The sequence below is a fragment of the Aetokthonos hydrillicola CCALA 1050 genome (assembly GCF_017591665.1).
GTDB lineage: Bacteria > Cyanobacteriota > Cyanobacteriia > Cyanobacteriales > Nostocaceae > Aetokthonos > Aetokthonos hydrillicola.
In genome coordinates, this window is record NZ_JAAKGC010000016.1 from 1 (window position 1) to 57671 (window position 57671).

General features: G+C 40.0%; 42 protein-coding genes, 1 tRNA gene and 1 pseudogene (1 of these 44 running past the window's edge). 23 read left to right on the top strand and 21 right to left on the bottom strand.

Annotation, left to right across the window (positions count from 1 at the left end; genetic code table 11):
• Positions 1 to 277: 277 nt before the first annotated feature.
• From G4P69_RS10540 to G4P69_RS10550, 3 genes are read right to left on the bottom strand one after another with little or no spacing between them, the layout of a single operon-like run.
• Positions 278 to 1354, bottom strand: coding sequence for a glycosyl transferase (locus tag G4P69_RS10540; RefSeq protein WP_208341783.1), 1077 nt, complete (start codon positions 1352 to 1354; stop codon positions 278 to 280).
• Positions 1355 to 1945, bottom strand: a complete 591-nt coding sequence (locus G4P69_RS10545) for a Uma2 family endonuclease (RefSeq protein WP_208341782.1) — start codon at positions 1943 to 1945, stop codon at positions 1355 to 1357.
• 21 nt (positions 1946 to 1966) lie between these two features.
• Positions 1967 to 3157, bottom strand: a complete 1191-nt coding sequence (locus G4P69_RS10550) for an aminotransferase class V-fold PLP-dependent enzyme (protein WP_208341816.1) — start codon at positions 3155 to 3157, stop codon at positions 1967 to 1969.
• Between the two features lie 138 nt (positions 3158 to 3295).
• On the opposite strand from G4P69_RS10550, the gene G4P69_RS10555 reads away from it, so the two are divergent.
• The 13 genes from G4P69_RS10555 to G4P69_RS10615 all read left to right on the top strand — a co-directional run bounded on the left by G4P69_RS10555 (position 3296) and on the right by G4P69_RS10615 (position 17674).
• Complete coding sequence (locus tag G4P69_RS10555; protein WP_208341781.1) at positions 3296 to 4936, top strand: TM0106 family RecB-like putative nuclease; 1641 nt, start codon at positions 3296 to 3298, stop codon at positions 4934 to 4936.
• Between the two features lie 94 nt (positions 4937 to 5030).
• On the top strand, positions 5031 to 5594 hold the full coding sequence (locus tag G4P69_RS10560) for a GNAT family N-acetyltransferase (protein ID WP_208341780.1): 564 nt from the start codon (positions 5031 to 5033) through the stop codon (positions 5592 to 5594).
• Positions 5557 to 6726, top strand: coding sequence for an esterase-like activity of phytase family protein (locus tag G4P69_RS10565; protein WP_243902397.1), 1170 nt, complete (start codon positions 5557 to 5559; stop codon positions 6724 to 6726). The genes G4P69_RS10560 and G4P69_RS10565 overlap by 38 nt, the downstream gene beginning before the upstream one ends.
• 505 nt (positions 6727 to 7231) lie before the next feature.
• Positions 7232 to 8902, top strand: coding sequence for a serine/threonine-protein kinase (locus tag G4P69_RS10570; protein WP_208341778.1), 1671 nt, complete (start codon positions 7232 to 7234; stop codon positions 8900 to 8902).
• A 24-nt stretch (positions 8903 to 8926) separates the two neighbouring features.
• A complete protein-coding gene (locus G4P69_RS10575) occupies positions 8927 to 10378 on the top strand; it encodes a serine/threonine-protein kinase (RefSeq protein ID WP_208341777.1) in 1452 nt (483 codons plus the stop codon).
• Positions 10379 to 10447: 69 nt separating this feature from the next.
• Positions 10448 to 10521: transfer RNA gene (locus G4P69_RS10580), tRNA-Asp, on the top strand.
• Between the two features lie 432 nt (positions 10522 to 10953).
• Positions 10954 to 12399, top strand: a complete 1446-nt coding sequence (gene gltX, locus G4P69_RS10585) for a glutamate--tRNA ligase (protein WP_208341776.1) — start codon at positions 10954 to 10956, stop codon at positions 12397 to 12399.
• A 150-nt stretch (positions 12400 to 12549) separates the two neighbouring features.
• Positions 12550 to 13056 (top strand): hypothetical protein, encoded by a 507-nt coding sequence (locus tag G4P69_RS10590; RefSeq protein ID WP_208341775.1) that lies wholly within the window; start codon positions 12550 to 12552, stop codon positions 13054 to 13056.
• A gap of 257 nt (positions 13057 to 13313) precedes the next feature.
• Positions 13314 to 15200, top strand: coding sequence for an ATP-dependent zinc metalloprotease FtsH2 (ftsH2, locus tag G4P69_RS10595; protein WP_208349615.1), 1887 nt, complete (start codon positions 13314 to 13316; stop codon positions 15198 to 15200).
• 94 nt (positions 15201 to 15294) lie between these two features.
• Positions 15295 to 15756, top strand: a complete 462-nt coding sequence (locus tag G4P69_RS10600; protein ID WP_208341773.1) for a hypothetical protein — start codon at positions 15295 to 15297, stop codon at positions 15754 to 15756.
• Entirely contained in the window at positions 15753 to 16886 is a 1134-nt protein-coding gene (locus tag G4P69_RS10605) for a lipase family protein (protein ID WP_208341772.1), read from the top strand. The genes G4P69_RS10600 and G4P69_RS10605 overlap by 4 nt, the downstream gene beginning before the upstream one ends.
• A gap of 171 nt (positions 16887 to 17057) precedes the next feature.
• Positions 17058 to 17279, top strand: coding sequence for a ribbon-helix-helix domain-containing protein (locus G4P69_RS10610; protein ID WP_208341771.1), 222 nt, complete (start codon positions 17058 to 17060; stop codon positions 17277 to 17279).
• Entirely contained in the window at positions 17261 to 17674 is a 414-nt protein-coding gene (locus G4P69_RS10615; protein ID WP_208341770.1) for a type II toxin-antitoxin system VapC family toxin, read from the top strand. The genes G4P69_RS10610 and G4P69_RS10615 overlap by 19 nt, the downstream gene beginning before the upstream one ends.
• Before the next feature lie 138 nt (positions 17675 to 17812).
• Here the strand turns inward: G4P69_RS10615 and pepP are convergent, their stop codons facing one another.
• Both pepP and G4P69_RS10625 read right to left on the bottom strand, forming a co-directional pair.
• Positions 17813 to 19123, bottom strand: coding sequence for a Xaa-Pro aminopeptidase (gene pepP, locus G4P69_RS10620; protein ID WP_208349618.1), 1311 nt, complete (start codon positions 19121 to 19123; stop codon positions 17813 to 17815).
• Between the two features lie 56 nt (positions 19124 to 19179).
• Entirely contained in the window at positions 19180 to 19827 is a 648-nt protein-coding gene (locus G4P69_RS10625) for a Uma2 family endonuclease (RefSeq protein WP_208341768.1), read from the bottom strand.
• 315 nt (positions 19828 to 20142) lie between these two features.
• Here G4P69_RS10625 and G4P69_RS10630 point away from each other — a divergent pair, with 315 nt between their 5' ends.
• The 3 genes from G4P69_RS10630 (at position 20143) to G4P69_RS10640 (ending at position 23392) form a co-directional block, all read left to right on the top strand.
• Complete coding sequence (locus G4P69_RS10630) at positions 20143 to 21351, top strand: FG-GAP repeat domain-containing protein (protein WP_208349620.1); 1209 nt, start codon at positions 20143 to 20145, stop codon at positions 21349 to 21351.
• 258 nt (positions 21352 to 21609) lie between these two features.
• Positions 21610 to 22821: an FG-GAP repeat domain-containing protein gene (locus G4P69_RS10635; protein ID WP_208349621.1), complete on the top strand. Its 1212-nt coding sequence runs from the start codon at positions 21610 to 21612 to the stop codon at positions 22819 to 22821.
• A gap of 169 nt (positions 22822 to 22990) precedes the next feature.
• Positions 22991 to 23392: a fasciclin domain-containing protein gene (locus G4P69_RS10640; protein WP_208349622.1), complete on the top strand. Its 402-nt coding sequence runs from the start codon at positions 22991 to 22993 to the stop codon at positions 23390 to 23392.
• Positions 23393 to 23504: 112 nt separating this feature from the next.
• Here G4P69_RS10640 and G4P69_RS10645 read toward each other — a convergent pair whose 3' ends face one another.
• The gene (locus G4P69_RS10645; protein WP_243902927.1) at positions 23505 to 24035 is read right to left on the bottom strand and encodes a cytochrome P450; all 531 of its coding nucleotides are present in this window, start codon (positions 24033 to 24035) and stop codon (positions 23505 to 23507) included.
• A 107-nt stretch (positions 24036 to 24142) separates the two neighbouring features.
• On the opposite strand from G4P69_RS10645, the gene G4P69_RS10650 reads away from it, so the two are divergent.
• The 4 genes from G4P69_RS10650 to G4P69_RS10665 all read left to right on the top strand — a co-directional run bounded on the left by G4P69_RS10650 (position 24143) and on the right by G4P69_RS10665 (position 28988).
• Positions 24143 to 25195: an acetylserotonin O-methyltransferase gene (locus G4P69_RS10650; RefSeq protein WP_243902928.1), complete on the top strand. Its 1053-nt coding sequence runs from the start codon at positions 24143 to 24145 to the stop codon at positions 25193 to 25195.
• Between the two features lie 123 nt (positions 25196 to 25318).
• Entirely contained in the window at positions 25319 to 25942 is a 624-nt protein-coding gene (locus G4P69_RS10655; RefSeq protein WP_208346358.1) for a DUF3859 domain-containing protein, read from the top strand.
• 6 nt (positions 25943 to 25948) lie between these two features.
• A complete protein-coding gene (locus G4P69_RS10660; protein ID WP_208349623.1) occupies positions 25949 to 27670 on the top strand; it encodes an asparagine synthetase B family protein in 1722 nt (573 codons plus the stop codon).
• Positions 27671 to 27716: 46 nt separating this feature from the next.
• The gene (locus G4P69_RS10665; RefSeq protein ID WP_208349628.1) at positions 27717 to 28988 is read left to right on the top strand and encodes a hypothetical protein; all 1272 of its coding nucleotides are present in this window, start codon (positions 27717 to 27719) and stop codon (positions 28986 to 28988) included.
• A 16-nt stretch (positions 28989 to 29004) separates the two neighbouring features.
• Here the strand turns inward: G4P69_RS10665 and G4P69_RS10670 are convergent, their stop codons facing one another.
• The 4 genes from G4P69_RS10670 to G4P69_RS10685 all read right to left on the bottom strand — a co-directional run bounded on the left by G4P69_RS10670 (position 29005) and on the right by G4P69_RS10685 (position 37781).
• Positions 29005 to 30702, bottom strand: coding sequence for an asparagine synthetase B family protein (locus tag G4P69_RS10670; RefSeq protein ID WP_208349634.1), 1698 nt, complete (start codon positions 30700 to 30702; stop codon positions 29005 to 29007).
• Between the two features lie 235 nt (positions 30703 to 30937).
• The gene (locus G4P69_RS10675; protein ID WP_208349635.1) at positions 30938 to 32374 is read right to left on the bottom strand and encodes a reverse transcriptase domain-containing protein; all 1437 of its coding nucleotides are present in this window, start codon (positions 32372 to 32374) and stop codon (positions 30938 to 30940) included.
• A gap of 266 nt (positions 32375 to 32640) precedes the next feature.
• Positions 32641 to 34281 (bottom strand): SWIM zinc finger family protein, encoded by a 1641-nt coding sequence (locus G4P69_RS10680; protein WP_208349636.1) that lies wholly within the window; start codon positions 34279 to 34281, stop codon positions 32641 to 32643.
• A gap of 173 nt (positions 34282 to 34454) precedes the next feature.
• Positions 34455 to 37781, bottom strand: coding sequence for a WGR domain-containing protein (locus G4P69_RS10685; protein ID WP_310834194.1), 3327 nt, complete (start codon positions 37779 to 37781; stop codon positions 34455 to 34457).
• A 117-nt stretch (positions 37782 to 37898) separates the two neighbouring features.
• Between G4P69_RS10685 and G4P69_RS10690 the strand changes: the two genes are divergently transcribed.
• Positions 37899 to 38828, top strand: a complete 930-nt coding sequence (locus G4P69_RS10690; RefSeq protein WP_208349639.1) for an RpnC/YadD family protein — start codon at positions 37899 to 37901, stop codon at positions 38826 to 38828.
• Positions 38829 to 38884: 56 nt separating this feature from the next.
• Here G4P69_RS10690 and G4P69_RS10695 read toward each other — a convergent pair whose 3' ends face one another.
• Entirely contained in the window at positions 38885 to 42364 is a 3480-nt protein-coding gene (locus G4P69_RS10695; RefSeq protein ID WP_208349642.1) for a PAS domain S-box protein, read from the bottom strand.
• Positions 42365 to 42558: 194 nt separating this feature from the next.
• On the opposite strand from G4P69_RS10695, the gene G4P69_RS10700 reads away from it, so the two are divergent.
• Positions 42559 to 44016 carry a glycoside hydrolase family 13 protein gene (locus tag G4P69_RS10700; RefSeq protein WP_208349645.1) on the top strand — a complete coding sequence of 486 codons (1458 nt, stop codon included), beginning with the start codon at positions 42559 to 42561 and terminating at the stop codon, positions 44014 to 44016.
• An 81-nt stretch (positions 44017 to 44097) separates the two neighbouring features.
• On the opposite strand, the gene G4P69_RS10705 is transcribed toward G4P69_RS10700, so the two are convergent.
• On the bottom strand, positions 44098 to 44526 hold the full coding sequence (locus G4P69_RS10705; RefSeq protein WP_208349648.1) for a fasciclin domain-containing protein: 429 nt from the start codon (positions 44524 to 44526) through the stop codon (positions 44098 to 44100).
• 649 nt (positions 44527 to 45175) lie between these two features.
• Between G4P69_RS10705 and G4P69_RS10710 the strand changes: the two genes are divergently transcribed.
• Complete coding sequence (locus tag G4P69_RS10710; protein WP_208349652.1) at positions 45176 to 46174, top strand: hypothetical protein; 999 nt, start codon at positions 45176 to 45178, stop codon at positions 46172 to 46174.
• Between the two features lie 192 nt (positions 46175 to 46366).
• On the opposite strand, the gene G4P69_RS10715 is transcribed toward G4P69_RS10710, so the two are convergent.
• The 9 genes and pseudogenes from G4P69_RS10715 to G4P69_RS10750 all read right to left on the bottom strand — a co-directional run.
• On the bottom strand, positions 46367 to 47122 hold the full coding sequence (locus G4P69_RS10715) for an alpha/beta fold hydrolase (RefSeq protein WP_208349655.1): 756 nt from the start codon (positions 47120 to 47122) through the stop codon (positions 46367 to 46369).
• 274 nt (positions 47123 to 47396) lie between these two features.
• Positions 47397 to 47870 (bottom strand): SRPBCC family protein, encoded by a 474-nt coding sequence (locus tag G4P69_RS10720; RefSeq protein ID WP_208349657.1) that lies wholly within the window; start codon positions 47868 to 47870, stop codon positions 47397 to 47399.
• A 17-nt stretch (positions 47871 to 47887) separates the two neighbouring features.
• On the bottom strand, positions 47888 to 48385 hold the full coding sequence (locus tag G4P69_RS10725; RefSeq protein WP_208349658.1) for an SRPBCC family protein: 498 nt from the start codon (positions 48383 to 48385) through the stop codon (positions 47888 to 47890).
• A gap of 79 nt (positions 48386 to 48464) precedes the next feature.
• The gene (locus tag G4P69_RS10730) at positions 48465 to 51536 is read right to left on the bottom strand and encodes an efflux RND transporter permease subunit (RefSeq protein WP_208349661.1); all 3072 of its coding nucleotides are present in this window, start codon (positions 51534 to 51536) and stop codon (positions 48465 to 48467) included.
• Entirely contained in the window at positions 51533 to 52849 is a 1317-nt protein-coding gene (locus G4P69_RS10735) for an efflux RND transporter periplasmic adaptor subunit (protein ID WP_208349663.1), read from the bottom strand. Before G4P69_RS10735 ends, G4P69_RS10730 begins: the two co-directional genes overlap by 4 nt.
• Positions 52850 to 52946: 97 nt before the next feature.
• A complete protein-coding gene (locus G4P69_RS10740; RefSeq protein ID WP_208346146.1) occupies positions 52947 to 53957 on the bottom strand; it encodes a thioesterase domain-containing protein in 1011 nt (336 codons plus the stop codon).
• Between the two features lie 79 nt (positions 53958 to 54036).
• The gene (locus tag G4P69_RS40430) at positions 54037 to 54348 is read right to left on the bottom strand and encodes a phosphopantetheine-binding protein (protein WP_390691850.1); all 312 of its coding nucleotides are present in this window, start codon (positions 54346 to 54348) and stop codon (positions 54037 to 54039) included.
• Positions 54349 to 54399: 51 nt separating this feature from the next.
• Positions 54400 to 57123: pseudogene (locus G4P69_RS10745) on the bottom strand (type I polyketide synthase); the annotation flags it as partial.
• 153 nt (positions 57124 to 57276) lie between these two features.
• Positions 57277 to 57671, bottom strand: the 3' portion of a protein-coding gene (locus tag G4P69_RS10750) for a type I polyketide synthase (protein ID WP_208349674.1). 7948 nt of this gene lie beyond the right edge of the window; the window shows 395 of its 8343 coding nt (coding positions 7949-8343); its start codon lies beyond the right edge, outside the window; the stop codon is at positions 57277 to 57279.

Consider the following 57671-nt stretch of genomic DNA (forward strand, 5'->3'; position numbering starts at 1 on the left):
TTACTTTGATTTTTTTCAGCTTTCTGACTAATTTTCTCACCTTTTTCTTCTAATTGGATAAAAACATTACGGTTTTAGAGTATGCTGGGATCGCGCTGTGGCATTGTTTATCAACGTCAACCCACAGTTTTTATTAAGTATAAATACTTAATACAGACAGCTAATATTAAAAGAATTTTGTAATACAAAATGTATCACAAAATGAAGTGCAGAATGTGGGATAAAAGTACCAACGAAATCGAAGTAAGAGAAACTAAAGTTCGTGCTTTTTTTAACATCACTCAAAGTGATTGATTACAGAATGAGCTATAGTCTCGTTTCCATTCTTATCAATAGGATCGGATTGTTTAGGTTGTTGGGGTGGTTGTTGAAGAAAATCCCAAGATCCATTAAAAAACTCAGATGGGGTCAGGATTTGATGCTGATTGTAATTCTCAATACCTTCTAGTAGAAAAGCTGCTTCTGCAAAATCATCACGAGTGACTGAAACAATTGGCACTCCCAATTTGGTAGCTTCAGCAAAAGTACCGTAACCTGGTTTAGAAACAACTCTTCCACAAACAGGCATAAAATCTACAGGACGGTATTTACGGTCAGTAATTTTTATTATATTAGGCAAATCCGGAGCCGACTTATCAAAGCAAATAAATTGCCAGTCAGGAAATTGCTGTAAGTTATGGTACGGAATTTGCTGTAAACCCAAACCACCAAAAGTGAGTAAGATTGTCTTTTCTATCGGGGTATTTATCCCCCAAATAGCACGTATTTCATCTTCACTATAACGAGGAGAACCACCTGTTAAGCCAACCTCGGTGATATTTTTGAACGCTTGCATTGGTTCATGAAAGGGAAGACGAAATAGACGATCGCTCTTTGAATAACACTCCCCAATCCATTCAGCAATCTCTGTAAAGGGATCACCCCAATCTTGATAGATGAAGTCCCACCCAAAATTACTAATCATCCAGCAAGGTATTTCGGCTACTTGAGCAACAACACTGGTGAGGAAAGGAATATCTGCCAAAATGAGATTAACTCGATTTTGACGGATAAAGTTTACCTCGGAAGCAACAATGGAATTTTGGTTTTTCTTAATTTCGAGTAATTTTTCCAAAGTCGCTTCTTTATCCATTGTCAAGCTATCTGATTGCACCACACCCAAATCAAACGCACGAGGACGATGGATAAAATCACCTTCGATATAACACTCTAGTAACCACCTTGGTGCTGCTGTGGACATAATCAACAGCACTTCAGGACATAACTTTTGAATTGTTGCGGCGATCGCAGCTGTTCGCGTGGTATGACCAAAGCCATGATTGGTAATTGCTATATATAGAATTGGACGATCCATTTATTCTTCATCACTTTCTAAAAAATTGACTTGCTCGTAAAGGTCATTTAATTGAATTTGAAAATCAACTGTAGAGAGCGATAACGTTGCAGATTCATCTTCAATTTCATCAAGAACCCATTTATTATCAGGCGTTTTCACGTAGTGCATCACATGATATTGATATTGGTCGATTAAAATATACTCCTGAAATTCTGGTATAGAACGATAGTAAAGAAATTTATTTCCTTGATCATAATTTTGGGTAGATTTAGATAAAACTTCGGCAATCAGTAAGGGGTTCATAACAGTAGTTGTACTCGTTCCTGTATAAACAGGTCGTCCTTGAATTACCATCACATCAGGATAGGTGTACTGTCGATAACGAGGTATCCACAAGCGTACATCACCAATATACACTTCGTAATTTTTACGCCTTAAAGCTAACTTCAAGTATGCATAAAAGTTGCCTGCAATTTTATTATGATTTGTTGTACCACCTGTCATTGGGACTATTTTTCCATCACGGTACTCGCTTTTATATTCAGCCGTTTCTTCAAGTTGTAAATACTCTTCGGGCGTGTAATAAAGTTTTTGAGTTTGTACTTGCATAAATATACACCCCATTTGCTACTAAACTTGACAAAATCTTTGGATTGCATCAACAAGCTGGTCTATTTCTGATTGTAAAGTGAAATAATGGACGCAAGCTCGTACACAATTTGGACTGGCGATCGTGCGAGTAAACAACCTTTCTGACTCTAGGAAACTGGCAAGTTGTTTGGAGGATTGCTGCTGGTTATTGGTGAGTTGAAATGAGACTAAACCACTTTCTGGCGGGGAAGTTCGTAAACATTTCACATGAGGTAGTGCTGCTAAGCGTTGCCAGAGATACTCGCTATTACGACAAATTTCCTGATAACGTTTTTCTGGTGTTCCCCATTCTTGATGAATTGCGATCGCCTTTTTCAGACCAGTATATAACGGATAATTTGACGTTGCGACTTCATAGCGTCGTCCATCAGGGTTCCATTCGACTGGATCACCTTGGCTATTAGTCACAATACTACGCCACCCGATAAAAGTAGGGTGGAGACTTTGTTGCACTTCTGGGCGTACATATAAACCTCCTACACCACCGGGACCACACCACCACTTATGACCTGTAAAAGCATAAAAGTCAGCCCCTATTTCTGTTAAGTTCAAAGGTAATAAACCGACAGATTGTGCAGCATCTACTAGCAATCTTACGTCACGATTTCTGCATACTTCAGCTATTTTGTCAAGTGGTAAAACTTGACCTGTATTCCACAGGACATGACTTAAAATGACAAGGCGAGTATTAGGGCGTAGGTGTTGGTTAAGAACTTCCGTGGGGTTTCCGTCGTTGAGAGTCGCCATGATAGGACAGATGGTGATCTCAACACCAAATCTACGACTAATTTCCCTTGCTGTCGCTATAATCCCAGGATGTTCACAATCTGATAACAGCATGTGGTCGCCAGTATGCCACTCGATCCCCCACATAGCGATATTACAGCCAACGGTCACATCCTCAGTTAAAGAGATTGTTTGGGGTGGGACGTTCAATTCAGACGCGATCGCATCTCTTATGGCTTTTGTCTCCTGCTGAATCCAGCTATTTACCTTTGCACTAAAAGGACCTACTTGCTGAATATAAACTTGAGCTTCCGAGATAGCATCTATTACGGATTGGGACATTGGTCCTTGTCCACCGTAGTTAAAATAGACCTTATTAGCTAAAGCTGGAAATTGCTCTCGATACTGATGCAATTCGTTTGGTGATGCAGAAATAATGGTCATAGAGGGAGGTGAAAAAGGAACCACTTTCGTATTTTGCCATGCAGTCTAACAGTCAGCTAGAGAGCTTCAAGAAACAGTACACAGACTTTAATTATCTGGAAGCCCCCCAGAAAGCGCTAATTTTGTTAGCTTAAAAGAATGTTAATTAATGCTGAACTGTTATTGCAATACCAACGCTGTAAGCGCCGACCTTTTTTAGATACTTACGGCGACAAAAGCCAACAAAATGTTGGTAATGATCTGCTGCTAAAACTTCAACAGGACAAAATTGCTCATCGTTCTAGTGTTTTAAAGAAGTTTACGTATCAACGAGCGACCTATCCCTCAGGAAACTGGGCTTTAGGGAATGCGGCTACATTAGAGTTGATGCAGCAAGGGGTTGAGTGTATTTATTATGGAGCGCTGCTAGTAAATGATTCTGAAAGATACAGCCTCTTTAGCTGTCCGGATTTACTGCTGAAACAGCCAGGACAGTCTTGCTTTGGAGATTGGGTTTACGTTCCAGTCAGTATTGAGCTAGGTAAGCGCCCTAAACAGGAATACCAGGTTGTATCCGCCTTTCATGCTCATGTATTGGGGATAGTGCAGGAAGCAGAGTTAAAAACTTCTTGGCTTATATTACGTGGTAGAGAGGCGGGTTATCCAGTTGACTTACTGAAATGGACGCCACAAATGCACACTATTTTGGACGAGTGTATTCAAACACTGGAAACAGAAGAAGCACCAGAACTGTTTATTTCTCGTCAGAAGTGCAGTCTTTGTCCTTGGTACAGTGATTGTTACACAATAGCTAGATCTCAAAAGCATCTTTCACTATTACCAGGAGTCACACCTATTCGCTACACCCAATTACAAGCACTGAATATAATAACAGTCGAATCTTTGGCAAATACTTCTCCTTATGAATTGGAAGATCTCCCAGGTTTTGACAGCGAAGTGGCTCTTAAACTAGTTCTACAAGCTCAATCTGTCTCAGAAAATCGTCCTTTACTCTTAAGTGACGCATTTGTCAAGAGTAATGAAAACACAAATAACATCTCTTATAATCAACACATAGATTCTTCTAATCTATTAATTTTACCAGATAACAAAAGCTCGCTCTTGGAAAGTACTACACTTACAGCCCCTATAGAGCTTTATTTTGATATTGAAGCGCAACCAGATTTAGACTTAGATTATTTATTAGGAGTTTTGGTTGTTGATAGGCAAGCAAACACACAGCAATTTTATTCAATGCTTGCAGAACGACCAGAAGATGAGCAGTCAATTTGGGAACAGTTCCTAGATTTGGTCTGGCTGTATCCAGAAGCCCCTATTTATCATTTTTGTGTTTATGAATTTGATACAGTTAAACGGCTTGCAAAACTTTACCGGACTCCACACTCATCTGTAGAACCTGTTTTAAGCCGGTTTGTAGATGTTTATGAACAATTAACCCAAAGTGTAGCACTACCAGTAGAAAGTTATGCGCTTAAAGCGATCGCTCGTTGGTTGGGGTTTGAGTGGCGTGATTCTCAAGCGAGTGGTGCTAAGTGTATTTATTGGTATGATCAATGGTTAAAGACAGGCGATCGTAGTTTGCTGGATATTATTCAGCGTTATAACGAAGATGATTGTCGCGCTACCTGTAGTGTGAAAAATTGGCTTGTGGATTTTATCGAGAGTAGGGATAGCGTAAAGCCCTGCGGGCATAGCTGCGCGTCGCGCGTTGGCGAAGCCTCTCCGTCAGGAGAAGCGCTGCGGCGAAGTGGCGATCGCGCAAATTGCTTTTGCGAGTAGGGTGTGTTAGGACGAAGTCCGTAACGCACCGGAATTTAATGGTTTGCGGTGTGAGCGATACTTTTAACCCAGACATTTTAGACAAGCTAAAAAAATGAGAATACCTTTAACCTACCAAATTCGTACCGAACGCTGTAACCTAAAATGTGTTGACAAGCGAGACATTCCATATGTTTTTTCGGCTACAAGGTTTCAGGGATTTAATGATGGTATGCCGTGGGAAGCCCCAGAATCTATTGAAGAACTTCACGAATCCCTTCAGCGGAGTCTTCAAGCCTGGGAGTCTGGTTTAGGCTATACATTTACAATTCTGTGTGTTAATACTGGTACATTCCTTGGTAGAATTTCCATCAGAAAACATCACGCAGAAGAAGATGTTTGGAATCTTGGCTTTTGGACACACCCAGAACACCAAAGTAAAGGTTACATGACAGAGGCTGCTCAAGCTATTCTAGAGTTTGGTTTTATAGTTTTAGAAGCTAATCGCATTGAAGCACACCACGCTTTATGGAATATAAGTAGCGAAAAAGTATTGAAAAGGATTGGTATGAAATTTGTTAAGTATGTTCCACAGGGTTTTCAAAAGCGCGGCGAGTGGGTGGAGGCAAATTTATTGGCTATTGAAAGAAAAGATTGGAAGGTTTCAAAAGACGATTAAAATATTTGTTCTTGTACCAATTCTCATTTTTTGTTTTTTCTTCGCTTATATAAACGCAAGTGCTGTTGAAATAACTGGGATAGATTTTCTTGGACAAGTCACTTTACCAAAAGGGCTTTATTTTCAAGAAACTCCTGTAGGAGGTTTATCTGGAATCACATACGATGCCAAAAATAAAGTTTATTACGTTATCTCAGATGATCGTAGTGGAAGTAGATTCTACACTCTAAAAATCGACTTAAGTAAAGGTTCATTAAAAAATGGTGACGTTATACCGGTAGGTGTTACCAAAATTTTAGATAAAAGTGGTAACGCCTTTCCTCCTGGAACTCTTGATACAGAAGGTATTGCCTTAAAGAGCAAAGGATCTGTATTTATTTCTTCTGAGGGAAACTCTGGAAAACTCATTCAACCTTTCATTAAGGAGTTCTCTTTGTCTTCTGGAAAAGAGTTGACAACATTACCAATACCAAATAAATTTTTGAACGATAAAAACAGTCAGCAAGGTATCCGTAATAATTTAGCCTTTGAAGGTCTTACTATTACACCTAATAAAAAATATCTCTACACCGCCACAGAAAACGCTCTCATTCAAGACGGTTCAGAAGCTAAACCAAAAACTAGTACCCTTTGCCGAATCTTACAATATAATCTACTCACGAAAAAGCCCGAAAAGGAATTTCTCTATCCTACTGAACCAGTAAAACCATTTTTCAATGTTTTTAACATCTTTGCAAGTGGTTTGTCTGATTTACTCGCTCTCGATAATCAAGGACACTTCCTTACTATAGAGCGGTCTTTTACTGGCTTAATGTTTTCTATTAAGCTGTTTCAAGTTTCCCTAAAAGGCGCAGATGACATTCATAATATCGACAGCTTATTTAAAATAAATTCCAAAAATATTAAACCTGTCAAGAAAAAACTGCTTTTAGATTTGAGCAATCTACACATTTTACTAGATAATATTGAAGGTTTAACCCTAGGTCCAGTGCTTTTGGATGGACAACGCTCATTAATCGTTATTAGTGACAATAATTTTAAATTTATTCAACGCACTCAGATACTAGCTTTTAGAATCAATACAAAACCATTGCTCATGAGGTTATTATATTTGAATAAGCATTCGGTTTGATTTGCGAACTTTTAAAGTAGAGGTAGAGAACAGGGGAGTCACGATAAACGGCAGTGCCGTCCTCTTACCCGCATACGATATACCAGTCAAGGCTGAACTAGGGGATCTTGCCACAGACGAAGAGGTTCAAAATCCTAGCCAGAGGTTCTCCAATCCAGCACAAAGAATTTTCCATAAGTATATTTACTGATTTAACTCGATTGCTGAATTAGACCTAGTTTTTCTTTCAGTGTTATTTCTCATCCAGATTATTTAATCTCCGTGCTAAAAATTGTTTAAATGGTTATTGTGAGAAATTATCTCAATAATCAGAAATTGCTAATTCGTAATTCATAATTGAAGGCAGAATACCTCCAATTTATTAAATTGAGACCAAAAACAATTTATTTTCCTTGTTTCAAATCTCCATATTTATTCGTAGGATAATAATTACGAATTATTTTAATTGCTTTCAAGCACAATCATTAAATGGACAACTAAAATAATTTTATTATACCTATAAGTAATGCAAAAAACAGAGTTGGATGTTTATATTGGAAAATTATTGAACAACCGCTATTTAATAAGAGATTCGATTGGGAAAGGCGGTATGGGTAGGGTTTACCTCTCAGAAGATAGTGCAAAAGGAGGTATGCCGGTTGCGGTCAAAATTCTATCACTGAATTTAGTAAATGAGCAAATGGCTCAACGCTTTGCTAGAGAAATTTTTATTGGTTCTCAATTGGGTCGCAAAAGTAAGCATATTGTTCGGGTATTAAGTTACGGTGTTACTGAAGAAAAAATTCCATTTTATGTCATGGAATACTTGGAAGGGATAACTCTCAAAGAACTTATAAAACAACAGCCTTTAACAATATCAAAATTTTTAAATTTATGTCATCAAATATGTTTGGGTTTACAATGTGCTCATCAAGGTGTCAGTCTTAAAGGAGAGATTTATCCGATTATTCATCGAGATATTAAGCCTGAAAACATCTTTATTACTGAGAATGCGAGCAAAGAAGAGATTGTTAAGATTCTTGATTTTGGTATTGCTAAATTTTTAACTGAACGTTCTGGGATGACGGTAACTGATTGTTTTATTGGTAGTTTACCTTATTGTTCCCCCGAACATATGGAAGGGTGTAAATCACTAGACGCACGCTCAGATATTTATAGTTTAGGAGTCTTGATGTTTGAAATGATTACTGGTAAACATCCATTTCAAACAAAAACTAACTCTTTTGGTAGCTGGTATCAAGCCCATCACTTTCAAAAGCCACTTCGATTTGAGGATATTGATTCTCATATAAAAATACCCCAAAAATTAAAAAAATTAATTATTAGTTGTTTGGCTAAAGAAGTTAAAGATCGTCCTCAAAGTGTTAGCCAAATATTAGAATGCTTAGAGGATCTTCAAGAGAATATAGATAGTGAGGTAACATTCTCAGAATTTCCGATAGGGAATCAAATAGTAAAGCACTTTGGTCTAAAGCCTTTTGGGAACTTAACTTCTGCACCGAGCGCCAACAGTAAGGATACAAAGCAAGACACACCCCAAGAAATTTCTATTTCTGAACAAGCGTGTTTACAGCAAAAATGGCCTCAAGATAAGCCTGTTGAAACAATTTGTTTTCCATATCTATTAAATGTTTCTCAAAAGATGATTCCAACTTTTTGGGCAATGTTACCTAAGCAAGAAATTGCACAATTTTTAGATCAAGCACATAGCGTTGAATTTCTTTATCAGATCGATTTGTACCCAATCATTTTATGGATAACAGTGTTATGTGACGTTAAATTTGAATTGACTCGTTGGCTATCTTATTTTTTAGATCTTAAGGATATGAAAACCAAAAAAATGGTAGAAATTTTAGCGAATACTGGCTACTACCATGTCCTTTTTTTCCCACTTGAGGAGCCTACTACTTGCTCTCATGTAATCACTATCAATTTTACAAATCATCAATGTGAAGAATTAATCAATTGCTTAGGTAATAGTCAAACAATGACTAATTCTATTTCGATAGATCAAAGTAAAAGTCTTTTAAAATCTCAATATGAGAAAAACAAGCCGGATATTTTAAATAGATTAGTGATAAAGCAAAAAAATAAGAAAATAGGTTTTACAACTTTTGTGTCTAAATTAATTGACAATTTTTTAACCTTATTCTCACATCCTTTAAAATCGGCTTAAACCATTTATAGCGGAGGTTGTAAAATGGCATCTTTAACCAGTACAAAATTGCTTGCCAATCGTTACCAACTGAAGCAGTTAATTGGTCGAGGTGGCATGGGTGAAGTTTTTTTAGCAGATGATATTTTATTAGGTAAAGTACCAGTTGCTATAAAATTCTTGTCTCAAACTGTCTCACAACCACTTATACAGAGAGACTTTGCCACAGAAGCTCACATTTGTGCAGCTTTAAGTCAAAAAAGCTTACATATTGTGAGAGTAACAGATTACGGTGTTAATGACGATGCTAAACCATTTTATGTAATGGAATATCTAAGTGGTAAGAGTTTAAAAGACGTAATTCCCATACCATTACACATGTTTCTTCCCCTTTGCCGTCAAATTTGTTTGGGTTTACAATCTGCTCATGAAGGGATCAAAATTAATGGCAAAATCTATCCACTAGTACATAAAGATATTAAACCAGCAAATATATTAGTTATACCTGATCCGATATTAGGTCAATTAGCTAAGATATTAGACTTTGGCATTGCTAAATTTTTAGATTATTCACGGAAGACCGATACGAATAGTCAGTTTTATGGAACTTTACCATATTGTTCTCCTGAACAACTCGAGGGTGATGAATTAGACAGCCGCTCTGATATTTACAGTTTAGGGGTGATGATGTTTGAAATGCTAACAGGTCAAAAACCTTGGCAACCAGAAACTGATTTGTTCGGTGCTTGGTATAAAATGCATCATTACGAACAGCCAAAGTCAATTACACAGGTCAATCCCCATCTTAAAATACCAAAAGCACTAGACAATTTAATCATGGCCTGTCTTGCTAAACAACCAAGCGATCGCCCGCAAAGTCTGAGTGAAGTTATTAAAGTATTGGATAGTTTAGAAACGGAAAAAAAAGCTTCTTTGTCTGCTGCACAGCCCATAGGATTGAGTTTACCAGCAAAGCCAGCTTCTCAGGAACTAACTTGGCCCAAAGACAAACCTATCCAAGAAATTGTTTTTCCCCAGTTGCTTAATACTGAACAAGGAAGCTTACCTGCCTTGTTGTTGATGATGTCGAAACAGCAAGCTAATAGCTATGCACGTTGTACTTGTTATAGTCACTTTATCTTTGTCTGCTCTCCCCACCCGATGCTTCTGTGGGCGACTTTGCTCTATGAGCGGCAACTCAGTCCTAAGTGGCTACCTTGCTATCTGGATATGCAACATCCCAGAAACTGGAAACTTGTTAATTCATTGGCTGAGAATCAACCCTATCGTTTGATTTTCTTTACTCTAGAAGCCCCTCACGGCTGCACTAACGTTATTAGTAGTCGTATTGAGCCACATCAGCGCCAGATGTTGAAAAGTTCAGTAGAAAAGAGTAAAACTCAACCACCCTCGTCTGGTTTTGAGGTAAGCAAGAACTTGTTAAAGCAGCAGTATCAACAACTCCAATCCCAAGTTCTCAGCCGCTTAGCGAAGTAAGAAAAAATTTTTTCCCTGAGGGGTTGACAAATTTAAAATGATTGTACATAATATGAAAGTGCCAGTTGAGGGATCGTAGTTCAATTGGTTAGAGCACCGCCCTGTCACGGCGGAAGTTGCGGGTTCGAGCCCCGTCGATCCCGTTAGTTAGTCTAACAAATTCTTCAAGCAAAAGGAAGGGTGTAGATCAAAGCTGAGCTACTCCCTGCCTTTGTTTGTAGGGCTACTATGCTCTATTAACTAAATAGAGCGAGGGGCAATCGAACAAAACTATTTACATGTTTTGTCGGGAAAGTTGTTCCTTTTGGACTGGCTTCCGAGTTCTTTTATAAAGTACTCAGGAGTCAGAATTCAGGAGTCAGAATGATTATTGGTTTAAAACGTCGTCTACTAGTTACCGCGACAGGGGTTAAAACTTTTTGTTTAAAACACCATCCCTTTATGGGTGCTGTATTCTGACTCCTGACTCCTGAATTCTCTTTTATTAAATTTTTAATTTTTAATTTCGCCATGAGGTAATAGTCTAAAAAAGACTGCTATCAATTAAATTATTTTGTTTAAAATTCAAAATCGATATGAGTGTTAGAGTCCGTATTGCACCTAGTCCAACTGGGAATTTACATATTGGTACAGCAAGAACTGCTGTATTTAACTGGTTGTTTGCTCGTCACAACGGTGGTCAGTTTGTCTTAAGGATTGAAGACACAGACCAAGAGCGATCGCGTCCTGAGTACACGGAAAATATCATACAAGGATTACGCTGGCTAGGGCTCAACTGGGACGAAGGTCCATTTTTTCAAACCAAGCGTCTAGAAATTTATCGTGAAGCAGTCCAAAACCTTCTAGATCGGGGATTAGCTTATCGCTGTTATACAACAACAGAAGAATTAGACGCACTTCGAGAAGCCCAAAAAGCTAGGAGTGAGGCTCCCCGCTACGATAATCGCCACCGTAACTTAACACCTGAACAAGAAGCAAATTATAAAGCCGAAGGGCGTAGCTTTGTGATTCGCTTCAAAATTGAAGACGACCAAGAAATTGTTTGGGATGATTTGGTACGTGGAAAAATGACTTGGCGAGGTAGCGATTTAGGCGGCGATATGGTGATTGCTCGCGCCTCGGCAGAGGGTATTGGTCAGCCACTTTACAATTTTGTTGTTGTGGTTGATGACATAGATATGCAAATCACTCATGTCATCCGAGGAGAAGACCACATTTCCAACACACCCAAGCAAATCTTGCTCTATGAAGCGATGAAATCAAACCCACCAAAGTTTGCTCATACGCCTCTGATTCTAAACATGGATGGACGTAAGCTATCTAAGCGCGATGGAGTTACTTCTATTTCTGACTTTAAGCAAATGGGCTTTACTCCTGAAGCTTTGGTAAATTATATGACACTGCTTGGATGGTCACCCCCAGATTCCACGCAAGAAATCTTTACCTTAGAAGAAGCAGCAAAACATTTTAGCTTTGAGCGTGTAAATAAAGCAGGCGCAAAATTCGACTGGGCAAAACTGGATTGGCTAAACAGTCAATATCTACACACAATGCCGGTAGATAAACTCACAGATTTACTCAAACCGTACTGGGAAGACGCTGGCTACTCCTTTTCGGGAGGACGAAATCAACAATGGTTAGAGCAGCTAGTGACTTTGATTCAGCCTAGCCTTACTCGCCTAGTAGATTCTGTTGAAATGAGCAAACTCTTTTTTACCGAAACTGTAGAGTTCAGTGATGAAGCAACTACACAGTTAAAACAAGAAGGTTCTACTGCTGCACTCCAAGGAATTATCTCCGCCTTAGAAAAAGCGCCCCAACTGAGCGAGACAATTGCCCAAGACATTATTAAACAGGTGGTCAAAGAGCAAAACGTCAAAAAAGGCTTAATAATGAGATCCCTTCGCGCTGCCTTAACAGGAGATCTACATGGTCCTGACCTCATCCAATCATGGTTATTGCTAAATCAGATCAGTTTAGACAAATCCCGCTTAACCAAAGCCTTAGAAACCAATCCTTAATAAACAATTAAGTACGACTCCCCGTACTCCCCCTGCCTCCCCTGCTCCCAACTTTTGACTTCCCCGCAGGGGCTGCCCCTCTTTGGAACCTGGAATGTAAAATTAATGTCATATTAAATACTGAGAAAGTTATGTAGTTAGAATGTTCATATGTCCATAAAATTGGTAACCCGAGGGATACAATTACCGTTTTGGATAATTCAGTTGGTGATTGGAGCGGCAATGAGTACTCAAGCTCATGCGGAAGAATTGCCGTCAACTACACCCATATTTTTTGGAGATGCGACCATTGAGCGTAATTTCTCGCCAGATCCCATAGTAGTTCGGGGTATGAGTGGTGGGTCAATCAGAGGGAAAGAAATTGCTGGTAGATCCGAAACTCCTACTGGTCCGTGTGCTGGATATTTTGAGGAACAACCAGCTCACACCATAGAGCTAACTTCTAAATTCGACTATCTGAAACTGATAGTAGATAGTCCAGAAGACACGACCTTGATTGTTACTGGTCCTGGCGGTACTTGGTGCAACGACGATTTTGAAGGCAAAAACCCTGGTATTGTCGGTGAATGGCTCCCTGGAACATACAATATCTGGATTGGCTCCTACAAAAAAAATCGCTATTTCCCTTACACATTAGAAATTACAGAACAACATTAACTTTCCCACTGCTAGCACCTGATGGATTCTTGGGCATCGTTTGCATTCCGGTTCAAACACTGGACAGTAGAGCCTGCCTTTGAGGGTTTTCTAGTTTGAATTCTCTAAATGGGAGTTAAGAGAAAGCAAAATGTATTAGAATTAGGTTAAATTTAATTAAGATTATTTTTCGCTGGCTTCATAGTTCTGCTATAGCGTTTATCACGCTTGCTGCGAACTATATAAGACAATTGGTATTTAGAGGCACAATAAAAATTATGAAATTTTCCTGGAGAGTCCTACTACTCTGGACATTGCCTGCTCTAGTAATTGGCTTCTTCTTCTGGCAAGGCGCTTTTGCTAGCGCTCCTGCGGAAATGAGTAAGAATGCAGCCAATACCCGCATGACATACGGTCGCTTCCTAGAATACTTGGATGCGAATCGGGTGACTAGCGTGGATCTCTATGAAGGTGGTAGAACAGCGATTGTAGAAGCGATAGATCCAGAACTTGATAACCGTGTACAACGGGTACGGGTGGATCTGCCTATTAGTGCTCCTGAGCTAATTGGCAAGCTTAAAGAAAAACAAGTAAGTTTTGATGCTCACCCAATGCGGAATGATGGAGCTATCTGGGGTTTACTAGGTAACTTAATTTTCCCAATTCTATTGATTACTGGGCTTTTCTTCTTGTTCCGCCGTTCTAGCAATCTTCCTGGTGGTCCTGGTCAAGCTATGAACTTTGGTAAATCCAAAGCTCGCTTCCAAATGGAGGCAAAAACCGGAGTGAAATTTGATGACGTGGCTGGTATTGAAGAAGCTAAAGAAGAACTACAAGAAGTGGTGACCTTCCTCAAACAACCAGAAAAATTTACCGCCGTCGGCGCACGGATTCCTAAAGGGGTCCTGTTAGTTGGACCTCCAGGAACTGGCAAAACTCTCTTAGCAAAAGCTATTGCAGGTGAAGCAGGTGTACCTTTCTTCAGCATTTCTGGTTCTGAGTTTGTAGAAATGTTTGTTGGTGTAGGTGCGTCTCGTGTGCGCGATTTGTTTAAAAAAGCTAAAGACAATGCTCCATGTATCATCTTTATTGATGAAATCGATGCAGTAGGAAGACAACGTGGTGCAGGTATTGGCGGTGGAAACGACGAGCGCGAACAAACCCTCAACCAACTGCTCACAGAGATGGATGGTTTTGAAGGTAATACTGGGATTATTATTATTGCCGCAACTAACCGTCCTGATGTATTAGATGCAGCATTGTTACGCCCAGGACGATTTGACAGACAAGTGATGGTGGATGCTCCAGACATCAAAGGTCGGTTGGAAATTTTAAAAGTCCATGCTCGTAACAAGAAACTAGATAAAAGCGTTTCTCTTGATGCGATCGCTCGTCGTACACCAGGTTTTACTGGAGCGGATTTAGCCAACTTGCTTAACGAAGCTGCGATTTTGACAGCACGCCGTCGCAAAGAAGCTATCACTCTTGGAGAAATTGATGATGCTGTAGATCGGGTTGTTGCCGGGATGGAAGGCACTCCCTTGGTGGATAGCAAGAGCAAGCGCTTGATTGCTTACCACGAAGTAGGACATGCTTTGGTAGGTACTTTGCTGAAAGACCACGACGCGATGCAAAAAGTTACCTTAATTCCACGAGGACAGGCTCAGGGATTAACATGGTTTATACCATCTGAGGAACAAGGGTTAATTTCTCGTTCTCAGTTGAAAGCACGAATAACAGGTGCATTAGGTGGTCGTGCTGCTGAAGATGTGATTTTTGGCTCTGCGGAAGTCACAACAGGTGCAGGGAATGACCTCCAACAGGTTACTAACATGGCACGACAAATGGTGACTAGATTTGGAATGTCTGATTTAGGTCCCTTGTCCTTGGAAAGTCAATCTCCAGAAGTTTTCTTGGGTCGTGATTGGATGACACGTTCTGAGTATTCCGAAGCGATCGCATCCCGAATTGATGCTCAAGTACGCGCTATTGTTGAAGATTGCTATAACACAGCAACGCGAATGATGCGTGAACACCGCTCAGTAATGGATCGTTTAGTCGATTTGCTGATTGAAAAAGAAAGCATTGATGGTGAGGAATTTCGGCAGATTGTTGCTGAGTACACCCACGTACCTGAAAAACCTCAGTATGTACCAACTTTGTAATTAATTCATCTCCAATGTAAATTTTAGGGTATGGTGAAAACCATACCTTTTTTTTGGCGTTGCTGAAATAATTTTGGAAGCTCCCTTTCATGCTATGGTCAACAACCAAGAAGAAGAAGAAGAAGAACCTGCTAATCAACCTGAAGTGAACGTAACACCACTGTTTCTGCTGCAACGTAATCGGCAAATTCGCAATATGATTCTCGATTACGCTATGGGAGCAGCACTGCTTGGATTCAATCCCTTTCGCGGTACTCTGACAATCACATTGATTATTGTTGCAGTAATAATTGTGAAAATGATCAGGGATGTAGGATCGCAGTGGGGTTATGCCAAAGGTCAGGATCCTTTAGCGATCGCAGGAAACATCTTTGGTTATTTAGGCGCATTTGCACTTGCCTTTATGGCTTGGTTAACTATGTTCTGCTTTGGGCTATTTGTGCCCTTATTCTCAGGATTTGCTAAATCAGCTGCTTTTTTTACCCTTACCTGGACGCTAGGACAAGTGACCAATCAGTTTTATGCTAATGGTCGCTATCAAGGAGGGCGAAGATGAGGCTTGGACGCCGACAGATTTTGCTGGCTGGGTTGGCATTTGGGGTTGCTGTAACTGGAACTCGCAATTTGCAACAGCTACAAAAGAAACGAAAGTTAGAAGCATTGGCTAGAGAGCAATCTCAGAAAAACTTACCTCGTCTTTTGAAAGAAACATTTGAAGCCGATGCTAAGAAAATCAATCAAACAATAAAAATTCAGGAATCGTTAAAGCTAACACCACCTAAAATTCCGTACAATCGCAGCATCTCCAAGCTACTAATTCAGTGCAGCAAGTTAGGCACTCAGCAATACCTAGCAGGTAAAGTCAATCCCTCCTTTAATGGCTCCATCAAATCTTTACCTGCATATACCCCTCAACTAAAAGGCTATACCCAAATCGCTTCATTCAAGGGTTTAGAAGATGCTCGAATTTCAGAAAGCATTCAGGTTGATGTTCCACAGACGAACACGCAACAACCGCCGACAGAAGATCCAGTTGAAAACAATGTAGATGATGCCTCTAAAGCTATTGACGACACTGTTCAACAAACAGTGAAACTTAAGAAACTGATTCCCGTCTACTTTGGCTTTGTTTTAACTTCCAAGACTAGCAACATCATTGTTTTTCGAGGAACTCAAAGAACAAATGAATGGATTGGAAATATATGGTTGTTTCAAAAAGAGTATAAAGGCTTAAAAAATAGCAAAATTCACTCCGGTTTTGCAGATATTTATGATAAAACTCTTGCTGAGCAGACTCGTACAGTCGCAAGCCAGTTAAATCCATCCGTACCTTGTTATATTTCAGGTCACAGCCTAGGAGCTGCTCTTGCGACTCTTGCAGCAATTGATCTTGCACAGAACTTTCCGAAACTTAAACAGCAAATCCGGCTATATACCTACGGTGGACCACGGGTTGGCAATCCAGATTTTGCTAAAGTCCATAGTCGGTTAGTTCCCAATAGCTATCGCATTATTAATTTAGCAGATTCAATTCCTCTTTCACCGCCAACTGTATTTCGGAAAGACATATATGTACACGTTGGGCAAACTTGGTCTTTCTTAAAGTATTATGGCGATGTTTTGCCCAACCATGCAGTTGATACCTACCGTGGTGCTATTAACAGCGAAGCAGAAACTAGTAAATAAAATAAGGTTACAGAAATTGAACAGAAACGTTTGCAGTTTTAGCTGGGTTATAATATTCGGATGCCGATAAAATCTTAAGATAAGGATTTGCTTAACACAAACTATTGCTCTCGTTGAGATAAGCTATAAAAAATCATTATACTCGTTTTTATTGTAGCTTTGTATTATATTATGAAACCAACTACAATTTATCTATCTCAAGAAACCGAAGCTCATCTACAAAAACTTGCTCTTCAAACTGGGCAACAACCACATGAATTAATCCAAGAAGCAATCTCAAACTACTTAGCTTTACGAACTCAGAAATTACCCAAATCCGTAGGTATGGGAGCTAGCAACATGTCAGATTTAGCTTCGAGAAGTGAGGAGCTGCTTTGGAAAGAAGAATCATAGCTGATACAAGTGGAATCATCGCATTATTGGATAAAGATGAACAGCATCATATTGCTGCTGTCGAAATAGTCAGAAGAAATAACATTCTAATTCCAGCGACGGTCTTACCTGAAGTAGATTATATTACCACTAAATATCTTGGAGAAAGAGTTGCTAGGGCATTTTTGGAAGATCTTGTTGAAGGAAGCTTTACTTATCTGTCTGTAGAACTTGAGGATTTGGCTCAGGCGAGTCGAATTATCGAGCAGTATAAAGATTTGCCCTTGGGCTTAGTAGATGCCAGTTTAGTTGCTCTAGTGGAACGCTACCGTATTCAGCGAATTCTCACCTTAGACCGAAGACACTTTGGCTTGATTCAAACAGAAAAAATTGATTATTTAGAACTGTTGCCTTAGATCAGCCTAGTAGTCAATACTGTTTGGTTAACAGAAAATATGGGTTAAAACAATGGGTAATATGTTCTTGTTATTAATCCAAGAACATATTGATGCTGTAACAGCCAGTGCGGATAAAATTTAAGCAGAAGGAAACTCTTACCTTTCTACTTCATGTACTTCTTTGGGAACGCCAGCAGTCAGCACCTCATGTCCTGTAGGTGTTACTAAAACGTCGTCCTCAATGCGAATGCCAATACCTACCCAACGTGGGTCAGTTTGTGGCTGCTCTTCTGCTAGCTTGGCATCTGGTACGATATAGAGTCCTGGTTCTACGGTTAGTACTTGACCTGGCTGTAATATCTGCGGTTTGTCGTCACCGTGTTGATAAACGCCTACATCATGGACATCTAAGCCTAGCCAATGACCAGTACGATGCATATAGTATGGCTTGTATTTTTCTTCCTCAATTAACTTGTCGATTTCTCCCGTCAAAATCCCAAGTCCGACTAAGCCTTCAGTAAGAACTCGCACTGCTGTATCATGTATTTGCTTATAGGGGTTACCTGGTTGCACTTGGGCGATCGCCTGTTTTTGTGCATTTAAAACAATCTCATAAAGTATTTTTTGTTCAGGTGTAAACTTTCCACCTACCGGGAAGGTTCTGGTAATATCGGAGTTGTAATAATCGTAAGCACAGCCAGCATCAATCAAGAGCAAGTCTTGATCCTGCATCTGCCGGTTATTTTCTATGTAGTGCAATATACATGAGTTTCTGCCAGATGCTACAATGCTTGGATAAGCAGGTCCTATTGCACCGTGTCTACGAAAGATGTATTCGATTTCGGCTTGAATTTCATATTCATAACGTCCTGGGCTGGCGAATTTCATTGCATGATTATGCGCCTCAACTGCAATATCAGCCGCTTTCCTCATCAACTCCAGTTCTGCTTGACTTTTAACCAGTCTCATGCTGTGCAATACTGGTCCAGTATCCTCAATCGCAATTGGTCCTGTACCGCGTTTGGGATAAGTCCGCATCAAGCTTTGCCAATGCTTGAGGATTTTGTCATTAAAAGCGCGATCGCGTCCCAAGTGGTAGTAAATGCGATCAGCCTTCTCCAAATACTGCGGTAACTTTTCATCCAATTCTGTTATTGGATAAGCTTCGTCTGCACCGTACTCTTGTTTAGCAGCTTCTACGCCACAGCGATAACCACTCCAGACTTCCTTTTCGAGATCCTTCGGCTGCACAAACAGCACAAACCGATGCTCTGAGTGATGCGGTGCCAAAACTGCAACTGCTTGCGGTTCGTTAAACCCAGTTAGATAAAAGAAATCGCTATCTTGGCGAAAATTGTACTCGACATCGTTGTGCATCACTGCCGTAGGCGCACTGCGAAAGATTGCAGTGCCATTGCCAATCTTTAACATCAACTGCTCACGACGGTGCCGATACTCTGCTTGCATAACTCTAAAGCTGTTGTTTTCTCATCTATTTTTACAGATAATTTCAGTAATCAGTTTCAAGAGTTCAGGGAAGGCGGATAACTTTCACGCAAAAAGCTCCTTAACCATCTAATTGCCTCACTTGTGGTTTGGTCGTTTGCAATTTTGAGGCATTGCTGCACAATTTCTGAAACGTTAACAAAATAGCTGCTTTGTGTAATTACGTAATTTTCCCCCTGTAATCTATAAACAAATAGCTGCTTATTCTTTAACAGCCAAACTTCTGGCACTTTATAAGGAAGATAGTCATCTATACTAGTATAACTTGTGACATCTACCTCAATCACCAAATCAGGTGGTGGATCAAATCCCCAATTGATTCTCTTTTTACCGACTACTGCTCGCCAATTTTCAATATAAAAGCAAAAGTCAGGCTCGATAGCACTAACTTCTGGCAAGCTCATGGTAATGGGCGTAAATGAGTCGTAGGTACGGTTTAAGTGGTCAAGTAGAGCTGTTACTATCAATGCCAGCAAGCTAGCATCTCTTCCATGCTCTGGTAGCGGTGCCATTAGCAAAACCTCTCCAGATCGATATTTAGTGCGAGGCGAGGTGCGATCGCCCAGTTGTTTACTCAGTATTTGATAATCTTGCCAAGATCCCAACATCCTTACGACTGTGCCAGGTAGCAACTCGACTCTTTCAGGTGTAATTACAGTATGCATGTTCGTGATGGATTATTGGTTTAACTAATTTATCCGATTCTTTAGAAATTAGGTAAAAGTTTTTCTCCTTAATTTTAAAACATTCTCTTCAAATTTATCTTCTCATTTGTTATTCAATAACACTTTTATTTTGAATAAATAGCGAATTTAACTTCTTTTTATTAAGAATAATAATTAGCACATCGTAGATGTTATTGTCTAACTTTTGATTTATAAATAAATAATTAAAAACCTTTATATGTTCTTATATAACACTTGAAATAATCTAGCAAAAAAAGTTAGAAATTTTATGACGACTAACGCGAAAGAAAAACTATGGTGACCTCTGACAAATCCTCTTCTTTAACTTCTAGTGCATTACAATCTCTTAAAACTTCAAATACATTTGCAGACCCCGTTGATAACTTACATACCTCTTCCCTATCTAGAAGTTCTTTAGAGTCGTCACAAAATCAAGTATCGTCGCAAGGTTTCTCGTTGCAAAAAAATCCCAATCCCAACCCTATATTTAGTAGTGCAGCGATATTAGTAGATTTTAACGGCGACGGTAAGACTGATAGGTTCTTTCGGAACTCTCAAACAGGAGAGAACCAAATTTGGTTGATGGATGGTACAAAAATTGCCTCTCAAATTACAGAACCGACAATGAGTCCAGACTGGGCTTTTCAAATTGCTGATTTTAACGGTGATAGTAAGACAGACATCCTCTGGCGCAATGCTAAAACAGGACAGAACACCATCTGGCTAATGGATGGCACAAAAGTTGCCTCTCAAGTTGCAGAACCAACACTCGACGCGTCTTGGAAACCTTACATTGCTGATTTTAATGCCGACGGCAAGACAGATATCCTTTGGCGTAATGCTCAAAATGGTCAGAACACCATTTGGACAATGAATGGTACAACTCAAACTAGTTCAACACTCACTGCACTTGACGCCGCTTGGACGCCTACTATTGCTGACTTCAACCGTGATGGCAAAACAGACATCTTCTGGCGTAATACCCAGACTGGTGAGAACAAAATTTGGACAATGAATGGTTCAACTCCAACAGCTTCCACACTTGCAACAGTCAGTACGGATTGGAGTCTGACTGTAGGCGATTTCAATGGTGATTATGCGAGCGACATCCTCTGGCACAATACCAAAACCGGAGAGAACAAAGTTTGGCTCATGAATGGTACAACTCCGATTGAATCAACCTTAGCGAAAACAACCGCAACCTCAAAAGCTAGCATTGGTGATTTTAACGGCGACGGTAAGACCGATGTCCTCTGGCGCGATGATTCAACGGGAACAAACACCCTTTGGACAATGAATGGTGGAACAGCTACTGCATCGACTCTACCGACACTTGGCGCTGGTTGGCAAGCTAACATTGGCGATTTCAACGGTGATGGTACAACTGACATATTCTGGCGTAATTACGGCACAGGGGAAAACACCATTTGGACTATCAGTGGATCAAAAGTTACTACTACAACTTCTGAACCAACACTTTCTAAAGAGTGGTATACCTTCTAAGAACTCTTAGGTGGACCCAATATTCCAATAAAGGTTGCTTGTGCTTCAGTGTAATCAGTAAGCACAGGCAACTTTTTATTTTTAATTAATAGCAACGAAAAAAATAATACTCATGACAGCGTGATTTTTACCGCCTCTACTAGTTTGATTTATAACTGTCTTTTGTTACTGATTCAAAATAATTAGATGTTTTTGTTTAACAGAAATTTATAGAAAAAAAGTTAAAAATTTAATAAATCCTAGTAACAAATACACACGATGACTACTTCTTATAACTCTTTAAATCTTTCTAAGTATACTAGTGCATTACAACTACCTCGGCTTCCAAATGGTATGACAAATGGGTTTGATTTCAATTCTTATTTAAATCTAAACCAGTCATCACAATCAATTCAAGCCCAAGTCTCTATACCATCAGTACAAGCAATAAACAAGCCAAATCAAAATTCCTATTTCAATAGTGCTGCTGTTTATCCAGATTTTAACGGTGATGGTAAAAATGATAGATTTTGGCGTAATTCTCAAACAGGAGAAACTACTGTATGGCTGATGAATGGCGATAAATATAATTCGTCAGCGCTTCCCAAAACGACTTCAGACTGGAATTATCAGTTTGCTGACTTTAACCGCGACGGTAAGACTGATATCTTCTGGCACAATACAAAAACAGGTGACAATACTATTTGGCTGATGGATGGTAATACAATTAGTTCACAAGCTTCTTTACAGTCGATTGACCCTTCCTGGACATTTAACACAGGCGATTTTAACGGCGATGGTAAAACAGACATCCTCTGGCGCAATGCAAAAACGGCTCAAAATGCTCTTTGGCTAATGGATGGGATGAAAGTGACTACTTCTGCTTATTTAGGAAACACTGATTCATCCTGGACTTCTAACATTGTCGATTTTAATGGTGACGGTAAGACTGATATTCTCTGGCATAATCAGACAACAGGTGAAAACACTGTCTGGTTTATGAACGGTACTAACACAAGTAGCTATTCTTTGCCTAAACTTGATCCATCATGGAGTGTGGGTAGTATTGGCGATTTTAACGGTGATGGGACGACAGACATCTTATGGCGTAATACGAAAACAGGTGAGAATACTGCTTGGTTAATGAATGGGACTATCGTTAATTCCGCTTCTTTAGGAAAACAGGATTTAGCATGGAAACCTATTGTTGGGGATTTTAACGGTGACGGTAAAACTGACATCTTTTGGCACAATACTACGACAGGTGAAAACACCACTTGGTTGATGGATGGGACAAAAGTCTCTACCTCAGCTTTTCTACCAAAAACTGATCCGTCCTTGATGCCAAGTATTGGCGATTACAATGGTGATGGTAAATCAGATATCTTCTGGCGTAATACGAAGACAGGTGATGACTCTATTTGGTTCATCAATGATACAACCTCTAGTACGTCTTCTTTGCCAAAAGTTTCCCCTGAGTGGTACACCTAGCCTTTGGCGATGCGCGGAGTAGGGGCGTACGTCCGGTCCGTCCCGTACTCTTTGGTCAGAATGTAACAAATTTAAAGAAAAACTGTATCAAATGTGTCTAAAGGAAGATTTTCTTTAGTGTATTTAAGTTTAAATTTATTAAGGAATGTAAATTAACAACTTAAAACACATGGCTAACATCGTAGATACTGCGGTAAGCGCTGGTTCTTTTAACACTCTAGTTGCTGCTGTTAAAGCTGCTGGTCTTGTGGATACGCTTACAGGCCCCGGTCCGTTCACAGTTTTTGCACCCACTGATGAAGCATTTAATAAACTTCCAGCAGGTACAGTGGATTCATTGCTTAAGGACGTTCCAAAGCTGACAGCAATTTTGACCTATCACGTTGTTGCGGGTAAAGTGTTAGCAGCTGACGTAGTTAAGCTGAAGTCAGCCACTACTGTTCAAGGGTCAGATGTAAAAATTGATGCTTCTAAAGGTGTCAAGATTAATGATGCTACCGTTCAAACACCAGATGTTGCAGCTGATAACGGTGTCATACATATCATTGATACAGTGTTAATCCCTGCATAACCCATGATTTAAAACCTAGCTAAAACAAATTAAAGTCTTGTATTAGCATAAGTTTTTAACCGCTATCCATCCCCACCCTACCTTACAGAGGGTGGGGAATTGCGCGTAAAGGTTAAAATGTTTTTTCCTCGCGTAAAGCAATGTCGATTTGGTAATCATCCTTAATCTTCTTGAGAGGAAACTGCACAAACTTTGCCTCACCTGTCAATTTCCAGTCAAACATCCGCAGCACGTGAGATGCAAACACCTTAGTAACCACCATCGCCATTTGTGCGCCCAAGCATGCGTGTACACCGCCACCAAACGGGATAAACTTATACATCTTGCCCTCGTTGCGCTCTGGTAAAAAGCGCTCCGGAGCAAATACTTCTGGTTCGTGAAAGTATTCTGGTATAATATGGGCGATACGTGGTTCTGCAATCAAGACACAGCCCTTCTCATACAGCACATTATCCAGCACGACAGATTTGGTAAGCCGACGGTTAGCAGTGGAACTAGGAGGTAAGGTACGCAGCGTCTCCTTAATCGTCGCCTCCAAAAATACCATCTGCTTCAAATTCTCAGTTGATAACATTTGTGTACCCACAACCTTTGATTGCTCCTCTATGAGACGATGTAGTACCTGGAGGCGGCGTTTGTCCATCTTCAAGTATAAGTAACTCTTTTACATCAGTAGTGTTATGCATATAGCGTAATACATTGGTGGTTGTTGCTTTTTCGCCCTTAATAACATGCTAGTTAAAATCGTTCATGCTAACCTGGGTGGGCAATCTTTTGTGTTTGGAAAATATGATGGATATCATGCCAACCCCTGACCGTATTATGCAGGTAGGAATGGGTTTTTGGAGTGCAAAGACCCTGCTAGTAGCAGTTGAACTCAGTTTATTTACTGAACTAGCGTCATCACCTCTTGATGCTCAAACATTAGCTGAGCGTCTGAGAATACATCCACGTTCAGCACGAGACTTTTTTGATGCTCTGGTAGCTTTAGGTTTGTTGGCACGGGATGGTGAGAAATACGCTAATACTCCAGAAACTGACCAATTTCTAGTACGTGGTAGGCTTGAGTATGTAGGTGGAATGCTAGAAATGGCTAACTCACGACTATATAAATTCTGGGGTTCCCTTACTGAAGCGTTGCAAACTGGACAGCCGCAAAGCGAAGTCAAGCACGGTGAGAACTTTTTTACCACATTGTATTCTGATGTCGAGCGTCTGGAAACTTTTCTTAAAAGCATGACTGGTCTAAGCATTGGATCTGCAAAAGCGATCGCTGAAAAATTCCCCTGGAGTGAATACAAAACTTTCATAGATATTGGCACAGCTCAAGGTGGATTGCCAGTGCAAGTCGCATTAACTCATCCCCACTTGTACGGAGGTGGGTTTGATTTACCTGTTGTGCGTCCAGTTTTTGAGGAATATGTTAATTCTAATGGTCTGAACGAACGCTTGCAGTTTGTCCCAGGCGACTTCTTTAAGGATCCACTACCTCAGGCTGATGTTTTAGTAATGGGGCATATTTTGCATGATTGGAACCTTGAGGAAAAACTCATGCTACTAACTAAAGCTTATGAGGCACTTCCTTCTGGTGGTGCGTTGATTGTTTATGATGCCATCATTGATGACAATCGCTGCGAAAATACATTTGGTCTTTTGATGAGTCTCAATATGTTGATTGAAACTCCGGGAGGATTTGATTATACTGGTGCTAATTGTATCGAGTGGATGAGATCTGTTGGATTCCGTGAACTACAACAGAAGCATTTAATCGGCTTCGATTCAATGATTTTTGGTATCAAGTAATATTATATCCGGTTAATAGCTTATTATATGAGCCCTCACCTGGGCTGTCCCAAGTTTGGGAGAGGGAAAAGGGGGCGAGGGCTCGATATCGCAACTGTTTGATTACCCAACCAAATTTGTAATATGAGTCAAAAACTAACTCCAGAACAATTGAATAAAATTATTGCTGAAACACAAAGATTGCAGCAGCGTCGAGAACAAGAACTTGAACCCGAAGAAGTTGAACAAATATTATCAGAATTAAACTTACCACCAGAGTTAGCCGACGAAGCAATAACTCAAGTGTATCGTCGTCAAGCTTTAGAGGAAAAAAGAAGACGGAATAAGTTAATTTTTGCAGGTATTGCTGCTACAACGGTGCTAATTATTGGTAGTGGAATATTCTTTTTTAACCAGAAAAGTGCTACTTCTGCTCGTGTTTCAGTCCAACAAGACCGCATCACTAAAGCACAGGATAATGGAGATAATTTAAAGGTTATTGAACGGCAAAGTAATGATGAAGTTTTCTATCGTGTTACCCTCAAAGATGCACCTATTGGTCAAAAATTAAATTTAGCTTGTGATTGGATTAACCCCGGCGGCCAAGTTGTTAAAAAAAATCGCTATCAAACTAAAGAGATTACTACATCCGTTTGGGATACTCAGTGTAAATATAGTATCAATTTTGGAGCAAATCCAGGTAGCTGGAAAGTCCAAATATCTTTGGATGAACGTGTGCTGAGTGAGGAAAATTTCCAGGTGAAGTAATTTTTTATGGCTCCCATCTGTCCATCTCATTTCGTTGGTTATTGGGGTTATGCTTCTCAATCTGAAGAGGTACTTCTTTGTAGCATCGCCAAGCAGCATTATCAGCCTTTGGATACTAGGAAAAACCCAGTTTGGAATGTTGCTTTTATCTCTGATGACCAAAACTCGATCATTCAACTTGACAACAATATTATTGCTTCGCTATCTGCTGCGGGAATACATGATCGTCCTGATGTATGGGTTCGTTTGTCAAGCAATACAACTTTATTCTTGGGAAGGGATATTTTTGGTCGGGTTCCTTTATATTGGATACAGCTAGGACAAGTTATTTGGTTTGCATCGCAGCTACAATTACTTTTACCGCTTTTAGATGCGCCTCAAGTTAATATTGCTGCTGTTTATGGATATAGTTGTTTTTCTTATGTTCCTACTCCCTTAACTCCTGTGGTTGGAATTCAAGCTATTGGTGCGGGTACTGAAATAGCTTGGAGTTTTGATGACGAGATTCTTTTACAACCGAAAATACAGAGATTGCAGGAATGGTGGGAAGAATCGGAAAAAGTTTATGATGAAGTCACAGCAGTAACAGAACTACAAATACTCCTCAAAGATGCGATCGCACGTCAAGTTTCCGATACCACAGAACCTGTAGGAGTTTGTCTTTCTGGTGGACTTGACTCTTCGATTATTGCTGCACTACTCGTACAAGCAGGGATAAAAGTGAAAGCTTACACTCTTGACTTTGGGAATTATGGTATACCAGAACACCCTTATGCAGAACAAGTTGCTCAGTATCTTCAAATCCCTTTAGTAAAAGTCGATGCCAGCCCTCGTAACATTTCTAAAGCACTAATCCCTACAGTAAAAGCACTTGATTTACCTTTTGGTGATGGGGTAACTGTACCATTGTACTTATTAGTACAAAGAGCAAGTCAGGAAACAGAGGTAATATTTAATGGGGAAAATGGTGACCAGTTATTTGGTGGTTGGACGAATAAACCTTTGATAGCCGCCGGGATTTATCAAGCAGAACACCCAAGTAAGGATAATTTTATTCAGCAATATCTCCGCACTTTTCACCGTCTTTGGGGTTATGATGCGTACCAAGCAGATATCAGTGAATTACATGCAGAGGATTGGTTGCGAGAAGCACTTGACGCCCAATACAGCGATACCTTGTTACATAGACTGCGACGTGCTAATTTAATGTTAAAAGGAGCGCAAAATATTCAACCTAGAGCGACAAATATTGGTTTATCGCAAGGTTTGGCTGTGCGATCGCCTTTTTGTGATTTACCCTTGACAAGGTGGTCTTTCCGCTTGAGTGGAGAGTTGATTTTACACGGTAATTGCGAGAAATATATCCTCAAGCGTGCGGTAGAAAACTGGCTACCTCCAGAAATTGTTTGGAGGCAAAAACGCGGTATGGGTGTTCCCTTAACTTCTTGGTGTTTACACGAATTTTGGCATCAATTAGGTGATTGGTTGAAGCCGAGTATTTTACGTAGAGAGGGAATTTTTAAACCAGATATTGCCGTAAAAATTGTTAATGGAGAATTAAGTGCAGCGATAACAGGACGACGTATAGGTGAGATTTTATGGCTATTGGTGATGTGGGAATTATGGCGCGTTCACATACTTGGTGAAGCACCGAATTCAAAAGAATTTTTCCACCCGTTTATATTACCTCGTTGGATGTGGAGATTTTTTAAAAAACTGCAAGTTTAGTTCAAGATTAGAAGAAAGCCACTGCGGAACTATTAAAGGAGTTATTATGAAGTGTATTAAGTGTGGAACTGATAATAAATTAAAGGACAGAACAGCCAATTTTGGCAGATGCAGCCGTTGCAGTCATACTTTTGCTTTTGAGCCGACAAGCATGGGATCTATTAAGATTACCGATCCAATGTTTGCAAAAATGATTAATAATATTTCTGTAGCGGATACTCTATTTTTTACTCCTAAACAGATGTTTTACTATGTAGATAATCGCTTACGTAGTAAAGGGTTTAATTCTAATTTTTTTGCACTTGGTTTTATATTGATTCATGTAATTTTATTTTTGGTTTTTAGAAAAATACCCTTCATTATCATATTATATCAAATATTTGAGACAATAAGATTATATAAAAATACTAAATCACCTAAGTTGGATAATGCTAGTCGTAAAGCGAGTGCAAAATATTTAAGATTTGTCGGAGGCTTTATTTTATTAGTAGGAATTGCTGCAAGTGTATTGATATATAATTCATTTTTAATATTTGTTGTCGCAACACTTCTTGGCATGACTGCGATTTATCTGGGTATTACGCAAGTAAATAAAACTGCTATACCTTCAGAATTTATAGTCCCAGAATCAACCCTTCAAGAGTGGCTAAATCGCTGGCAACAAATAAACGGAAATATTCTCAAATTACTTCCTAACCCCCAACCAAAAAACCAGTTTTCTGCAATCAATCCTGATGTAACAGCTTATAGTTTTGATAGATTAATAGTATGCGATAGTGATGAAATTGCACAATTTTTGATAGCAAATAATTTCCACTTTGAAAATAACTGTGCTATTCTCAGTATCACTGGATATCCTCACAGTATTTTCCAAATCACAATGGAGATGCTACGACGGAATCCAGATTTAAAGGTATATGCTTTACACAGTTGTACAGCTGATGGTTTAAGCTTAGTGCATCGTCTAAAAACAAGTCCAGATTGGTTTCAAAATAGTAATGTTACAATTATTGATATTGGTATCTCGCCTCGTCACGTCTTAGCCACAAAAAAAGGAATTTTTATTGAAAAATCGCCCCAATCTGCAACTGATGCTAAACAATTAATACCCGAGATTCGTCAAGAATTATCACCAGAAGAATTACAATGGTTAGAAGCTGGTAATATTGTTAAGTTAGAGTCATTTCAACCACAAAAACTAATTCAAATCATCCAAAGAAGAATTGCTAATACTGGAACGATAGATAGCAGTGGTAGTGACTTGATTATCATAGGCAGTGAAGATAATTTTACTTACACAACTGAAAATTTTGGTTAATATCATAAACGCCTACTTATCTTCGATTAACCTGCAACCACATCTCCAAACTTACCAGTAACCATAATTTTACCCCATATCTTCTCCAAGTATCGCCACGATAGTTCAACCAGTCGTTAATTAAAGATTGATTAAGGTAAGGTGCAATAAAGCTCTTTTTATGCAACAATAAATTCTTTGCTTCTTTATGCCAGTATTTATAAAACCCTAACTGTACGGGAACCATCATCCCACTTTTCGGACGATTGATAATCGTATCCGGAACTATATCTAATACTGCTTGTTTGAGAACAGCTTTTTCTTCGACTCCCGATAGTTTGTATTCAGGGGGTATTTGCATACTCAAATCTACCACGCGCTGATCGAATAATGGGGACAGTCCAAGTAAATTCGCAGCTTGTGTAAAGTTACTAACTTTTGTAAGAATTTGGTCTGCACCTTTAAATTTAATATTAAGTGCCATTAATCGATTCAAATAACTAGCTTGAGAATTTAAATCTCCTACAAATACGGATGGTACATCTTTCACTGCTTGATATACTTCTGGTTTGAGTAGCGATGGTAAATCAGCAGCGCATTTCTGAAAAGATATTAAGTAAGCGTACACGATATCTTGATTTGTGACTGAACCGTATAAACTATTAATCAACATTGGTTGATTTTTTGGTCCACCAAAACAGGGATCTCCACCTTCACCATTGAGAATAACTTGTACAAATTCTCGTGCTAATTTACTTAGCAATAAATTTGGTACAGTTAAAGGATCGCCAATTGGATCATCTAAATACCTCATCGTTTCTGGAAGTTTTTCCCACATATCTTTAAAGCTAATTTCGAGAATGTGGTGTTGAGTTTGGCAATGTTGTGATACTAAACTGGAAAATTCCAATTCGTTGAGAGTTTCTGCACCAAAATGAATTGAAAAGGTATGAACTGGCGCGTCATGAAGTTTACTTACAAGTGCTGTAACACTACTCGAATCTAAACCTCCTGAAAGAAAAACTCCTACAGGTTGTTTTTTTGGTAAATATTCTTGAATCACTCGGTTAAGTAGATATCGTAGCTTTTCTCCATGCCAAGCTAAAGGTTTATCTCTATTAGTAATCTGTTCTTCTAATTGCCAATAGCTTTGAACTTCCCTTGTAGGCAATTGTAAAACAGTTCCTGGACGCAATTCCTTAACATCTTGCCATAAAGTCCTTTCCCCAGGAACAAAAGCACAACAAAGATAATCCCGCAGTGCGACCAAATCGATATCTTGAGAACGATGAGGTGTAATTGCTGTTAATTGTGGTGCAATCCAACAAATTGAACCCGTTGTATAGTACAAGGTTCTAGAACCTGTTCTATCCCTAACTAAATATAAAACTTGTTTGTCGCGATCCCAAACAACTAGTGAAAACATTCCTACCAACAACTTCAGCGACTCTATACCCCATTTTTGCCAAAGCTGTAGAATTACTTGGATATCACTATTACCAATATCATTTTCACCTAATTGTTGCAGCAACTCTACCCGGTTACTCAACCAAATATCCCCAACTGCGACAAATTGCTGGTTTGTGCTAAATTCTACAGTGCGATGAGGTGCAATTATCGTAACTTTATCATCACGCCATGATACATCTTGATTCGATGATACGGAACCATAAGCCACCAACCAAGTCAGAGGAATATTGATCAATGGAATGTGGGTTTTAGCTTTAAAAAGCATGGAATTCAGGAGTCAGGAGTCAGGAGTCAGAATAAATACATGAATTAACCCAACATTTTTAGGATTTCGTTGGGTTTCACTTCGTACCCCTACGGGGAAGCAAGCTACAACCCAACCTACCACTACCACTAATCTTAACTGAACCGTATTGGTATATAGGACGCGGGCAAGATGCCCGCACTACACTAATTATACGTTTTCGTAGTATATAATCTAGCTGCACATCAGCTTATCTTCATTCTGACTCCTGATTCCTGACTCCTGTATTCTGGCTCCTGACTCCTTGTTTAATCCTTTTCACCTGCTGCTGAAACTCAGCACCTTTTTGCGGATTGACCATCGCGACAAAATTCGCGAAGCCGGTAATCGCGGCGATAATATCATGAGAATTTCCCCAAGATTTACCTTCTAGTCCGTCTTTCTCAATTTGGTATAAAGTAGCGCGGAACTGCTTTAGAGTCTTTTTAGAAACATTGGGTTTATCATTAACTACAACTCCGGTAACTTCTTGCTGGTGACAGTTTCGCAGAATCCTTGTTTTCTCTTGGTTTATGGTAAAACCTTCGTGAGCGACAATAGAATCTGTACGCCTGAGAATATTGCATATATGGCGCAAGCTATTCCCACAACCTGACAAAGTCAAGTCGTCAGCATAGCGGGTATAAGTAAAACCCAAGTTTTTTGCCATTCCTGTTAAACGCCGATCTAAACGCCTACACAAAAGGTTCGTAATTGCTGGACTTGCTGGCGAACCTTGGGGAAGGTGTCTTTCATCTAACGCTATATAATAAGTTTTTCCATCCAATTCTACTTCTTCAAATTCTGCGGTTGTACACAGCAAAGCAAATATAGTCGCTGCTGCTTCAGAATAGCCGAAGGAATGAAAAAGCCCTTTAACGCGCTTGTAGGAAATTGAGGGAAAAAAGTCTTTAAGGTCAAAGTTGATAATCACGTCCGCACCAACATGAGGTGTAGCATTGGTGACGATAGAGCGATCGCGCCGAAACCCATGGGCAGCGTCATCAACTTCTAGCTGATTCAAAATGTTCTCTAAAATCCAGTGTTGCACCCGTTTTAAACTAGGCATAGGTGCTGATATCAGCCGTTCTCCCCCTGTTTTCTTCGGTATTTTGAAGCGGATGTAGTGAGAAACGGTTGAGACTTTGCGGTTAAACGCTAAAAAGCGCAGTTTACCCATACTAATGCCCATCATAGCAGCAATTTGTTCTGGTGTATCGCCTAAAGGTAATCCGTAACTCTGTAATCTTTCCTGATTCCCCTCGGTGTTATTTAATCCACCAGAAACACCTTCACCAAGATAGATAATCTCATGTTGCTTTTTCTGGTTCCAAGCTTCAGATTTTTCTTTCCTTTGCTTTTCCCGCCTTTCTTTATTTTCCTGACGCTTGCGCCGAGACTCTTCTAGGCGTTGCTTAAGCATCTGCTTGCGCAGTGCTTTTTCATTGTGGAGACGATTATTTTCTTGTCTTAGTTGTTGAAGTTCTCGCTGAATCTCCCCTGCACGTCGAATTTCATCTGCTGGATCTTGAGGTAGTTCGCCTTGTGCGAACCAAAAACCATAACGAATCATTTCTTCGAGGATAAATTCCTCTTTACCAACTTGGCGGACGCGATCGTATAGTTCTTGGCGAGTACGAGGTTGATCAGTCATTTCTGATTCCAATTTTGGTTAAAAAAATCACGCGTTTTTTCCGTTAGCTTTCCCTTCGTAAACCCCTTTGGACTAGACTGATCAACTCAAGCGGTCTCGGCAGTAGGTCGTGCTTTCACTTCACGGAAGTCAGACCGGAATACGACCTACTGCCGAAAGACCGCACAGTTAAGAGCAGGCTAGTGATGCATGTATAGGCTAAACACAAGGACGGCGATCGCACCGCCCAAATTGCAAGGATTGTCTACCAACGGCAAACGCGTGATTTATTTACACTGACGTGCGTATTGCATCCGCAGTGCCAGAATATGCTCACAAGGACCTTTATACAGCTTATTTTGCTGATGCCAGTTGCAAGTACACTCTGCACTAATTATACGCTCGTCTTTATCTATCGTCAAAGATGGATTGTAAATTTTTTCCTTATCTTGGATATTCCCCTGCAAAACTAACACTCCATCTCGGTCATTCACCGATGTTACCTGTGCAGCATTGTGACTCAGAAATCTTGTTGCACTTTCTTCTCGTTCATTAGCAAAGCGTAACCTCTCCATGGGTAAAGGTTCGCGGCTAAGTTCTCGTATACGATAAACTCGTTTGTTCAAATCATAAATTACACGCCCTGCTTGAGTGTAAGCACTTAAAGCACCCAGAACAGAAGTCCGGCTAAAATTCAGCCTTTGTGCAAGACTATCAGCAGTTTCTACCCAATTTTCTCGCAGTGCGTCAAAAATAATTTTTTGCGTCCATTCGTCGACATCAGCGCGGGGAGCCATTAAATCAAAGTTACCAGATTGCGACCAATCATTAGCCGTCCACCCAGATAAACCAAGGGTAAAAGACATATCGCCTAAGTCAGCAACGTAAAATGAAGGCATACCTGTTCCTAGCAAATGAACGGTAAACTTTTGCGCCACAGGGATAAGTCGTTCTAGAATATGAAGTCGCCGTCTTCCCCAAACGCGAATAGTTTGAGGTTCTGTTCCTAGGTAAGGCGATCGCGCACAAACAATCTCTTTTTCCCAAGGTTCAAATACCACCCGCACTGGTTGACCAGGTTCCAGATGATATCGTAAACTACGTGGTCCTTTTGTTTCCTTTTGGCGACGTAAGACAAAACAAATATTATAAATATCCATTGGATGCAAATCAAACTGCGTTGCTGGTAAAGACATCGCCGAACTAACCTGCAAAAATCCTCTTACCCAAGTATCTGGTAAATCAATTTTGACTTCTTTGTAAGCTGCTTCATGAGTTGTTTGAACTTCAAAGCCAGAAGGATCAACTCTTAACTCAGTACTTTTGTAGCTGCGAATTTTCTGAAACTCATCGTAAAGCGCTGCTGAATAATCTACATTCGTCGTCCCGCAAGCAAATTCATTGATATTTTTAAAGACTTCGTAGCTAGCACCCAAGCGTCCATAACTTGACTCATCTATACTGAAGCATTCAAAAAAGACTTCATCAGGGTGAACAGTAATAACTGGATCAAGCACAAACCAAGTATCACGATCTTTTTGATAAATGTATTCAAAATAACGCCGTTTTGCTTCATAATAAGGCTGCCAACGCTCACGGTTGCGCTTGTTTAAATCATTTAATTCTTCTCGTAAAGGCTTAATTTTAGCTGCAACCTCTTGTTGCATAGCTGCAACTAGTTCCCAGTCAATTTCATCTTGTTTAGCACGCCATTCTTTGTAAGCAGTTTTATCTTTTGGTTGAAATCGCAAATCAGAAATAACGACATCATGTAAAGCAGAAATAGCTTCACGAAATGCCACCTTTTTTCCTAGTTCTCCAATAAAGTAAGTTGGTGGACGCTTGGTGTCTGGAGAAAAAGACATTTGCGTGCTTCCACCGCGTTCTAAAACTTCTGTACTTCCTTTGTATGCGTAGTTAAATTCCATAAGTTTTTTTTTGTTAATTATAATAGCTGGTAGAGTGTGTTAGGCGCATTATCAAATATCATCTTCAACCAATTCATGAATTTTTGTGCCGTAACGCACCGACGCTTGTATTTATTTGTATCGACGGTGCTTTAGACGAAGTCGTAACGCACCCTACATCCTCCAAAATCAAATTATCTCCTAACCGCAGAAACTGCTTTCACCTGAATTGGCAATGATAAATGAGGATAATTTTTATGAATATTCATCATAATTTGTATCGCCTTTGCTTTATCACCAATTGCCATTGTTGCCGATTGTCGCGTCATGATTTCCGCAACAATTTTCGCAGATTCTTCGCTTTTCTCTGCTTCAGAATCTAGAAAATCAAAAATCCTCTGCTTAGCTACACGACCGCGATTTACACCAGATAAAACAGTGATAAAGTATGGCATCAATCCGCGTAATCGTTGAGAATTATCTACAGCATAGTCTTGCAAATAGTTGCTTGTAAAGACCTGCATATCTGCTGATGGATGTTCGCTGAATTTTAGGAGATATTCTTGCCCATCCAAAGATTGAAAATTACGAGTTAATAAATCTCGTCCTAACCGTCTAGCTTCTTCACGTACACTATCACAAATACTCACTAAAACTTTTGGGGTGAATTCTTCAGCACCAAACTCTGTTGTAAATATTTTAAAAGCAAATTCCCGTGAATCATTCCACTTTGCCTCTAACATTCTTACTGCTGCTAACATTTCTTGTCCATCTACACGCAGACGGTCTAAGATTTGTAAAAACATTTGTCTAGCAGCTTCCCGCACTGATAAAATCTCATGATTGCCAAGCTGAACAATTTCGGCAGTCGTAAATTCTCTGATCCAGTTTTGAAAATTTGCACCTAGCAGCGAACCCCCCAAGTCTTGTGAAGTTGAAGACTTTGCCTGGAGTAGCTTCAAAGCTGTTTCTTTGTCAATGCTAGACATCCAACCTTGTAAATCTCGCAGCAAATGCACTAAGTAGGTGTGAACGCCTTCGTGTTTTTCTGGGGTGAGCAAGACTTCAATAAAATCAGACGCTAAGGCGATCGCAAAAGTTGGGTGAGCTGTTCCTAAACGATGGATAATAGGTTGGATAGCATTCCGGATCTCTTCTTTAGCATTTATAGCCATCCCCACAATCAAAACCCTGTCCTCATTAATCAGTTTCTCATCAGGTAACTGTCCGAATAGTCTGATGCCAATCACTCGTAATGTGTCGTAGGGTGATGCAAGAAAAGATTCAATGATCTGGGGTGGTAAGTTTTCGGCAGGAATTTCGTGATTTAGTAAGATACGAGCGCCTAATTCTTGAATTTCTAGCAGTGGGTGAGTTAAAAGATCATTGACTACACTCAACCCTAAACTACGCAACTGAGTGGGAAAGCATAATAGTAGAGTTTCAGAAATTTCTCTGGCTAGCTCTCGTTCTTGTTGTAGTGTGAATGCTAATAACTGCGCAATGATGGATCCGCTAAGTACTTTACAAGTAGTATCCCTTAAAATAGATGACGCCAGTAGTCTACGAATAAAAATCCGCGTATCACTTTGCTGACTAGTGACTAAAGCAATGATAAAGCGGCTGTCTTCTAAGAAATATTCCCGTTGTGCTTCAATCCAGTGGTAAGCTTGGGTACGACCCTGCTCATATAGACAATTGACTAGAGCAAGAATTAATTCTTTGTTTGGTTGAGAGTTGTTGTATTTAGCAACAGCCAGTTCAAAGCCTAATTGTGCTGTTACTTCATAAGGTTTATTAACAAGCTGAATAATTGTACTAATATCGATGGAATCACAGAAGCTTGAAGATACTCTCAAAGCTTTAACTGCAAAATGATGCACAGGACGACAGTTACTTTGTAAGAGTAAGTCTAATAGTGCTTGCGGGTTTTTTTCCCAAAGATGGGGAAAAGCTTCCTCCCGCACTGTAGGTTCTGGATCTCCTGGTTTATAACCTTCGAGACACCGCCATGCTTTAGAATTATGATGCAACTGATATCGAGGACTATTTTCGTAGAGGATATGGTTAAACGTTAAATATCCTGCAAATACGTCCCAGGTTTTTCTAAATTCGATGCGAGTCCAGTTAGAACGGTTCCAACGATAAAAAATCGACTCGCTTACTTGTCCTGCATCTGCATCGGAGTGTTGGAGTAGAATGCCAACAGCCATTTTTACATAATCTGCTTCTTCGTCCTCACCCAACTGTTTGAGGGTGCGCCAGACACGATTTCGCAGGTACTCGCGAGTATTACTGCCATAAGCAATTCTTGATTGTGGATGCTTGAGTTCTTGTTCTATTTCGTTGTTAATGGTTTCGTAGCGTCGTGTCGTATAGTTATAGTTATATCTTTTACTAAGATATTCATTGTTAGGCAATCTTATATAATGACTGCTGCTTTTAAATCTTTCCCTCTCTTTCTCGAATCGATAAGCAAGGATACTAAAGACTTCAGCATCGTGGCGGTATTCAGCCATTTTAAAGATATGGCGTAGCCTTTGAAAGTAGTTTGGTTGAAAAGGTGCGTTGCGTAATATGCCGATTAAAGCTGGACGAACATACTGGTTATCGATTTGATAAATTTTATCAAGAACTGTAAAATGCTTATAATCACCACATTCTAGGTAATTTTGTAAACCTGTGGTAAACGCTTCTTGAGAACCATTTCGTGCTAAAGGACGCAATTCCGGAGGCAAAAACTCAATCATTTCCGCTTGCAAGCTTGCTTTGGTTTCTGCATCTGAGAGTTTCAGTAGAGCCTCAAATGCAATGCGGCTGACGAAATCTGGACTACGGGTATTTTGATATAAATTGATCAGACTAGGAATAGCTTTGTTACCACCACACCAACCAAGTGCCCAGGCAATGCAATAATCTCTTAAAGGTTCACCTGTACCAATCAAGTTGATGAGAAGTGGTGTGGCTTCACTAATTTTCAGTTCTCCTGCACGCCAAATAGCTCGTTCTAGCTTCCATTTACTAGGTTTTTTATTAGCAAGGCGATCTAGAATTGCTTGTTTGCGTGCATCACCAGTAGCAACTGGTTGAGTTTGTGGCGAAGGGGAACTCTGCCCAAGAGTAACATCACGATATCCCTTTTTCGTTTTTTCCTGAACAAGCTTGTCAAAAGCTTGCTGCGCTTGAGCTAAGGGTACAGGCTGAGTTGTTTTTGTGCCTTCTTTTAAGTTAGTACCGCGTCGTCCGTAACGAAAATTAACTACGTAACGCTCCTCACCTATCTGGCAAAGATCCACTTCGTATACTTTATCAGATGTTCCTTCTTGATAGTGTAAGGTTGTGCGTTTAATGAGTTTCATGGCACTTTTTTTACCAACAAACAGCCTGTGATGACTCTCTATTGTGGCTTGCTTTTGCTCATGTTGCCAAGTTGGCAGCTCAATCGAAGTGTGCTGTGCGCGATCGCGTAAAGGACAGACTACAGGCGATTGCACAAAGGGTAACAGCAAAGCTGATCGCACCAAGCTATGTTTTTTATCAAAACCCAATCACTGAAAACTCAATTCTAAATTTTGTAGTCATTTTTATAGTATACATATACTAATTATTCGTATAAAAAAAGCAGTCTATTGTAAAAAATGACAAAATTTCCTTATGATCGCTTTGCCAAAGATTATCTTCAAGAATTATTATCCCCCTTTGGAACAGTAGAAACAAGCCGGGATGTTGCAGGCGAAGTCAGAGAAATAGATGTTTACTTTGCACCATCACCCCAGAGTGCTGAAATTGACAAACAGGTTTTGGGATTGTTAGGGCGTTTTACGACAACATCCTCAGTTTTCGAGCCATTCCGTAATGGGGTAAAACGCTCAGAAGTTCGCAGTTGTATGAACAAGCTATTTGATGTTTTTGCCCAATTAGAACGTGAAGCTAAGCGCGATAACACAACTGTAAATGAAGAATCCTTACCGAAATTATGGATTCTTTCTCCGACAGCTTCAGAATCCTTGTTAGATGGTTTTGGAGCTAAACTAGATTCCCAAAACTGGATCAGTGGAGTTCATTTTCTCAGTGCTTCTCTCAGAACAGCAATTGTAGCAATTCATCAATTACCAGTAACACCAGAAACTCTTTGGTTAAGATTATTAGGTAAAGGACAAGTTCAGCAAAGGGCAATTGATGAAGTACAAGCACTTGAGGCAGATCATCCTTTACGAAACAAATCAATAGACTTGTTGCTGAGTTTGAAGACTACTTTAGAATTAAATCAGAATTTAGACAAAGAAGATAGAGATTTAGTTATGCAGTTATCACCCCTTTATGAGCAACGCTTAGCAGAAGCGAAACAACAAGGTATACAGATTGGTGTTGAGCGAGGTATTGAGCAAGGTATGCACAATGAACGTCGCACGCTCATCGAAAACTTACTCAGGGTTCGGTTTGGTAACTTAGATGAACAGCTAGCAGCAATTATTGAGCCATTATTAGCACTACCTCCAGACCAGTTTACTGCTGTGTTAATACAATTATCTCGTGAGGATTTATTACGGCGATTTCTTCAACAGTAAAACCAGATAACTCAGTCTTATCTCAGGTATTTTTTTCATCAAAATCCAATCACCAATCAGTTAAAGGGGGAAGATGGGGAGGATTGCATTAAAAGCACGATCGCCTGTGCTAATTGTTCGGGATCTACTGGTTTAGATAAGTGTCGTTGAAAACCTGCTGCTAAAGCTTGTTTTTGATCAACCTCTCCAGCATAAGCCGTCAGCGCGATCGCAGGTATCTCTCCCCCTTGTTCTTTTGTCCAAGTTCTAATCTCACGAATGAGTGTATATCCATCCATTTCTGGCATAGCAATATCGCATACCAAAATATCTGGCAGAGATTGCTGTAATATCTTTAATGCCTCACGAACAGATGAGGCGCCTGTTACTTCTGCACCATACTGTTCAATTGTGTACACCAGTAATTCTCGTGTATCTTGCTCATCCTCAACTATCAGTACCCGCACACCACGCAAACTTAGCGAGGTACTAGGTAAATTTTTATTTTGATCTGGTTGTAGATTTGTAGTGATCATCGGTAATTTAACTGTAAAAGTTGCGCCTTGGTCAACTCCTGGACTATCAGCGTGAACTGTACCACCGTGCATTTCTACAATGTGCCGGACAATTGCTAATCCTAACCCCAAGCCGCCAAATTTGCGTGTTGTGGCACTATCAGCTTGACGAAATGTTTCAAACACGTAGGGTAGAAACTCTGGTGTAATCCCCTTACCTGTGTCGCTAATTTGAATCTCTGTGTAAGTATTAGTAGACTCTAATTTGATTTTTACTTGGCCACTATTTGGAGTAAACTTCACTGCATTAGTAAGTAAATTCCACACCACCTGTTGTAAGCGACCAGAATCGCCCATAAAAGGCTGAATATCTCCTGCAACTTCGGTGTGAATTTCAATCGCTTTAGCTTCTGCTGCTAACCTGACTGTCTCTTTGGCAGCACCAACAGTTGCAACTAAATCTACTGGGGAAATGTTGAGTGTGAATTTGCCTTGTAGAATGCGGGAAACATCTAATAAATCACCGATGAGCTGAGTTTGCAATTTTGCATTGCGTTCGATTGTTTCTAAAGCGATCGCCTTTTTCTCTTCATCTAATTGACGAGTCCGCAGCAACTTTACCCAACCAAGTATCGGACTTAACGGTGTTCGCAATTCATGAGACAACACCGCCAAAAACTCATCTTTAATACGGTTAGCGTTTTCCGCTGCTTCTCGTGCAGCTTGTTCGCGTAGCAGTAATTCTTCGCGTTCTTCTTCAGCGCGTCTGCGTGCTGTTACATCAATTGCGACTCCTCCCACTAAAGCTTGCCCAGATAAATTAGCAATGGGGAATTTATAAACAAGGAACTCGCCTATCGTGCTATCCAGGCGGGGTGCTATTTCAATTGTCTCTAGAACCTGATTAGTTTTAGCTGCTATTTGGATGTTATTTAAGAATTGTGTAGCAATATCAATATCAAACAGATCAAATACAGATTTGCCGATCGCGTCTTGAGTTAATAACTGAAAAGTCTTTACATAAGTTGGGCTAAGGTAAATAATTTGACCATCTGTATCTGTAATCCAAGCAGCAGCAGGACTATGTTCCATAAACGCCTGGAAGCGTTCTTCGCTTTCCCGCCTTACTTCTTCAGCTTGCTTGCGGTCAGTAATATCAATATTAACTCCTAAAAAACGCTGAGCTTTTCCGTCTGCATCTCGGATAATTTGTCCTTTCGATGCTAACCAAATAACTGTATTATCTCTGCGGATAATGCGGAATTCATCGTAATAGTCTTTACCTTCAGCTAATACTGCTTTTACTCCTTGTGCGATCCGTTCTTGGTCATCAGGATGGATAAAATCTAGCCAAGGTTTTACGCCAGGTTCTTCTGTATCTATTTCCAATCCCAGAATATCCCATATCCCTTCCGACCAGGAAACCTCATCAGTCATTAGATTCCATTCCCAAGTCCCAATTTTTCCGGCTCGTTGTGCCATTCTAAGGCTTTGTTCACTTTCTTGTAGTGCTTTCGCTTGCTGTTGCACCTGACTCATCAACTGACGTGTGCGTTGTTCTGTCTGCTTGCGTTCAGTAATATCCAAAAATGCAGCTACCGATCCTCTAGGATTACCTTGCTTATCAAGTAGGGGAGCAGCATAACCAAATAAATTAAATATAGATCCATCACCCCGAACAATATCAACTTCTGTACCTTTGACTTCAGTATTATGAATGGCTGCATAACGTAGGGGAAATTCCTGTTGTGAAAGTTCCTTTCCCTCTTGGAAAATTCTGTATGATGGGCGCGGGGCGTTGACTGGAGTATAAGAAATATTATCTTCAGGTGAGATCCCTAAAATCTCAGCAAATGCTGGGTTAGATCTTACCTCCTTAAATTCCATATCTTCCGTGATGAGTATTCCAATGGGAATTAACTCAAACAAGGTTCGCATATTTTGGCTAAGAGAAGCGATCGCCATCTCCCGTCCTTCTAGTGCAGCTGCCATTTCATCAATCGCTTGCGCCAATTCACCAAGTTCCCCTGATTTATAAGGAAGCTTAGTACGTGTGTTGAGTTGACCACTACCCAAAGTCTTAGCTGTTTGCACTAAAGATTTTATCTGGCGAATAAAAAAGACATCTCCTCCAACCCAAGCAGCAATGAGCGCCAAAAAAGTAACAGCACCTAAGCTTATTAAATTTCTGCCCAATAAATGATCAGCATCAGCAAGAACTTGAAACTGTGGAATTCCAACCCTGACATATTCATCTGGTTTACCTGGATTATCACCTAATGGGACAAAAGCAAAAATTCGCCGTACGCCATCAAGGCTGTTTACTTCATCGATACCCTCACCCTGAGTATTTTTCATTCTCGTAAAAGCATTCTCTGGTAAAGATTTCCCTACCCAAGCTTGCGTATTAGGATAGCGGACTAAAAGCTTCCCTGTTTGGTCAACTACACTCAGCACTGATCCCTTGGGCATTTTTACTCGCGCAGCCAACTGGTTTAAGTGAGCTAAATCAAGTGCAGCTATAACCAAAGTTTGCACTTGCCCTGTCTTGTCTAAAATTGGGTAAGCGAAATTCAGCGTTGCTTTTTTCGTAGCACGACCTATTTGATACTCGCCAATTGTAAATTTTCGGGTTTTCAAAGCACGTTGGAAATAACTCCGATCTGTTGGATTCCGCCAACCTGAGTAGGGAATCCCAGTACAAATCGTTTTACCTTGAACATCAAGTACAGCAAAATTAGCGTAAACTGAATTTTGTTTAAGAATATCAGCCAAAAATTGATTACACTGCGCTGAATTCCCGTTACGGATAACTGGCATCTGTGCCAATATAATCAGCATTTGACGGGTTCCTTCTACAACCTGCTTTTGGTTATTAGCCGCCAATCTCGCGAGCCTTAGTGCTTGTTCTTGTGCCTCTAGTGTAGCGGTACGTCGTTGCTCGGAAGCGGTATAAAGAATTAACCCTAATGCTGGAACAACAGCTAAGAGGACAAGAAGTACTAAGCGAGTGCGAAGTGTACTGTTTAAGGCTGAGTGCATTTATAATGTTAGTTTAGCTCTCTGGACATAATTTTACAACTAAGATCTAAAATCGGAGATTCTTCGGACTAACACACAAGAAAAATCGCTTCCTGAACAAGGAGTCCCTTTGCCGTATCTTTTCTATCAAAAGTTTGAGTTGTAGAGAACATAATATCTGGGACTATGGTTTTGGAGCGTTAACAAAGCTATTCATGCAGATTCAGACACCAGATTGGGTTAAGCACGCCGTTTTTTACCAAATCTTTCCAGATCGGTTTGCCAAAAGTAAACAACCTCGTAAAAAACTATTGCAAAATGCGCGTTGGGAAGCTTGGGAAGCTATGCCTACGTTGCAAGGTTATAAGGGAGGGGATTTATGGGGTATTGTCGAGCAGTTAGACTATATAGAAAAACTCGGAATTAACGCGATTTACTTCACGCCTATCTTTCAATCAGCCAGTAATCACCGTTACCACACCCACGATTATTATCAAGTTGACCCAATGTTAGGGGGAAACCCAGCTTTTGAGGAGTTACTTAACGCTGCTCATCAACGCAATATAAAAATAGTTCTTGACGGTGTATTTAATCACTCTAGTCGGGGCTTTTTCTTCTTCCATGATGTTTTGGAAAATGGGCCTCATTCCCCTTGGGTGGATTGGTTTAAAATAAATGATTGGCCACTTTCCGCCTATAATGGCGATTTTCCAGCTAACTATGAAGGTTGGGCTGGAAACAGAGCACTGCCAGCGTTTAACCATGATAACCCAGAAGTACGGGAATATATTATGGAAATTGCTGAGTATTGGATTAAATTTGGGATCGATGGTTGGCGGTTGGATGTGCCTTTTGAAGTTAAAGCTCCTGGTTTTTGGCAAGAGTTTCGCGATCGCGTTAAAGCAATTAATCCTGAAGCTTATATTGTCGGGGAGGTTTGGGGAGATTCCCGTCAGTGGTTGGATGGTACGCAATTTGATGGGGTGATGAATTATTTGTTTGCAGGACCAACAATTGCTTTTGCTGCTGGCGATCGCGTGGTACTAGAACAAGTGCAATCCCGCGACTATCAACCCTACCCACCTTTGTTTGCTGCTGATTACGCCGCAAAAATCCAAGAACTCCTGCAACTTTATCCTTGGGAAATTCAGTTAACTCAGTTGAATTTGCTCGCAAGTCATGATACAGCACGTCTGATGACTATTGCAGGAGGCGATCGCGCTAGTGTCGAATTAGCAACTTTACTTCTATTAACTTTTCCTGGTGCGCCTAGTATTTATTATGGTGACGAAGTGGGTTTACCTGGTGCTATAGATCCAGACTCACGTCGTAGCTTCCCTTCAGAATCTGCTTGGGATCGAGAAATTCTTAACACTCACACTCAACTTATTGCCTTACGCCACGCTTACCCATGCTTACGTACGGGTGATTATCAAGTCTTATATGCCCAAGCTAGTCTTTACATTTTTGCACGAATTTTGGGAACAGAGGAATTGATCATCGCGGTAAATGTTGGTACTGCATTAGCAAAAGCAGATGTAGATGCAGCTAGTCTGCGTACACAACCAACTAAATTTTTATATGGCACCGCCGAGATCGCGTGGAATATTGAAGGAGAAACTAAACAATTTACTTTAAATCTTCCGCCACGCAGCGGGTGCATTCTCGGTTAGTTGTGATTTTTTGAGTGCCATACACTTGTAGGGGCAAACGGCGTTTGCCCTTATTAAACTGCCCGCGATCGCCCCTATTATCTACTCGCCCGCAATGATTCCAGGAATCAAAACTTTGTCTATCTCATGAATGACGCCATTGTCTGTTAGAATGTCTGTTTTCAAGATATTAGCATCATTCACCATTAGTTTACCGTTGGGCGACTCAATTGCTAGAACTGATCCTTCAACAGTCTGCGCCTCATCAATTTGCACCAGATCATCAGATCTAACATCTCCAAAAACCACATGGTAAAGCAAAATTCTTTTTAACTTCGGGATGTCATTTTGCAGTAGAGAATCTAACGTTCCTTCTGGAAGTTTCGCAAAAGCTTCATCTGTGGGTGCAAAAACAGTGTATGAACCTGGAGCAGAACTTTTGAGAGTCTCTACAAGATTAGCAGCAGCAACAGCTTTTACCAGTGTTTGGAAATTTCCTGCTTCGACAGCAGTTTCAACAAGATCAGACATGAGGTTAATTCACTTTCAACGCATCACGATAATAAAGTGAGAAAAAACTATACTCTTCTATCAACAGAGAGGTTACAAAAGCTCTTTTGGGTAGATTTACTATCCAAGATAGGCAGATACTACAAAATATACTACTATTTTTATTAGTTGGAAATGCCCAGAGGTATGGTATAAATAATGATGTCTTGCGTTCTTAACAAAACCTAACAAACTAGGTTTCTTAACCAGAAATTGAGGTTTTTAGGGTAAACGATTTGCAATTGATCTGGTTTTTAACACGGGTGCAAGATGTCAGATACGATTTTGACCGCTCTCTGATAAGTAGGTAGAAGAAATAAACCAAAAATGCTTTGTTGCTGTTAAAGGCGCGCTTAGCACAGTTACAAACCAATACTGGTTGTTTACATTTCTTTACACAGTTGTAAAATTTTCCCTCCACCTACTTATGAGAAATCAGAAACTATTGTCTGGAATGCTTTTTTATCATTGTTGAAACAATGATACTTATTTTGCTGAGGAAATCTAAAACTCTCATTATTAGATACTTCCAAAGTATTCGCAAGATTTTTATTTGCGGCAAGTGATTTATGAGAGTTATGCTCCGATTTCGTAACAAATAACAAATCTAAAAAAGATTGAGGAACATATCATGATTAATTGGCAAGTTGGTTTAATGCTACGAGTAGCAGTTCTTGTAAGCTCATTACCTATTGCTTTGAGTACTGTTCTAGCTAAGGATGCAAAAGCTGTAGATTCAACAGATACCAACCGCACGGTTGTAGTTTTGTTTAGTGGGTTTGGTGAAGTAACATTTACAGGCTTAAATACTGTCAATCAGGATTTACAAGCCCAGCTAGGAACTAATCCGGATAAACCATTCAGTAGTCAAGTTTTTCCAGATTATGCCTTAGATGAAGCCTCTAACTATGTTAAATCGTTTAATGACATTAAAAATTTGGTGGTGATTGGAGACGGACTTGGAGGAAGTTCTGCATACGATCTAGCCAAAACGGTACAACCAGCACCTGTCAATTTGCTTGTTGAGGCTAACGCCATTGGTAGACCATCTTTAGACCAAGCTGTTAACATCAATCAGTTTGAACAAATTCTTCAGGGAGGTGGATTCACTGACGTAGAGCAAAAAGCTAATGATATATTCCAAAATCGCCAGTCTATTAATTTTCGAGAGAGTGAAATACAGTTTCTGAGCTTAGCTCAATCCCAGAACTTCCAAAACGTTAGCTTGCTCGGTGCTCTAAACGTGATTAAGCAATTTTTTCCGGTTGTGGATTTGAGTACCCCACCTGTAAATGTAAATCAGGGAATCAACTATTTCTATACTAGTGCGCCGACTGAAGTACAAGGCATAAAAAATATTAAAGGATTCACAAATATTGATGTGAATCAGCTACTTGGAGATCCTAACCTCTCTAATATAACGTCTATCAAAGTAGTTCAAGATGGCATTGGAACTGCTGTCAAAGATGTAGTTGATCAGCGTAAATCTGTTCCAGAAGCACCCTCTATCTTGGGCAATTTGATAGGTGCAATTTCCGCTGGATTGTTAATAATGAAGCATAAACAAAAAAGACTAGCAAGTCGAAAAACAGCGCCAGTTTGTAGAAGTATTAACGTTGCCTCTAGTTAAAAATCAATTCACTAGTACCGCAAAGCGGAATTCAAAATTCAAAATTCTGTTAGGAATACAGCGTAGGCTTTTCAGAGATTTTGAATGGTATGCTTATTTACGCCGCGCTGTACTAGATATGCTATGAAGCAATAAAAGTCTTTAAATAAATCCCTCTCCTGATTATTAAGGTGAGGGATTTAGTGCTAAAGTCTATTTGATCGTCTGAGTACCCAGAGCATCCGAAACTACACGGGATTCCAAAAATTCTTTGATCACATTGGCATAGGTTACAGGATGAGTAAATCGAAACATATGCCCAGTGTTCGGTATTACAACCTCAACTGCTTCGGGAATACCTTTAACTAATTGTCGAGCCGCATCTTCTCCAATTAGCTGATCGTAACTAGGTGTCACAATCAAAGTTGGTACTCGAATTAGAGAGAGTTGATCGGAATAGTCGGCGGAGAAAGCTGCTTTCATCCGACTCAGATAACTATGACGGGGTGTATTATTAATAAATAATTCTCGAAAATCTTCTGTTGACAAGGGAACTTGTCCATCTTTATCAAATGGCGAAGCGAGCGCTTGAGCATGAAAGCGCAAAGTAATTTCTTGATACAATTTTCCTGGAAGCAAAGCTGCTGCCGAAAGCTTTAGTTTCGTGATTGGATCTGTTACCGGATTAGCAGCAAATCCACCTGATAAAACTAGTGCTTTTAAGCCGATTGGTTGGCGAGTCGCAAACGCAAGTGCAATGTTTGCTCCAAAAGAATCACCTACTAGAACATAATGATCCAAGTCGGTAACTTCCTTTGCAAGAAAATCAGCATAATCCTCAATATCATCGAGAGTCTCAGGTAAACGCATCGTCCGCATACGCCAGTTTGCTAAAGGTGTAAGCTGCTCGAGCTGCCACGGGCTACCAGAGAAACAAGGAACCGTTACTATTGTTGGGTAGTTTGCCATAAAAATACCTTAGTGTAGATGAGTAACTGCTCTACAGCGGTTGCACAACCATCGTTATAAGCTAGACAAAGAGTGATTTTTTTATGCAAGTAGCTGAGAAGAAAGGATTTACGAGTCTTGCAATTCTAGGGTTGGAAGCTAACAAAAACTTCTAATGTGAATTATAGCAAGTTTGAACTATAATTGTGAAGTTAGTAACATCCTCGCTCAATCTCAGATTTCTCAAAGCCTACGCAGAAATTGTGAAAAATCTGAGTGATTTTTGTACAAATCCTCATGCAACAGCTTTGTAGGATTTAGCTTCTAAATTTGACTTGAATACATTCAGATCCTTGCTCAAGTAAGCACTCAATTTGAGTCTTGCTTCCTCATAAGCAGCATTGCTCCTGTCAGGTTCTACAGTATTAGAAGATGAAGCTGCTAGTTCAAACCGTCGTTCTACAGTAACTCTGGTTCCTTCCTTAGACTCCTCAAAAGTCCAGATATCAGTCATAGTTTTAAAGCCAGAAGGGGGTTTTGGCTGAAATATCTCAATCCGAGAATTCGGTGAGAAAAAGCAAAATCCACGAATTGTCTCTACACCACGAGGGCGGCTCATAGTCATTAAAAACTCCTGATGATAGCCGTCGTCGTAGAGCATTTCCACATTCAAAACATCATCTAGTAAAGATTGCCAGTTGTCTAGATTAGCAAAAGCTTTAAACACAATATTGATATTGTTCTGGATAATAATTGACTTGGTAATCACAGTGTTGCTCCTAATACTTATGGTTTGATTTCTAAAACTTGTTTCCAGTTTTCCATGACATCTTTGACATGCTTTTCCATCAACCCTGAGAAAACTTCTTGATAACTTTTCTCGCCTTTCTGGAAGATATGCTCTGCTAAGTTATGATTCAGATTCCAAGTATGAAACAAAGCTACTTCACACTTGGTTTCGTTTAAGGGGAAGAATTTCCATCCTCCAGCATGGTGCTTAAGAAAAGGTGGTGGATCTGCCTGAAACAAATCAATTTGTAGATTAAGCCGATCGCACAGCCGTACTGATCTAACCGTCAAATCACCAGCTTCGGTTTCAGAATCCACTGTCATCGTGAACTCCTGATAGCGCCCGTCATTGTACAGTACGTTAACTGCTTTTATATGAGGGAGTAACTTAGGCCAGTTTTCCATATCTACCATTGCTTGATACACCACGTCGGTAGGGCGTTCGATGATGACATTTGCTTGGCAGTAAGACTCAAAACCTTCTTTTTTAATCATGTGAACATTCCTCTAAACTATTTGAATGATTGTGCAGTTATCGCTAAATTAGCTCTGTTGCTAGTAGACAAATTGTTGATTAAATGCTTCTCGCACTTTGCTCTCTACCACCTCCCCCGACAATTTTTGACCATATCCGGGTAATCGAGACTTGTAAGTTATCTACGTAAGTAAAGACGACTGGAATAACTACTAGAGTTAGCAACGTTGATGTCAAAAGCCCTCCTACAACAGCAACAGCCATAGGCGATCGCGCTTCAGCATCAGCACCAATACTCGCAACAAGAGGTAACATTCCTGCAATCATGGCGAGTGTCGTCATTAGAATCGGGCGAAATCTAGTCGCTCCAGCTTCTAAGAGAGCTTCATGCCGAGTTAGACGAGTTTCTTTCATCAATGTGAGTGTATACTCCACTAACAAAATAGAGTTCTTAGTCACAATCCCCATAAGCATGAACATGCCAATCAAAGCAGGAACAACCAAAGCTTTGCCAGTAATTAACAAGCCACCTAATGCTCCACCCAGTGAAAGTGGGAGTGCAACCATAATTGTTAAAGGATGAAACAAGTTGCCAAACAATAAAACCAAAACTGCGTAGATAAAAAGTATCCCAGTGGTTAATGCTTTACCAAATCGAAGAGATACCTGATCTTGTAGATCTACATCACCAGAATGATGGAGATGAATTGAACTGGGCAGGTGCTTAAGAGCAGAAAGACTATAGATTTGATTGAGAGCAGCTCCTAAAGGAACTCCATTTAGATTAGCTTCAACAGATATCTGCCGATTTCGATCATAGCGATCAATTTGGGAGGAACCGCTGCCAACACTAACGTCAGCTACAGCTTCTAAAGGAACAGCTTTACCGTCATTACCTATAACCCTCAGATTCTGGATAGTTTGTAATTTATTCCGAAACCTAGGATCTAATTGGACATGAATTGGAACTTGGCGATCGCTTAAGTTAAATTTCGGTAGTTTAGCATCTATATCTCCAAGGGTAGCAATTTTCGCAGTATTACCTATTTGCTCAACTGATACTCCCTGATCAGCTGCTCGATCAAACCTCGGCTGAATCACAATTTCTGGACGTAGAAGACTAGCAGTACTGCTAACATTTGCTAATATTGGCAGTGCTTGCATCTGGCTTGTGAGGGCTTCAGCTACTTGATTTAATTGTGTTGAATTATCTCCAGTTAAAATAATTGAGACTTCTTTCCCTCCCCGAAACCCAACAGAAAAGCTCATTCTCGCACCAGGAACTTGCGCTAACATAGGGCTGATTTGTTGCTCAAAATCTTGTTGAGATAAGGCTCTGTGTTCTCTTGGTTTCAAGTTAACAAACACTGTGGCTTGATTGACTGCGCCTAAACTACCGATAGCAACAAATACATTTTCTACTTCCGGTCGCTGTTTTAATAAACGAGTTATGATTTGAGTTGTTTTGTCTGTTTCTTCCAACTTAGAACCAGGAGGAAGTTCGACCATAAGAATCGACTGTCCCCGATCTGAAGTAGGAATGAAGCCAGAGGGGATCATAGGTGCCAACAGCAATGATACTAAAAAGATGGTTATTGCAAATAGCAGTGTATAGAATCGATGCTTCAAAGCCCAACTCAATATAGCAGTGTAGCCTTTGACTAAAAAAGAACGATTTTCAGACTTATTGTGATGATTTCTCAAAAAATAAGCTGCCATTAATGGTGTTACTGTTCGGGCAACTAACAGCGAAAAAAGAACTGATACTACCACAGTAAAACCAAACTGCCCAAAGAACTGACCAGGTATCCCCCCCATAAAGCCTACTGGCAGAAAAACCGCAACAATAGTCATTGTTGTAGCCACCACTGCCAAACCAATTTCATCTGCGGCATCTATTGCAGCCCGAAACGGAGATTTACCCTGCTTAATATGGCGAACAATATTTTCGATTTCGACAATAGCATCATCAACCAAAATTCCTACTACCAAAGCCAACGCCAGTAAGCTCAAGTTATTGAGACTAAAATTGAACCACTGCATGACTGCAAAAGTAGGAATAATTGAAAGTGGTATAGCTAAACCCGCAATAACTGTAGATCGCCAGTCCTTAAGGAATATATAAATCACTATTACAGCTAGAGCAGCACCCAAAAGCAAAGCTTCAATTGATGCATCATACGATGCGCGGGCAAATCTAACAGTAGTAAGAATTAGTTTGAACTGAACATGAGAAAATTGCTTTTCTAATTCGGCAACTTTATCTTGTACCTCTTTTTCAAGAGTAACTTCGCTACTACCAGTAGCGCGCACAATAGAGAAAGCTACTACAGGTTCTCTATCTAAGCGAGCTAATTGCCGAGGTTCTTTTGTCCCATCTTCGATACTTCCTAATTCTGCTAAGCGGGCTTTGCGACCATTTGGTAAAGAAATTTCAGTACGACGTAATTGCTCTACACTCAAGGCACTGCCTAAAGTTCGGATGCTTTGCTCTTGCGTTCCTAAGTTTCCTCGCCCTCCTGGTAGGTTGAGGTTAAGAGCATGAAGTTGACGATTCACTTCATCAACAGTAATTCCTAAAGCTGTTAAGCGACTGGGTTCAAGGTTAACTTGTACCTCTCGATCCACACCCCCTAAGCGTTGAACTTGAGAAATACCTTTTATCGACAACAGTGTTCGACTGACTTCATTGTCTACAACCCAGCTTAATTGTTCTAAGGTCAGTGAAGGAGATGCAACAGAATATATTAAAATTGGCCCACCAACAAAATCAACACGAGAAATAATCGGTTCGTCAATATCTTGGGGTAGTTGCTGACGAATCTTGGCGATCGCATCTCGTACATCGTTGACTGCTCGATCAGTATTGGTATCTAAAACAAATTCTACTGTTGTCTTAGAGATCCCGTCGTTGATAGTAGAACGAATATGATCCACATTGCCAATTCCAGCGATCGCATCCTCTACTTTCTTAGTAACTTCAGTCTCAAGTTCCGCCGGAGCTGCACCTGCTCGTGTTATCGTCACTGCTACCGTGGGTACATCAACATTAGGATTTTCATTAATACTGAGAGAGCCAAACGACACTATTCCCGCTACTGTAAGTACAAAAAATAATACCAAGGTAAAGATAGGGTTGCGGATAGACCAAGCAGAAATATTCAAGGTCATTTTTCTGTTCCTCCAACTTGGCTCCAACTAACTACCCGGACTCGATCGCCATCTTTGAGAAAACCCACACCTGTGGCTACTATCGGCTCATTCATTTTCAAACCAGAGCGGACTTCAACCAAACCTTGGTTTCTTGTACCAGTTTCTATCGATCGAGCAGCCACTCGTTCACCCTGAAGTACGAACACGAACGGCTTGTTGTTTTTAAATAAAACGGCTGCCTCTGGCACTACTAAAGTTTGGCTAGAACCCAAAAGCAGCTCGCCTTGCATGAACATTCCAGGTTTCAACTCAGGTTTTGGTGGTAAAGCAATGTATACCGAAGCAAGACGAGTTTGAGGGTTAACTATTGAACTGATTTTTCTAACCTTACCTAAGTATTTTTTTGTAGTGTCAGTTTCTGAAGTAACTAATACCTGTTGATTAAGCTTAATGTTGGGTAAATTTAGCTCTGAAACTTCTGCATTTAATTCCACATGACCAGATCGAACCAGATTAAATAATGCCGAGCTTCCTGTCGGTGGAATTATACTCCCAAGTTTAGCTTGACGTTTACTAATATATCCATCAACAGGAGCAACAATCTGAGTTTGGGCTAGACTAGCTTGAGCACTTTCAAGTTCTGCTTGAGCTTTTATCAAGTCATTTTGGGCTACCGCTATGCTGTGGCGAGCAGATTCAGCCTTGGCTTGAGAAGTCATTGCATTGGTTTGGCGAGTCTGAGCCTCTTGCCGACTAATAGCTCCTTGACTTAGTAATTCATTATACCGACGTACATTTGCGTCTGCATCTTGCTGCTGGGCAAGAGCTTCCTGAAGAACTGCTTTTTGCTGATATATGATTGAGTGCGATCGCTTTACATTAGCTTGTGCTTGGTGAAGTTGAGCTAAGATGACGCGATTGTCAAGTTCGGCTAAGACTTGCCCTTTGTGTACCCAGTCTCCCTCATCGACATAAATGTGTTCAATCCGTAAAGTTGATAAACCCGATAACTCTGCACCGAGAGGTAAATCGTCCTCAGCCGCTAGAGAGCCTGTCACCACAAGCTTTTTAGTAAAAGTTTTCACCCGTACTGGTTGCACCGTTACTGTAAGGACTGGATTTGTTTGGTGCGGAGTTGTAATTGTTGTTGTCTTATGTTTACTGTTCGCTATCGTATATAGAAGCAAAGATCCAAGGGATATCACTCCCATGCTTACCAATATTGGCACCCAACTTCTCTTTTTCTTTGCTGGAAGTTGCACTGAAGTAGAATTTTCTTCTAAGTTTGGTGCTTCCTCTAAATATATTTTCTTCGCAATGGTTGGTTTCACCGCAGAAAAATTCCTTCATTGTACAGATTACATTTGTAAAAAGTTGGTTTGTAGAGACGCAAGCAATTGCGTCTCTATTTATTTGAACCCGATTACTTTAGATGGCTTGTGCTTTCTCTAGACAGCAACTTAATTGTTCTGCTAAGTTTTGAACATAGGGCTTCGCCATCATCGTGTAATGATTACCGGACATGTTATAAATTTCCACAGGTTCACCAGTCAACTCATCCCAACCCAACTTAGGATCGTGTAAATCTGATAGCTCATCCAATATATCTTCAGCTAAAAAGAGGGTGACTTGGCTAGGATAAAATTGTGGAACATAATTGAGAACAGCTTGAACATTGGCTGTGAAAACTTTAATCAAAGGACGAATTTGTGCTAAACCAACATCGGAAGGTAGAATTCCGTTTATCTTAGCCTCTTCTACGATGTAGTTCATCTGCTCATCACGAGAGAGATGCTTCAGAGTATCGTAAGATACTGAAAGATTTTTTCCGACACTACCCCCTAAAGTTAGAGCAAAGTATTTCAGGGTTAAAATCTCATCAAAGTTACCCTGGTAACTCTTGTTAATATAGTTGGGTAATGCACTGTCTATTACAGTCAGCAAAGCTACTTGATGCCCTTTTCTTTGTAGCTGAATAGCCATTTCAAAAGCAACAATTCCCCCCATTGACCAACCACCTAACAAATATGGTCCTTCAGGTTGAACTGCGCACATTGCTTCTATGTAGCTAGCTGCCATTTCTTCGAGTTGGGTGCAAGGTTCGTGCTGTCCATCTAAACCTTTAGCTTGTAGTCCATAAAATGGTTGCTCTGGATCGAGATAGCGTGCCAAATGGATATAGTTGAGAACATTACCGCCGATGGGATGTACACAGAAGAAAGGCTGTTTTGAACCATTAGGCTGGATTGGTACTAAGGGAGACCATTTGAGAGAAGTAGGTTGCTGGCGTAAAACACTAGCTAATTGTGTGATAGTTCCTTTTGAAGCAGTTTGTACTCTAGAATTCGCTATAGATTTACTAGATTTCCATTTTTCAAGAAGCAGTTTTTTTGCTGAAGAAAGATTAGATTGCCGATCAGATAAATTTTGTAATGTCATAATTTTGTACCTTCCCAAAAGCTCCAATTTTGTAATTCAAAAATCACGATACTTACCAGTCTCTACAGATTTTTTGTGTCTATAATCTTGCTACCAGTTCTTGAGCTTCATCTTCTGATAATTGTTCTAGTTTCTGTAGAAACATTTCTTCAACCACTGTAGCCAACTGTGCAATAGTAGGCATTTCAATCAAATGAGATATCGATAAATCTACCGTAAATATTTCCTGTAAACGAACGATCATTTGAGTCGCAAGTAAGGAGTGACCACCTAATTCAAAAAAGTTGTCATGAATACCAATAGATTTAATTCCTATTAAATCTTGCCAGATAGAAACAAGACTTTCTTCAATCTCATTAGTTGGAGCAGCATAGTTATTTAATTGATTCAACTCCTGCTCACATGAAAAAGATAAGTCGTCACTGAGTTCAGTAACTAGTACTTTTTCGTCAAGTTTTGTACTAACATGGCTCACTTGAGGTAATTGTTGTGGTTCAATCCAGTAACGCTGACGTTCAAAGGGATAAGTTGGTAAGGGTATACGTTGTTGTGGGTTGTGAGTATAGAACTTATCCCAATCTATTTGAACTCCTGCAAGCCATAGTTGTCCTAATGTGTTTAACAAGAATGCAAAATCTGACTGTTTACTTTGTGCGTGTGGTAAAGAAGAGAGTACAATGTGTTCAGATGTTTTAGATGGATGTTGTTTTGTTAGTTTGCTTAATGTCCATCCTGGCCCAACTTCTAGAAGAATTTGATTTGATTGTTTCAAAAGCTCATGTAACCCATTTGCAAATTGTACTGTTCCACGCAAATGCTTAGACCAATAGTAAGGATCCGTAGCTTGTGATGCTGTAATCCAAGTACCAGTGACATTAGATATGTAAGGAATTTCAGGTGCGTTTAAAGTTACATTCTTAAACTGCTTGGCGAAAGCACCTAAAATAGGTTCCATCATTTTGGAATGAAAAGCATGTGAGGTATGCAAAGCACGAGACGCCACATTCTCTTCAGAAAGTTTGGCTTGCAAGTTCCGAATTGCTTCTGTGGAACCAGAAACAACACACAAAGACACTCCATTAACTGCTGCTAAACAAAGTTCCTCATTCAGAAAAGGTTGCAACTTGTTTTCAGAAAGTGGTACAGCAAGCATACTGCCGCCAGGTAAGCTTTGCATCAGCTTCCCGCGTGCAGCCATCAACATTAATGCATCTTCGAGTGAAAACACTCCAGCCAAACATGCTGCTACATATTCACCAACACTGTGACCAATCATAGCTTGGGGATGTACACCCCATTCCATCCACTGTTTAGCCAAGGCATACTCAATTACAAATAAGATTGGTTGTGTAAGCCGTGTTTGGGTAAGCTGTTCTGTGGCTTGTTCAATTTGTTCTTCTCTAGGATAAAGAATATCCCGGATATCAAGTCCTAAGTGAGGTTGCAGTAGTTCTGCACATGTATCAATCTGGCTTTTGAATACAGGCTCAAGCTGATAAAGCTCTGATGCCATTTTTACATACTGTGATCCTTGACCAGAGAACATGAATGTAATAGCTCGATCCTTTGGTTCTTCAACACTAGTGAACACTCTCTCAGAATCCATCGATTCCAAAGCATTTATAGCGTCGTTAATATCTTGACAAACGAGCATTTGGCGATATTTAAAAGCTTTACGCCCAACTTGCAGAGTATAAGCAACATCAGCCAGGTTCACATTTGAATGTTCTTTCAAATGCTCAACCATATTTTTTGTCGCAGTTTTTAGCGCAGTGCTTGTTTTGGTAGATAACAGTAATAAATGCCAAGGTTTAAAAACTTTTGAAAAATGGTACTTTGGTGCTTCTTCAACAATGACATGAGCATTAGTTCCACCAATACCTAAAGAATTAACTCCAGCTCTGCGAGGTGTTCCACTTGTTTTCCATTCTGAAAGCTGAGTATTGACATAAAAAGGACTGTTGGCAAAGTCAATCTTGGGATTGGGTTGCTCAAAGTGTAAGCTAGGCGGTAGTAATTTGTGATGGAGAGATAGAACAGTTTTAATAAAACCTGCAACTCCTGCTGCTGCGTCTAAATGTCCGATATTGGTTTTGAGAGATCCAATACCACACGAGCTTTTTGCATGACTCTCATTCATAGAGCGAAAAGCTTGGGTAAGAGCTGCTACTTCAATCGGATCGCCCAGAGGTGTACCAGTTCCGTGAGCTTCTACATAGTTAATGGTATCTGCTTCTACGCCAGCATTGGCTAGTGCTTCAATAATTACTTGAGATTGACCTTCTATGCTAGGTGCTGTATAGCCAATTTTTGCACAACCATCATTATTTATAGCTGAACCTTTGATCACGGCATAAATGTAATCACCATCAGCGATCGCATCTGCTAAACGCTTCAAAACAACGACACCAGCGCCACTACCAAATATGGTACCTTTAGCTCTAGCGTCGAATGCTCGGCAATGACCATCAGGTGAAGTTACCCCACCATCATGATAAAAATAACCTGCTTTTTGAGGGGCTCGTACAGATACACCTCCTGCGAGAGCTATATCACATTCACCAGTAAGCAAACTTTGCCGAGCTAAATGAATCGCTACTAAAGAGGTGGAGCAAGCTGTTTGCACAACCACACTCGGCCCAGTAAGATTTAATTTATAAGAAACATGGGTGGTTAAGTAATCTTTATCATTACCAATCAAAATTTGGAAATCGCCAACTGATCTCATTAACTCCCGATTGGGAAAAAGGTTGTAAAGCAAGTAAGTATTAATGCTTTGCCCACCAAAAACACCAATTAAGCCTTTGTAATTTTCAGGATTGTAGCCTGCATTTTCTAAAGCTTCCCAAGCACACTCCATAAAAATTCGGTGTTGGGGATCCATAATTTGGGCTTCTCGCGGATTGAATCCGAAGAATGAAGCATCGAACATTTCTGCATCTTCTAAAAAAGAGGCGGCTTTAACATAATTGGGGCTGGTTAAGGTATCACAGTCAATACCTAAACTAGATAATTCTTCACTACTAAAGAAAGAAATTGCTTCTACTCCGTCGCGGACATTTTGCCAAAATTCATTCACATTCTTTGCTTTGGGAAATCGCCCAGACATTCCAATAACAGCAATGTCAAGATCATCAGGTTGATTGTTGAATTCTAGTGGTTCCATTTTTTAGACTCCTGAATTTCTATTTTCAGATATTGCCTTCTTCTGCGTAAGAGGTAGAAAACCGAGTTTCTCAAAAATTATTAAGATTTTTATACTCAGTAGTTATTAAGAAACTCGGTTTTTGATACAGATCAAGATGCTAGTATCAAAGTCTTATTTTTTCGTTTGCATTAATCGTCTACGTCTCTCACCACGGCTTCGACTTTGGGCAAAAGCACTATTCTCATTTTGGCTTTGCTTTTCACTTGGGTTTAGGTATTTAGCAAGCGCTCTAATTGTTGTGTATTGGAACATATCAACCAGAGGTATTTCTTTACCAAAAACTTCTTTTAGTCTGCTATTAACTTGTACAACTTGTAGTGAGCGTCCTCCTATATTGAAGAAATTATCATCGATGCCAATGTTTTCTATATGGAGGATTTTTTTCCAGATAGCAGCAATTTCTTGCTCTACTTTTGTTTGTGGTAGTACATGCTCATTAGCTGTAATGTTTTGTCTCTTTCTTTGCTGCCGGTCTTGAATCGCTTTAACAACCTGTTCAATATCAC

Bases quoted from the DNA above. Each gene is read 5' to 3' on its own strand.
- G4P69_RS10645 (WP_243902927.1), bottom strand. From the start codon at position 24,035: ATGGACAAACGCCGCCTCCAGGTACTACATCGTCTCATAGAGGAGCAA.
- G4P69_RS10700 (WP_208349645.1), top strand. From the start codon at position 42,559: ATGCAGATTCAGACACCAGATTGGGTTAAGCACGCCGTTTTTTACCAA.
- G4P69_RS10590 (WP_208341775.1), top strand. From the start codon at position 12,550: ATGTCCATAAAATTGGTAACCCGAGGGATACAATTACCGTTTTGGATA.
- G4P69_RS10730 (WP_208349661.1), bottom strand. From the start codon at position 51,536: ATGACCTTGAATATTTCTGCTTGGTCTATCCGCAACCCTATCTTTACC.
- G4P69_RS10550 (WP_208341816.1), bottom strand. From the start codon at position 3,157: ATGACCATTATTTCTGCATCACCAAACGAATTGCATCAGTATCGAGAG.
- G4P69_RS10560 (WP_208341780.1), top strand. From the start codon at position 5,031: ATGAGAATACCTTTAACCTACCAAATTCGTACCGAACGCTGTAACCTA.
- G4P69_RS10660 (WP_208349623.1), top strand. From the start codon at position 25,949: ATGGCTCCCATCTGTCCATCTCATTTCGTTGGTTATTGGGGTTATGCT.
- G4P69_RS10710 (WP_208349652.1), top strand. From the start codon at position 45,176: ATGATTAATTGGCAAGTTGGTTTAATGCTACGAGTAGCAGTTCTTGTA.
- ftsH2 (WP_208349615.1), top strand. From the start codon at position 13,314: ATGAAATTTTCCTGGAGAGTCCTACTACTCTGGACATTGCCTGCTCTA.
- G4P69_RS10630 (WP_208349620.1), top strand. From the start codon at position 20,143: ATGGTGACCTCTGACAAATCCTCTTCTTTAACTTCTAGTGCATTACAA.
- G4P69_RS10635 (WP_208349621.1), top strand. From the start codon at position 21,610: ATGACTACTTCTTATAACTCTTTAAATCTTTCTAAGTATACTAGTGCA.
- G4P69_RS10555 (WP_208341781.1), top strand. From the start codon at position 3,296: ATGTTAATTAATGCTGAACTGTTATTGCAATACCAACGCTGTAAGCGC.
- G4P69_RS10605 (WP_208341772.1), top strand. From the start codon at position 15,753: ATGAGGCTTGGACGCCGACAGATTTTGCTGGCTGGGTTGGCATTTGGG.
- G4P69_RS10725 (WP_208349658.1), bottom strand. From the start codon at position 48,385: ATGATTAAAAAAGAAGGTTTTGAGTCTTACTGCCAAGCAAATGTCATC.
- G4P69_RS10640 (WP_208349622.1), top strand. From the start codon at position 22,991: ATGGCTAACATCGTAGATACTGCGGTAAGCGCTGGTTCTTTTAACACT.
- G4P69_RS10575 (WP_208341777.1), top strand. From the start codon at position 8,927: ATGGCATCTTTAACCAGTACAAAATTGCTTGCCAATCGTTACCAACTG.
- G4P69_RS10695 (WP_208349642.1), bottom strand. From the start codon at position 42,364: ATGCACTCAGCCTTAAACAGTACACTTCGCACTCGCTTAGTACTTCTT.
- G4P69_RS10675 (WP_208349635.1), bottom strand. From the start codon at position 32,374: ATGACTGATCAACCTCGTACTCGCCAAGAACTATACGATCGCGTCCGC.
- G4P69_RS10650 (WP_243902928.1), top strand. From the start codon at position 24,143: ATGCTAACCTGGGTGGGCAATCTTTTGTGTTTGGAAAATATGATGGAT.
- G4P69_RS10540 (WP_208341783.1), bottom strand. From the start codon at position 1,354: ATGGATCGTCCAATTCTATATATAGCAATTACCAATCATGGCTTTGGT.
- G4P69_RS10610 (WP_208341771.1), top strand. From the start codon at position 17,058: ATGAAACCAACTACAATTTATCTATCTCAAGAAACCGAAGCTCATCTA.
- pepP (WP_208349618.1), bottom strand. From the start codon at position 19,123: ATGCAAGCAGAGTATCGGCACCGTCGTGAGCAGTTGATGTTAAAGATT.
- G4P69_RS10680 (WP_208349636.1), bottom strand. From the start codon at position 34,281: ATGGAATTTAACTACGCATACAAAGGAAGTACAGAAGTTTTAGAACGC.
- G4P69_RS10740 (WP_208346146.1), bottom strand. From the start codon at position 53,957: ATGACATTACAAAATTTATCTGATCGGCAATCTAATCTTTCTTCAGCA.
- G4P69_RS10545 (WP_208341782.1), bottom strand. From the start codon at position 1,945: ATGCAAGTACAAACTCAAAAACTTTATTACACGCCCGAAGAGTATTTA.
- G4P69_RS10625 (WP_208341768.1), bottom strand. From the start codon at position 19,827: ATGCATACTGTAATTACACCTGAAAGAGTCGAGTTGCTACCTGGCACA.
- G4P69_RS10570 (WP_208341778.1), top strand. From the start codon at position 7,232: ATGCAAAAAACAGAGTTGGATGTTTATATTGGAAAATTATTGAACAAC.
- G4P69_RS10705 (WP_208349648.1), bottom strand. From the start codon at position 44,526: ATGTCTGATCTTGTTGAAACTGCTGTCGAAGCAGGAAATTTCCAAACA.
- G4P69_RS10655 (WP_208346358.1), top strand. From the start codon at position 25,319: ATGAGTCAAAAACTAACTCCAGAACAATTGAATAAAATTATTGCTGAA.
- gltX (WP_208341776.1), top strand. From the start codon at position 10,954: ATGAGTGTTAGAGTCCGTATTGCACCTAGTCCAACTGGGAATTTACAT.
- G4P69_RS10665 (WP_208349628.1), top strand. From the start codon at position 27,717: ATGAAGTGTATTAAGTGTGGAACTGATAATAAATTAAAGGACAGAACA.
- G4P69_RS10690 (WP_208349639.1), top strand. From the start codon at position 37,899: ATGACAAAATTTCCTTATGATCGCTTTGCCAAAGATTATCTTCAAGAA.
- G4P69_RS10600 (WP_208341773.1), top strand. From the start codon at position 15,295: ATGGTCAACAACCAAGAAGAAGAAGAAGAAGAACCTGCTAATCAACCT.
- G4P69_RS10670 (WP_208349634.1), bottom strand. From the start codon at position 30,702: ATGCTTTTTAAAGCTAAAACCCACATTCCATTGATCAATATTCCTCTG.
- G4P69_RS10715 (WP_208349655.1), bottom strand. From the start codon at position 47,122: ATGGCAAACTACCCAACAATAGTAACGGTTCCTTGTTTCTCTGGTAGC.